We start from the raw sequence: 57671 nt of genomic DNA on the forward strand, positions 1-57671 counted from the left end.
ATAGCAATGCGCCATAAGAATGCAGGCCGCAAGCTGAACAGAACGGCAAGCCATCGCAAGGCGATGTTTGCAAACATGGCTGTCTCGCTCATCACCCATGAGCAGATCGTCACCACGCTGCCGAAGGCGAAGGAAATTCGCCCGATCGTCGAAAAGCTGATCACGCTCGGCAAGCGCGGCGATCTGCATGCCCGCCGTCAGGCGATCTCGCAGGTCAAGGATGTCGAAGCCGTCAAGAAGCTGTTCGACGTTCTCGCCCCGCGTTACGGCGAGCGCAACGGCGGCTACACCCGCATCATGAAGGCTGGCTTCCGCTACGGCGACAACGCCGCTCTCGCCGTCATCGAATTCGTTGACCGCGACGCCGACGCCAAGGGCGCTGCCGACAAGGCCCGCGTCGAAGCCGAAGCTGAAATGGAAGCCGCGTAAGACGCGTCTTTCATGTGCGATGAATTGAAAAAGCCGGGGGCGCGAGCCTCCGGCTTTTTTGCGTTTGCGGGCGACCGTGATCGCGGAATCAAAAAGGCCGCCCCGGTGAAACCGGAGCGGCCTTTTCTTGATCTTGGACGGCGTTACTGAAGGGCGCGCAGCAGTTGGGGCGTGGGCCAGCCGTCGGCAGGCATGCCGAGCTGCATCTGGACGGTTCGCACGGCGTCGCGCGTTCCGGCGCCGAGAATGCCGTCGATCTTGCCGACGTTGAAACCCTTGCGCGAGAGGATGGTCTGCAACTGCTTCATCTGGCTGTCGGAGAGGCCCGGATCGGGGTTGCCCTTGTCATAGGCCGGGGCGCCTTCGAACCGGGTGGCGAAATAGGCGACCGAGGTCGTATAGATGAAGGACTGGTTCCATTCCAGATAGACATTGAAGTTCGGATAGGCGAGGAAGGCCGGTCCGTTGCGGCCCTGCGGCATCAGAAGCGCCGTCGGCAGATTGGCAAAGCGCGTGTTGCCGTCGCGCGGCGTCACGCCGAGCTTGAACCACTGGCCGGCCGTCAGGCCGCCGCCGAAGCCGGTCTTGTCCCAGGGCAGGTTGGCCGGCAGCTTCACTTCCTGGATCCAGGGCTCGCCGGCGCGCCAGCCGAGGCTGCGGATGAAGTTGGCGGCCGTCAGCAGAGCATCCGGGGCGCTCTTCTTGACGCGGACGTGGCCATCGCCGTCGCCGTCGACGCCGTAGCGGATGATGTCTTCGGGCAGCATCTGCACCTGGCCGAGCTCGCCTGCCCAGGCGCCGGTTTCGCTTGCCGGGTCGAAATCGCCGTGCTGGGTCATCTCGATCAGCGCCAGGAGCTGCGGGCGGAAGATTTCGGGACGCCGGCAGTCATAGGAAAGGGTCACAAGCGCGTCGCGCGTGTTGAAATTGCCCTGAACCGCGCCAAAATCGGTCTCCATCGCCCAGAAGGCCGTCAGAACGCCGGCCGGCACGCCGAACTCGCGGCGGGCGCGATCGAATGTGCTGGCATACTGACGGATCTTCTGCTTGCCGGTGTTGAGTCGCGAGGAACTGCCGGTGCGCTGGGAGAATTCGAGGAAAGTCTGTTTGAAGACGCCCTGGGCGCGGTCCATCTTGAGCACGCTCTGGCTCACCGAAGCGCCGGAAAGCACGGCGTCGGCAGCGCTCGGCGAAAGACCGCGCTGCACGGCTTCTGATTTAACGCCGGACAGAAAGCGCGAAAAATCGCCGCCGCATTGTTGTGCTGCGGCGGAGCCGGCAAAGAGTGAAGTGAGACCGGCGGCTACCACAACCGCTCGGATGGTTCTGGAAATCATGGGCGTCTCCTCAAGTAAATCTCGGCCAGCCGTGGCCGACGGGCGCGCAAATATGCCCCGCAACCTATATCAGACCACCTAAGCTTTCATTAAGAAGGCGCTGAAGCAACCGGAAGGCTGTTCACGCGCGCGTGATCACGCCGTGCCAGGCATAGCCGCGGCCGATGGCCTCAAAGCGGAAATCTGCGCGGCGTGCGGCAGCCTCGGCCTGGAGCACACCGTGGAGTCTTGCACGCGGCGTCACATGGAAGTGCCCGAGCCAGCGGTGAAGGCCGGCGCGGAAAAGACGCGGGAGGCCTTCCTGCTGGCCGAAATCGACGACATGCAGCGATCCGCCGCTGTTGAGGGCATCGAGCGCGGCGGAGACGGCAAGCGGCCACTGCGGGATCATCGACAACGCATAGGAGATGACGATGCGGTCGAAGCCGGCGACGCCGAAGCTTGCCGGCGCGAATCGGCAGGCATCGGCGGCGAGGAACAGCGGCGGGGCGTCGCATCCCACGAAATTCGCCCGCGCGGAGATCAGCATCTCCTCGGAGATATCGAGGCCGTAGAGCCGTGCTTCGGGATAGCGCGCGGCGATCTTCCTGAGATTGCGCCCCGTGCCGCAGGCGACTTCCAGCACCGCGCCGCCTTCGGGCACAGCAAGCCCTTCGATCATCCGGTCGCGGCCGAAGAGATAGTATTTGCGGGTGAGGTCATAGATGTGCCGCTGATAGCGGTACATCGCGTCCATGGCTTCCGCCTGGTTGCCGGTCGTCTCCTGCGCCTCGGCCATGTTACGCCTTCTCATAGATATGGAAGCCGCCATAGATCGCCGACCGGTCCATCATGCCAAGCTCGCGCGATGTCTTTTCGAGATAGCGCCAGCCGGCGGCGGTTTCGCCCGCCAGGCGGCCCTCGATGACCGAGGGTTCGGCGGCCGTGCGGAAGATGACGCGGGCGCCGTTGCGCGCCGTGCGGGTGATCTCGCGCCAGAGGTCGTTCAACTGGCCGTCATTCATCCAGTCCTGGGCATCAAGCAGCACATAGCGATCGACGCTCGCCGCCGGTTTTTCGCGCAGCAACTCGGTGACGCTCGCGTGATGCACGCTCGCCCGGCCGGCATTGTCGCGGATCAGCGGGAAGGCTTCGCGCTGCAGATAAGTCGGCATCGGGCCTTCGCCATCGTTCGGATAGGCGCGGGCAAAGGCCTGCCAGGCGAAGTAGTTGTCCTTCAGAGAGAAATGGCAGGCGAGTTTTTCCAGCCGTTGGCAAAGCACCGAGGCCAGCGTGCCGTCGGTGCTGGCGCGGGCAAGCTCCTCATACTGTCGCGGCGGAATGCCGAGGCCGAAGAGCGACGACTTGCGCGATGTGGTCCAGCGGATCAGCGGCTTGTCGAACAGCGGGGCGATCTTTTCCTGGAAGAACCGGCGCTGCTCGCGCAGCGACTTCGCCTCCGTCAGTTCGGAAATCTTCACCCCGTGCAACCGGGCGACGGCGTGGCCGGCGCCGATGAAGGTGCCGAGCAGGCCGGTGCGGTAGATATTGCGCTCGAAGACGGTGATGCGGCGGCGACCGAGGCTGTCGCGGCCTTCCCAGTATTTGCGCGTCTCGGCATCGAGATGCGGCGCGATATGCGCGTCATAGTCCCGAACGCTGCCCTTTGCGCCATTGCCGAAGAGCCGGAGCACGGCGTCGTGGTCCGGAAGGCGGGCAAAGGCCGTGAGCTTCAGCCGGTTGAGGGCGATGTGATGGGTGTTGAGGTCGACCACATCGATATGGTCCGGCGCACGCGTCAGGTAGGCAAGCACATTGCAGCCGCCGGAGCCGATGGTGACGACGCGATGTTCCGGTCCGAGCTCCATCGCCGCGATATCGACATCCGGATCCTCCCAGATCTGCGGGTAGACCAGGCCGGAAAACAAGAGCCCGAAGAACCGTTCCGAAAGCCCTTCCTTCGAGAAAGCCTTGTGCTGGAGAAGGGCCGCATTCAGTCGGCTGTTCTTCTCGGTCTGGCGGAAATCCTGTTCGGCAGTGCTCATCGGCGGCTCCGTCGCTGACAGCGCGCGGACGCGCGCCTTGCCCCCGAACTAGACGGTTACTGCTAAGCTTTGATGACGGGCGGACGCAATCCACAGGCGAGCGACGGCTCAGGCCGCATCCTTGCGAAAGCGGGCGGATACGCTCGGAAGGCCAGAGCGCAGCAGCCTTGCGATTCTCTCCTGGCGCGAGCGATCAAGCCGGCGGTTGACGCGGGCAAGAAGAACGCGTGCGAAAAGCCCGTAGACAAGAAGCGCGACAAGGCTTGCCGCAAGGTGGGCCGCGGCGAAAAGCTCCAGCGTCGCATAGCCGGGCAGGTCGACCGGGACAAAGAAGATCGCGGTTGCGGCCGCCAGCAGGAACTCGCCGGCGGGCCGGGTATCGAAACGAATACCGTACCAGAGGCGGGCAAAAAAGGTTTTTGCCGGCAGGTTGTCGTTTGCGGAAAGCGGGGCGGGGCGCTCCAGTGCAACAAGCCTTCGCACGGCGAAAAGCGCCAGAAAGATCACGGCGGCGATGGCCGCGAGCGCCCTTCCATCGGGCATCGTATGGACGAGCGCCAGCGAAGCGCCCAATCCGGCCGCAAAGAAGACGGCCCGGACGACGAAGATACCCATGGCGATGGACAGGCTTGCTTTAAGCCCGCGCTGGCAGTGCCACCTCGCAAATTCAAGCATCCTTCCGGACGGCATGAGGAAGGTCACGAAGGCCAGCGCGGCATAAAGGGCCGCTGTTTCTACACTCACTCGGGATCCTCCATCCGCGGGTCCATAAAAGCCCCGAGGGATGAAAAGGTCAATCGGCCGGGGCGAAATCCTGGGCGATTTCTTCCATGACGCCCGCAAACCAGGGTGTTTCCAGGTCGAAATGGCCGCCCCCCTTGATGCGGTCGAACTCGATCGTCCGCAGTTGTCCGCTGCGCTCGACATCATGGCCGGTCACGCCGGAGATGCCATCCAGCGCGCTTTCCACGGCAAGGTCGACCATGGAGTGGATGAGACGCAGGTCGTCGGCATTGGCGGGCGCGGAGCGGGCGTAATAGCCGGATTTCTGCACCATGGCCCGGTCGGCGCCGAGAAGGTCGGCGAACTGCTTGGAGAACCAGTTGCCGACATTGATGGTGTCGAGCTTCACATGGCCGAAGGCGTCGCGGGTAACGGCAGCGCCGGCCGCCTCGCGCTCGGCGATGATCGCGTCAAGGCAGGCGCCTTCGGAGACGAACAGCGAAACCGTGCCGTTTTTCGCCATCACCTCTTTCAGCCGCGCGGCCTCGGCCTCAAGGTCGAAGGCCATCTCCGGAAGGTAAACGCCGTCGATCATCTTCATTGCCGGGTTCATCAGCATGCCGTCGACATAGTCCACGGTCTTCAGCCGTTCGAGATAGGCGCGCGCAGTGGCCGCCGTCAGCCAGCCGCAATTGCGGCCCATCACCTCGTGGACGATCAGCGTGCGCGGCGCGGCGCTCTGTTCGTTGGAAATGTTGTCGAAGAAAGCCGCGCCGTATTCGGCCGCGGTCAGCGCGCCGAGCGTCTGGCGGATCGGCTTGACGTCGTTGTCGACAGTCTTCGGCAGGCCGACCACCGTCAGGTCATAGCCGTTGTTCTTCAGATAGGCCGCAAGATCGGCCGCCGTGGTGTTGGTGTCGTCGCCGCCGATCGTGTGCAAGATGGTGATGCCGTCATCGGCAAGCCGTTCGGCCGCCACCTTCAGCGGGTCCTCGCCGGCGCCGACAAGGCCGCGCTTTTCGCAATCCTTCTGGTTGGTGAGCTTCACGCGGCTGTTGCCGATGGGCGAGCCGCCGAAGCGATGCAGGAGATAGGCCTTTTCGCGGATGGCAGGCGTGATGGAGAAACTGTCGCCGGTCAGAAGCCCGGTATAGCCGGAGCGATAGGCGATGATCTCGGCTTCGGGGGCGATATCGGAGTAGCGCTCGATCAACCCGCCAACGGCGGATGAAAGACAGGGAGCAAGCCCCCCGGCGGTGAGCATGGCGACTTTGTGGCGAGACATCGGACCCCTTTCATCAATGCTTCCGGCACTATCCACCGGCCGTGCGACATGGATGCGACAGGCGCTCGCCGGTGTAAAGACCGGGCGCGAATAAAATCGGTTTACCCAAGGCGAAAGCCAGGCCCGCATTTCTGCAGCAAAAAAAATCCCGCGCCGTGCGAATTGCCGCGGCGCGGGGCTTCCTGCAGGCCTGGCTGTCAGAACCTGACCTTCAGCCCGACATTGCCGCCATATCCGTAGGAGCCGGTGTCGAAGCCGGTGGACGCGGTGATTTCGGCGAAGGCGGAGTAACGCAGCTTGCCCGCCTGCCAGTCGATCGATCCGCCGACCCCGACCTCGCCGGTAAAGTCATCCGGCTCGGAGGAAAATTCGAGCGCCTGGGTGACGGTCGCCGTCGTCTTGCCGAGGAACTCGTAATAGAGGTTCGCCAGGCCGTAGATATTGGCCGAACGCGCCTCGCCGTTGACATCCTGCCAGGCGCTTTCCTTCGAGACGGCAAGGCCGGCGCGGGCAAGCAGGCTCTGGCCGTCGGAGAAGGAGACGTGATCGGAATAGGCGCCGGTGAAGCTGTCGATATCGACCGAAGCGAAGGACAGTTGCGCCTGCGGGGTGAGGGCAATGCCGTCGCCGATGCCGAAAGCCTGCCCGGCTTCCAGCGAGAGCGCATAGCCGAAGGCGTCGCTGTCCTCGGGCGCAAACGGAAGGTTCTCGGCCTTCAGCTCGCTCGAATACCAGGTGAGTTCGCCCTGGGCATCGGCATAGAAGCCGTCAGCGCCGAACCAGGTCAGCGTGCCGCCGATGCCGTAACCGTCGGGGTGGATCTTGCTGTCGCCGTAGCGCGAATGCACCTTGGCCTCGCCGGTGCGGTAGTGGGCGGTGAGGCCGCCGACGAGCGCGCCTCCGGCGCTGTCGAGGAAGAGGCCGTCGAGACCCACCTGCATGTCGAAGCTCGACATGTCGTAGTCATAGCCGGTGGTGGACGACTGCGGATCGAAATGGGCAAAGCCGCCGCCGGTGCGACCCCAGACGGCATCCGGCGCCGGCCCGGAGGAAAGCGCCGCGCCGCCTTCATAGCGCCCGCCCGAACGCGTCTTCAGCGAAGGCAACCGCGTCATCTCCAGAAGCGCCGACTGATAGGCCTCGTAGAGGGGGATGTAGGGCTGGAAATTGACGCCGGCATCTGCAAGCACGGACGCTGCGGCTCCCTCGAGGGCTTCCAACTCTCCGGAAGAGAGAAGCGAAACGCCGAAAGCCGGAGACAGGTAGAAGTTCTGGTTCTCTACTGTCAGCTTATAGGTGTATGCGCCTACGGTTATCTGGCTGTTCTGAAGCGAAAAGGCCGAGGATGGCGGGTTTGAATATGTGACGATAATTGGAATGGCTTGAGGTGATGCTGCGGCTCCGAGCGGGGCGACCTGAACAGTCGTGTTGCCTGAAATGCCATGAGAGAGGACAATAGTATCAGCCGCCGTTCTGGAAAAATCCACGTCGAGTGAGACTGTGCCGCTGTCGCCGACGTAGTTTCCAACCACAAAGAAAAGCGTGTCAGCGACGCCATTCTTCAGGGAAATCGTTCCGCTGTTGGAGACGTCGTTTCCGGCGGAAATCTGGCCGCTGCCCAAGGCGATCAGGGCGCTATCCTTGTCCTGGATAAGAATATTTGCCCCGATATCTGTGTTGTTGCCTTGTGTGAAAGTCAACTGACTGTTGTTTCTCAGGATCAGGTCACCGTAGATCGAAATGTTGAAAAGCTGTCCATAACCGTACAGGAACAAGTCACCCTGCGTTATCGAAACAGTTGAGTCATCGAGGATGAGTTTTTCGAAATTGACAATTTTGTCTGCATCGATGTTTTTCAGGACACGTGTTGACTGAAAGGTAAACACATCCACGTCCCTTTGGACGGAGATATTCTGGTTGCCGCCATCGAAGGTGAATGCTTCGATATCGAAGGGGGCATTTTTCAGGCTGACCGTGACCTGATCGCTGCCGTCTTGCCCAAGGAAACTGCCGGTGATGTCGCCACCGTTCCAGACAAAATGGTCGTTCGAGCTGTTGACGATCGCCGATGACAAATGCACGAACGGATCATAATCACCATAGATGGTTCCGTCGAAAGAACCGCCGTTCATGGTGAATGTGGAAGCTCCGCCGCCGAATACGGCATTGCCTCTCACGAAACCAGTATCCTCGACATTAATATTCAACTGGAAGCCGCTGTTGTCGACCGTATTGCGTATGGCTGTATTGGCAAACCAGCCAAAATCGGTATGAGTAGCGATGTTGAGCGTGACCGACGCACCTTGAGCGCTGTGGGGGGCGCTGATCAGGACAGCGTTGCCTGTCGTCGTCCTCGCCGAGTCTACAGGCTCGATTGACGCACCTTTGAAATTCAGCGTGGCATTGGTGCCGTCCGCCGCAATCACTTCAATGACCGCTTTTGATGAAGCGTCCACAGAGTATTCACCGCGTTCGAAAGATGCTTCAAAGGTGACGTTTTTCTTCTGGTTGGCGTCGAGGACGATTGCACTGGCACCCACACCCAGAGCATCGAAATCGGCTGCGTTGCTGTCGAGGCTGAAACGCGCCCCATCGCCGGCTGCTTTCAGGAGGATGCTTTTCGCGTTAAGGGTGTTGGCTCTGAAATCGGGTGTATCCATACTGACGGTCGCGCTTTGGGCAATCACTTCGAGGCCGGCTGTACCGACGCCGGAAGACTCGATATAGGTTTTCGGCCCCGTTTGGACGTTGACGCCGTAAGCTTCGAGCCGAACAACGGACGTGCCGTTATGTGCTAGGCTTCCCGCGTTGAAAAAGAAATCGACGTTTCTGGACTGTGCCTCAATGAGACCGGTGATATCGGGTTTTCCGACGAAAATGTTGGTTTCGCCGATTTCAATCGTGGCATGACCGTTCAAACCGTTCTTGTCAGTTCTGGCCCGTATCGCAGTTCCATCCGACGAGATGCTGCCCGCCGAAACCTTGACATAGGCTTCGCCCTCTCCCGCTTCCGAAAACAGACCGACACTGTTCGCACCTTGGGCGGTAACCATGCCGCCGTTCATCGTGATCTTCGCCTCCGAAAGGAAGCCTGTCACCTTGGAATGGGCGGCAACAGCCTCTTGGCCGCCAGCGGACTGGACACTGATGGAGGAGGTCGATTGGTCGGGTGACTGCTGCAAAACGATGAATGAGTCGCCGTTGCCGTTGTGAAGTGCCTCGACGAGCGTTGAGTTGGCCGCGCCAACAACTTCAGTGCCCGAAAGTGTCACGGACACATTGCCCTGGCCCGCCGAGGTGCTGACAAGTTTCCCGTTAACAAGTCCGTCATAAGCATAGACGAGGCTCTGACCTCCGGCGCTGGTTGAAGAAACTGTTCCGTTTATGCGCTGGAATGAATTGAGATCGATTTCCGAGTCAGCGTTGCCGGATGTCTGGGTCGTGGAAACTGCGACCGTCCCGTTGACCACCATATTGTCGTTGTTCAGGATCAGCGTCAGGCGCGTTCCGGCAGTATAAGTAATGTCTCCGTAAGAGGCGTTCTGGCAGATGACCAGATCGTTGGAAGGGGGACCGCATGCTCCACCATCCGCTCTGGCGCGTCCGTCTGCAAGGCATGTCGAAAATGCCGCAATCGCTATGGTCGAGGCAGTCGCGATCAAACTCTGCCTGAAGAAATGTCCGGTTTGATGGCGTTCGTTGATTGTGATGACTGTATTCCGCATGGTCTTTCCCCTCTCTTTTGAAGACTGAACAGAGAGTGGGCGAAATAAAGCGGGTTGCAATCTTACGTGTATTAAAATCTAAAGTGCAACTTATGAGTCAGTCGTGATGTGATGTAATTCAGCAACGGCCGGCTTGGTTGCGCGAGGATGAGCACACAGACATCAAAGACCCTATCGGCATTCGCTGGATGCCGATAGGGTGAAGCCCGAAAGAAACTACTTTGCGGCTACGACAGAACCCGCGTCTGCGCCAGCGGCTGCTGCACCAGCGGCGGGAAGTCGTCCGGGGTGATGGTTTCCTTTTCCAGGAGGATCTTCGCGCCCGCGTCGAGGTCCTTGCGGCGTTCGGAGAGAAGCGTCTTGGCGCGCTCATAGGCCGCATCGATCATCTTGCGCACGGCAAGGTCCACCTCGCGGGCGGTGACGTCGGAATAGTCCTTCGGTTTGCCCATGCCGGGCGCGCCGTCCAGATACTGCATGCGCTGCTGTTCCAGCGCCGCCTGGCCGATCTCGGGGTCCATGCCGAAGCTCATCACATATTGGCGGGCAATGTCGGTGACGCGCGCCAGATCATCCGATGCGCCGGTCGAAATCTCGCCATAGACGATATCTTCTGCCGCGCGGCCTGCCAGAAGCACCACCATGCGGTCGCGCAATTCGCCGGCGGTGATCAGGAAGCGATCCTCGGTCGGGCGCTGCATGGTGTAGCCGAGCGCGCCGATGGAGCGGGGAATGATCGAGATCTTGTGCACCGGATCGGTTTTCGGCAACGCCGCGGCGGCCAGCGCGTGACCCATTTCGTGGAAGGCGACGCGTTCGCGCTCGTCGGGGTTCAGCAGGCGTCCGCGGCGTTCGGAGCCGGCGACGATGCGTTCAACGGCGAGGGTGAAATCTTCCATGGTCACGAACTCGCCGTCGCGCCTTGTCGCGAAGATCGCCGCCTCGTTGACCAGATTGGCAAGATCGGCGCCGGAAAAGCCCGGGGTGAGGGCGGCCACCTCGTCGGCGTTCACCGCGTCGGCGAGCTTCACCTTTTTCATATGGACGGAGAGGATTGCGGCGCGGCCCTCCCGGTCGGGGCGGTCCATCACAACCTGACGGTCGAAACGGCCGGCGCGGGTCAGCGCCGGGTCCAGCACTTCCGGCCGGTTGGTGGCGGCCAGGATGACGATGCCGGCGGACGGGTCAAAGCCGTCAAGCTCGACCAGAAGCTGGTTCAGCGTCTGCTCCTTCTCGTCATTGCCGCCGCCGCCGAAGGAATTGCGGGCCCGGCCGAGCGCGTCGAGCTCGTCGATGAAGATGATGCAGGGCGCCATTTCGCGCGCCTGTTTGAACAGATCGCGCACGCGCGCAGCGCCCACGCCAACGAACATCTCGACGAATTCGGAACCGGAGATGGAAAAGAAGGTGACATCGGCCTCGCCGGCGACCGCCTTGGCAATCAGCGTCTTGCCGGTGCCGGGCGGGCCGACCAGCAGGAGACCCTTTGGGATACGCGCGCCGAGCCGACCGAACTTGTCGCGTTCGGTCAGGAAGGAGACGACCTCCTTCAGTTCCGTCTTGGCTTCATTGGCGCCGGCCACGTCGTCAAAGGTGACGCCGGTCTTGCGCTCGACATAGATCTTCGCCTTCGACTTGCCGACATTCATCATGCCGCCCAGGCCCATGCCCTGCTTTTCGGCGAATTTGCGGAAGAACCAGGCCCAGATAGCGAAGAAGATGATGATCGGCAGAACCCAGGAGAGGATCTTGGTCAGAAGCGTGTGGTCGGGAACGCCGGTGACGTCGACCTTGTACTTGTCGAAATCGACCGCGAGCTCCTGGGGAACGCGGTAGGTGACGAAATAGTCCTTGCCGTTGATGGCGTCCTTGAACTGGCCCTGGATGGTGTTGTCGGAGATGGAGACGGACTGGACCTGCCCCTTCTCGATATAGTTGATCATGTCGGAATAGCTGATCTGGGCGACGTCGCGCGACGTAAACCACATCTGAAAACCGATGATGACCAGGAAGGCCACCAGAAAATAGCCGAAATTAAATGTATTCTTGCGTTCCATCGCTCGCCGTCCCCTGCTATTCGCGCTTCAGGCGTAGTCTATAGCCTTGGCGGTGTCTTACGGGCAATCGCAAAACTTTCCCGTTTTGCGTTCAGGACGGTTCCGGTGCGGGCGCGCCGGGCTTCGAGCGTCGCGAAAAAGTGAAATTGAACCGCTCGGTTCGACTTGCGTGATACGCGTTTTTTGTTCAATCTGTATGGACTTGAAAGGGCGGTTCGTCACCGCCGGGAGACTGTCGAATGTCATTCTGGGAAAAGCTGGTCAATTTCGTCAGCCAGTCCGCCGGCACTGTGCTGACGAGCGTGGTGGAGGCCGTGCGCACGCTTTTCGAGGGTGATCCCGAGACGCGCCGTCAGGTCGCGTTCTCCGTCTCCCTGATCGCGCTTTCCGCGAAGATGGCCAAGGCCGACGGTTTCGTCACCATTGAAGAGGTCAACGCCTTCCACGAGATTTTCGAAATCCCGGAGGGCGAGCGGCAGAATGTGGCGCGGCTCTACAACCTCGCCCGCCAGGATATTGCCGGCTACGAGGCTTATGCGGGCAAGCTGAAGAACCTGTGCGCGGAAGGCGACGAGGGCTGCCCGCTTCTGGAGGAAATCATCGACGGGCTGTTCCACATCGCCAAGGCCGACGGCACGGTGCATGAAAAGGAGCTCGCCTTCCTCGCCCGCGTTGCCGAGATCTTCGGCATCAGCGAGGGCCGCTTCACAGCCATCTGCGCCCGCCACATGGATATGGGCGATCGCGATCCCTATGGCATTCTCGGCGTTTCGCGCAGCGACGATTTCAAGACCATCCGCACCCGCTACCGCGCGCTGGTTGCCGAAAACCATCCCGACCGGCTGATCGCGCGCGGCGTGCCAAAGGAATTCCACGCCGCCGCCAATGACCGCATGGCGCGCATCAATGCCGCCTTCGAGGAGATCGAGCGTGAGCGCAAGGCGGCCTGAGATGCCGTATCGCGCGCTGCTTTGCTTTCTGGCGCTTGCGGCAGCCGGGACCGCTTCGGCCGAGGACGGCCGGCTTTCAAAGGCGCGGGACATGATCCTCTCGCTTTATCCCGAAAGCTGCGATGCCGATCTGGCGACCGATTTCGCGGGGCTGGAGAACGTCGCCTATGACGTCTCATGGCAGGAAAAGGACTGGGACGGGGCGCCGATCAAGCGGGAAGGCACGCTGTTCGAGGTCAATTGTTACCTCGCCGCCTACAATATCGTCGTTGCCTATGTCTTCGCGCCCGACGAGGATGCTGCCGAGGCAATGCTGCCGGTCTCCTTCGCCGTTCCCGCATTCACGCTCGATTATGCCGATGACGACACCGACCAGACGAGGCTCGCCGCGCCGCCTGCGGTGACCGGCTTTTCCGCCGAGACGCTGCTGGTCAATCCGAGCTTCGATCCCGAGACCAACACGATCACCTCCTTTGCCAAATGGCGGGGGCTGGGCGATGCCTATTCATCAGGCGCGTGGGCGCTGGAAAACGGCCGCTTCGTGCTCAAGCATTTTGTCATCGATCCGATCTACGAGGCGAACGTCGAAGACCCGTCCGAGGAACTGATCGAAACGAATTTCGTTCTCTATGATGCGGACGCGTACTGACCTCTCGAATTGATCGTGCGCAAGAGAATGCGCTCTGCGGCATGCTAGACGTTCCGGCATTGCTGCCGAGAAGACGGCGACCAAGGTTGCTCTTGCGTTCCTGCCGGTCCGTGCTCAAGGTCTCGGGACCTTGACCATGAACCATCCGGTGCGATGATGCGCCGGGGCGGAGGACCATAGAGGGTGGGCATGACAGCACATTTCAGGACGATCATCGTCGGGCGCGGTCTGATGGGTTCTGCGGCGGCGCGGCATCTGGCCGGCATGGAAGACGGCGTCGCCGTGATCGGGCCGGACGAGCCCGCCGACAAGGCGAACCATGACGGCGTCTTCGCAAGCCATTATGACGAAGGCCGCATCACCCGCACCATCGACCGCGACCCGGTCTGGGCGCGCCTCGCCAACCGCTCGATCAGCCGCTATCGCGCGATCGAACGGGAAAGCGGCATGGAGATTTTCAACGAAGTCGGCGCGCTGATCGTTGGTCCATCCCGGTCGCGCGGCCGGTATGTCGAGACGATCATGGAGGCGGCGGGAAGCTGCGGCGCCGACGCCGCAATCATCGACGCCAAGGGCCTTGTCGAGAAATTTCCCTATTTCGAGTTCGCGAAAAAGACAGAGGGCGTTTTCGAGCCTTCCGCAGCGGGCTTCATCTCGCCGCGCCGTATGGTCGCCGCGCAGACCATCCTGGCGAAGAAGGCCGGCGCCGCCGTGATCAAGGCGACCGTCACTGAGGTGCGGGAGAACGGCGCGGGCGTGCGCGTCGAAACCGCTGACGGCGCGGCCTATACCGCCGACAGGGTGCTGGTTGCAGCAGGCGGCTTCTCCATCAACCCGGACCTGCTGCCGGGACATCTCGACCTGACCGTCTTTGCCCGTACGGTTGCCTATTTCGAGGTGAGCGAGGAGGAGGCCGAGGGTCTGAAGGCCATGCCGAGCCTGATCTACAAGCCGGAATTCGATATTGACGGGGTCTATCTCCTGCCGCCGATCCGCTATCCGGACGGTCGCTTCTATATCAAGATTGGCGGCGACCCGGATGATGTGCCGCTTGAGACCGAGGCCGATGTGCGCGCCTGGTTCAAGTCGCGCGGCACCAATGCCACGCGCGAGCATCTGACGCGCATTCTCTGCGACCTGATGCCGGGCATCCGCGTTTTGCAGTCGACGACCGGCACCTGCGTCACCTCCTATTCACCCTCGGGCTATCCGATGATCGGTTTTTCGCCGTCGGACAGGATCGCGGTGATGACGGCGGGCTGCGGCGCGGGCGCGAAAAGCTCTGACGAGATCGGCCGGCTCGGCGCGCTGCTGATGGCAGGCGGCGCGCTCGCCGACGAGGGCTATGGCGTCGACTTCGCGCCGTCTTTTTCCTGACGGACCGCGACGGCGGCAAAACGGCTTCCCTTCGGCCACAAAACCCATTAGGACGTCCGCACCAGTTGGCCGGGCGGCCGCGCTGTGCCAATGCCGAAAGGCGGCACGGTGAGGAAAGTCCGGGCTCCACGGAAACACGGTGCCGGAGAAAGTCCGGCGGGGGCGACCCCAGGGACAGTGCCACAGAAAGCAAACCGCCCGGCCTTTCGGCAGGGTAAGGGTGAAAGGGTGGGGTAAGAGCCCACCGCGCCTGCGGCAACGCAAGGCGGCACGGTAAACCCCACCGGGAGCAAAACCGAATAGGGATGACGCGGCGCTCGTCGCCAGCCTGTTTCCAGGCCGGTCATCCGGGTGGGTTGCGAGAGGCAGCGCGCAAGCGCTGTCCCAGATGAATGGCCGCCACGTTCTGCGGGAAACCGCAAGAGCCATACAGAACCCGGCTTACAGGCCAACTGGTCTTTCTTCTCCTCTTTGGCCCGTTTTGGGCAGGCGCGCCACGCGTCTGCCGGAAGCGCCGCGTCCTATCAAATATCTCTAATATTTTCAGACTGTTGCTGCGGAAAGCTTTCATTAACAGCCGGTTGATAAAATGGCGGTTTGAAGCCGCTTTCCGGCACGGTTAATAGCAGGTTGTCCCATTGACGCCCAATTCCGCCCATGTTATCCCATTAACCACGAGTTCGCCGTCTGCGGCATTTGGGCGGCAAATCAGTTCTAAGTCTTTGCATTTCATGCTGAATTCGCCCTTTGGGCGAAGCGGGTTTCTTGTGTCTTTTTTGGAGTGGGCTGTCGAACGGAGGCCGCCAGGGTCTTCGGTGGTTTTGCGTCATGAACCGGTTTCTTTCCAATGCGACCAAGAAGATCGATGCGAAGGGGAGGGTCTCGGTGCCTGCGGTCTTCCGCACGGTGCTCGCAGAACGAAAGATTGCGGAGCTCTACTGCTTCCAGGATTTCATCTTCCCAGCGATTTCGATCGGCGGTCCCGATCTGCTCGACCGTTTCGAGCGGCAGATCGATCAGGAGGACCCGTTTTCAGCGGAAGCGAACAGCATGTCGCTGCTGATCCATGGCGGCGGCGTGTTTGCCAAACTCGATGCCGAGGGGCGGCTGATGATCACGGATTTCATTCGCGATTTCACCGGCATCGACAGGGAGGTCACTTTCGTGGGTCGTGCGGACCACTTCCAGCTTTGGGAGCCGCAGGCCTTTCAGGAGGCACAGGCCGAGGCGCGCAGGGCGCGTTCAAGGCCGCGTGCCGGCGGGTAAACGGACGAGGATGCGGAATGTCGGGGACACTTGGCAGCGAGGATGCCAATGGCGGACCGGTTCGCCACATTCCGGTCATGCTTGCCGAGGTGCTGGGTGCGCTTGCACCGGCACCCGGCAAGGTCATTCTCGACGGCACCTTCGGCGCCGGCGGCTATTCAGGGGCGCTGCTTGATGCCGGCGTGAGCGTTATCGGTCTCGATCGCGACCCGACAGCCATTGCCGCGGCGAAAGACATGCTGGCGGCCTATGGCGGCCGGCTGACGCTCCATCACGCCCAGTTCTCGGCTCTCGATCGGTTCGCGCCCGAAGGCGGGCTCGACGGCGTCGTGCTCGACATCGGCGTATCGTCCATGCAGATCGATGAGGCCGAGCGCGGCTTTTCCTTCCAGAAGAACGGCCCGCTCGACATGCGCATGTCGGGCGAGGGCGTTTCGGCCGCCGATGTCGTCAACCGCGCCAAGGTCAACGATCTGACCCGGATTTTCGGCATTCTCGGCGAGGAAAAAAATGCGGGCCGCATTGCCCGCGCCATCGAAAAACGCCGAGAGGACGAGCCTTTCGTCACCACGCGCGATCTTGCCGGGCTGATCGAGATCGTCACGCCCCGCCGCGCCAAAGACAAGATTCATCCGGCGACCCGGGTGTTCCAGGCGCTGCGCGTCTATGTCAATGACGAGCTTGGCGAGCTGGCCGGCGCGCTGCTTGCCGCCGAACGGAGCCTCAAGCCCGGCGGCGTACTGGTCGTCGTCACCTTTCACTCGCTGGAAGACCGGATCGTCAAACAGTTCATCGGCGCCCGTCTCGGCAAGGCCGGCGGTTCGCGCCATCTGCCGGCGGTCGAACCGGAGCCGGCGCTGTTTTTCCAGAAGGGCAAGGCCATGGTTTCGGCCAGCGATGCCGATGCCGCCGGTAATCCGCGGGCGCGCTCGGCCAAGCTCAGGGCCGCGATCCGCACCGATGCTCCCGCGCCGCAAACCGGGCTTGATGCCTTCGGTCTGCCGGCCCTTGCCGACATTCATCGCCTTGGAGGCTTCGAGAACTGATGCTGCGTCCGCTCGATCTCATTCTCATTCTGGTGATGGTGGCAACCGCGACCGTCACCTACACGATCAAATACAGCGCCGAAGCGACGCTCGATGAGGTGCGCAGCCTGGAAGACCAGATCGCGCTCGAGGAAAACAATATCGACCTGCTGAAGGCCGACGAGGCGCTTTTGACGCAGCCCGCCCGCATGGCGCGGCTTTCCGAGTTTTTCGCCGCCGAGCTTGACCTTCAGCCGGCCGAGCCCGAACAGATCGCGACCCTTGACCAGCTTCCGCCGATTGCGCCGGAGCCTCAGCCGGAAGAACTTCCGCCGCTGATGGCCGGAGACGCGCCCGACGGCACGGATATCGTCATAACCGGATCGGTGACACCATGATGAAACTTTCCAGCATCTTCAGGAAGAAGACGAAGGCCGCCGACGACGGTCCTGCCAATTCTGCGTCCGAGACCGACGTATTTCAGGGCACCGCCAAGAAACGGGTGAGCCTGGCGCGCAGCCGGGTCGCCTTCGTCACCGTCGCCTTCGTCGCCGTCTACGCCATCATCGGCGGCCGGCTGGTGCATTATTCGCTGGCCAAGGAGGATGGCACCGTTGCCCGCGCGGCCATGCCGCTGACGCTTGCCCGTCGTCCGGACATCGTCGACCGCAACGGCGCGATCATGGCGACCGACGTGCGCATGATGTCTCTTTATGCCGACCCCTCGATGATCACCAGCGCAGATGATGTACTGGAGGCGCTGAAGCCGATCTTTCCCGATCTTGACGTCGCCCGGGCCTATCGCCTCCTGAATTCCAAGGGCGAGTTTGTCTGGCTGAAACGCCAGATCACACCGAAGCAGCAGAGCCAGGTTCTCGCCGCCGGCGTGCCCGGCGTCGGCTTCCGCCCCGAGGTGCGCCGGTTCTATCCGGGCGGTCCGGAAGCAGCCCATATCCTCGGTCTCGTCGACATCGACAATCGCGGCCTTTCCGGCATCGAGCGCTACATGGACCAGTCCGACGGCATTTCCAGCCTGATGGGCCTTGGCCTGACCGGATCCATGGGGCTTGAGCCCTTCGAGACATCGCTCGACCTCAGGGCCGAAAGCATCGTGCGCGACACCCTGGTTCGGGGCGTGAAGAAGTTCGAGGCGCTCGGCGCCACCGGCATTATCCTCGACGCCGACACCGGCGAGGTCGTGGCGCTCGCGTCCTATCCGGATTTCGACCCGAACAACCCGCCGCCGGCAAGCGACGAGCGCATGCTCAACCACGCGATCACCGGCGTTTACGAAATGGGGTCCACCTTCAAGCTGTTCACGCTTGCCATGGGTCTCGAGTCCGGCAAGTTCAACCTGCAGAGCATGGTTGATGCCAAGACGCCTCTCTATTTCGGCTCGTCGCGCATCGGCGATGATCACGCCCAGAACCGGATCCTGACCTATCCGGAAGTGTTTACCTATTCGTCCAATATTGGCGCCTCGCGCATTGCCGGCGCCGTCGGGCCGGATTACCAGAAGAATTTTCTGGAAAAGCTCGGCCTGCTTGAGAAAATCGATACCGAGATCGGCGGCTCGGGCACGCCGCAGAAGCCGCAGAAATGGGGCGGCGTTTTCTCCGCCACCGTCTCCTTTGGACAGGGGATCACGACGACGCCGCTTCAAACAGCAGCTGCGGCTGCGGCAATCGTCAATGGCGGCAAACTCTTCCCGCCGACCTTCCTGCCGCGCACGCCGGAAGAGGCCGATCAGATTGCCACCCGCGTCATTTCCGAGGAGACCAGCGACAAGATGCGCTATCTCCTCCGCCTGAACGGCACGGACGGATCGGGCCGCAACGGCCAGGTGCCAGGCTATCGCGTCGGCGCGAAGACCGGCACGTCGGAAAAGATCATCGACGGCAAATATGCCCATGATCACAATTTCAACGCTTTTCTCGCCGCATTCCCGATGGATGACCCGCGATATGTCGTTCTCGTCACCATTGACGACCCGAAGAAGGTTGAGGGTGTTCCCGGTCGCACGGCGGCGTGGAATGCCGGTCCGATGGCCGGCGAGATCATCCGCCGCACGGCTCCGCTTCTCGGCGTCGATCCCGATTTCGGTGCAGACGGCGAGGCACTGCTTGCGTCATACTGAGTATAACGAGATGTGATTCCGGTCGGCGGCTGAAGCCGGCCGAGGCAAACGGAAGAGATCGAAAATGCTGATGCGCGCGCTGGCCGGAACGGCCTTTCCCGAACTGAACGCGGCTCTTGCCGGGCGCGCGGGCGCGATCGAGATCACCGGCATCTCGGCGGACAGCCGCAAGATCAAGGCCGGCATGTTGTTCGTCGCCATTGCCGGAAGCAAGGCCGACGGCGCTGCCTATATAGAGGATGCGGCCGAGAAGGGCGCTCAGATCGCCGTCAGCGCGGCCGCGGTCGACAGCGCGAAGATCCCCGTGCTCCAGGTCGACAATCCGCGCCTGTTCCTGGCGCTTGCCGCAGCCCGTTTCTTTGGCAGCCAGCCCGAGACCATGGTGGCCGTCACCGGCACGGCGGGCAAGACATCGGTTGCCGCCTTTACCCGGCAGATCTGGGCGCAGGCCGGGCATTCTGCAGCGATGATCGGTACCACCGGCGTGATGGCGCCGGGGCGCAAGGACTATGGTTCGCTCACCACGCCGGATCCCGCCGTCCTGCATGCGCTGCTCGCCGAACTCGCCGGGGACGGTGTGACCCATGCGGCGATGGAGGCCTCCAGCCACGGGCTCGACCAGTACCGGCTCGACGGGGTGAAGCTTGCCGCCGCCGGCTTCACCAATCTCGGCCGCGACCACATGGATTACCACCCGACGGTGGAGCATTATTTCGGCGCCAAGATGCATCTCTTCGACCGGGTTTTGCCGCGTGGCCTGCCGGCCGTCATCAATGCCGATGACGAATGGTCGGGGCGCGCTGCCGAGGCGGCGAAGGCCGCCGGGCACGAGGTGCTGACGGTTGGCCGCAAGGGCGATTTCCTGACGCTCAAGCGCGTCGAGCAGAAGCGCGACAGCCAGTTCGCCGAAGTCTTGCACAACGGTGCGATCCATGAAGTGCGCCTGCCGCTGGCCGGTGAATTCCAGATTTCCAATGCGCTCGTCGCCGCAGGCCTTGCCATTGCCACCGGGGTTGAAGCCAAGGATGCGCTTGCAGCTCTCGAGAAACTCGAGGGCGCCGAAGGCCGTCTGCAACTGGCCGGAAAGGCGGCACATGGCGCGCTTGCCTATGTCGACTATGCCCACAAGCCGGACGCGCTGGAAAAGGTGCTGGCCGCAGTGCGTCCCTTTACCACCGGCCGCGTCGTCGTCGTCTTCGGCTGCGGCGGCGATCGCGACAAGGGCAAGCGGCCGATCATGGGCGAGATTGCCACGCGGCTTGCCGATATCGTGATCGTCACCGACGACAATCCGCGTTCCGAAGAGCCGGAGGTGATCCGGTCCGAGATCATAGCCGCCGCGCCCGGCGCCGTCGAGATCGGCGACCGCCGCGAGGCGATCATCCACGCGGCCTCCCTGTTGAAGACCGGCGACACGCTGATTGTGGCCGGCAAGGGGCATGAGGAGGGGCAGACGGCCAACGGCGTCACGCGGCCCTTCTCCGATCTTGCCGAAGTGAAAAAAGCACTGGAGGGTATCTGACCGTGAGTTTGCTATGGACATCCGCCGATATGGTCGCGGCCATGGATGGCCGTCCGGTCGGCGAACTGCCGGAAGGCGTCAACGGCATTTCCATCGACAGCCGTTCGATTGCTCCAGGCGAGGCCTTCTTCGCCATCAAGGGCGACCGGGTTGACGGACATTCCTTTGCCGGACTTGCCGCCGCCAACGGCGCGGGACTTCTGGTGATCTCGGAGGCGAAACTGCCGGCGCTCGGCAGGCTCACCTGTCCGATGATCGTGGTCGACGACGTACTGGAAGCGATGGTGCGCCTTGCCGTGGCGTCCCGCGCCCGCGTTGCCGGCCGCATCGTCGCCGTCACCGGTTCGGTCGGCAAGACCTCGACCAAGGAGATGATCGCGCGCGGTCTGAAGGCCTCCGGAAAGGTTCATGCCGCCGTTGCCTCGTTCAACAATCACTGGGGCGTGCCGCTGACGCTTGCGCGCATGCCGGCTGACACCGAATTCGGCGTGTTCGAGATCGGCATGAACCATTCCGGCGAGATCCGACCGCTGACGAAGCTGGTGCGCCCGCATGTCGCCGTCGTGACCACCATTGCCCCCGTCCATATCGGCAATTTCTCCGGCATCAAGGAAATCGCCGCCGCCAAGGCGGAGATATTCGAGGGGCTGGAGCCGGAAGGGGCGGCCATCATCAACCGCGATATCGAGGAGTTCGAGGCGCTCGCGCGGGTTGCGAAGAATTGCGGCGCGCAGATCGTCTCCTTCGGCGAGCATGCCAAGGCGCTGTTCCGCCTGCTCGACTATCGCACCGTCGGCGACAAGGGGCATGTCCAGGCGCTGCTCGGCACGGAAGAGCCGATCTCCTTCAATCTCGGCCTGCCCGGCCAGCACATGGCGGAGAACGCGCTTGCAGCGCTTGCCGCGATCTCCATGGCCGGCGGTGACGCCCATGCCGCGCTCGAGGCGCTGGAAAGCGCCGAGCAGATGAAGGGCAGGGGACAGCGACAGCTGCTTTCGATCGGCAAGGGCAGTTTTGCCCTGATCGACGAAAGCTATAACGCCAATCCGGCCTCGATGCGCGCCGCGCTGGAATTGCTGGGTGCGGGCGATGGCGATGGACGCAGGATCGCCATACTTGGCGATATGCTGGAACTTGGCGATTACGCTCACGAGGCCCATGAGGCGCTTGCCGGGCCGTTGCTTTCGGCCGGCGTCACGGATGTCTGGCTTGCAGGAGACCACATCAAGGCGCTCAGGGATGCGCTCCCGGAAAGCATTGTTGTGGAATATCGGGCGAATGCCGATGAACTGGCCGAATTCGCCGTGGGCGCGGTCGCGGCCGGGGACACGGTAATGGTAAAGTCGTCAAACGGTGTGGGATTCGGCAGGATCGTCGCGAAACTGACCGAGGCCTATCCCGCGCGGTGATAAACCGCTGATAAACTTTTTTCGTGGTAAACAGACCTTTGATATGCCGCGAGATACGCAATTTTGAAGCGCCGGTTTCGTCCCGTTCGGGGCTCGAACCGGCGCGTTCCGCCGTCGCTGGAAAGGGGCGTTCATGCTGATTTGGCTTGTGGAGCTGTCCGACAAGTTCCAGTTTTTCAATCTGTTCCGCTATATCACCTTCCGTTCCGGCGCAGCCGTTTTTACCTCGGCCCTGATCGTCTTCCTGTTCGGACCGCGCATCATCGCGGCCTTGCGAATCAGGCAGGGCAAGGGGCAGCCGATCCGCGCCGACGGACCGCAGACGCATTTCAAGAAGGCCGGAACGCCGACCATGGGCGGGCTGATGATCCTTGCCGGCATCGTCGGTTCCGCGCTGTTGTGGGCGGATCTTTCCAACGCCTATGTGGTCGCAACGCTGCTGGTCACGCTGGGCTTCGGCGCGATCGGCTTTTATGACGACTATCTCAAGGTCACCAAACAGTCCGACAAGGGCTTTTCCGGAAGACGCCGCCTGTTCTTCGAATTCATCATCGCCGGCGTTGCCGTTGCCTTCATGATGTATGCCGCCAATCTGGCTTCGATCGACGGCGCGACGCTCGGCTCGGCGCTGACCTTTCCCTTCTTCAAGGACGTGATCATCGATCTTGGCTGGTTCTTCATCCCCTTCGGCGCCTTCGTCATCGTTGCCGCAGGCAATTCGGTGAACTTGACCGACGGCCTTGACGGGCTTGCGACCGTGCCGGTGATCATCGCCTCCGGCTCCTTCGCGCTGATCGCCTATGTCGTCGGCAACTCGGTTTTCGCCACCTATCTGCAGATCAATTACGTCCCCGGCACGGGCGAACTCGTGGTGCTGCTCTCCGCCGTTATCGGCGCCTGCATGGGCTTCTTGTGGTTCAACGCGCCGCCGGCCGCGATTTTCATGGGCGATACCGGTTCGCTGGCGCTTGGCGGGCTGATCGGCTCGGTCGCCGTTGCCACCAAGCATGAGATCGTCATGGCGATCATTTGCGGCCTGTTCGTGCTCGAGGCGCTGTCCGTGATCATCCAGGTCGCCGTCTACAAGAAGACCGCCAAGCGGGTGTTCCTGATGGCGCCGATCCACCACCATTTCGAAAAGCTCGGCTGGACCGAGAGCCAGGTGGTGATCCGCTTCTGGATCATCTCCTTCGGCCTTGCCATGATCGGCCTTTCGACCCTGAAGCTTCGATAGGAAAATAATCCGTGATCCCGGTCTCCGTCTTTTCCGGCAAAAAGGTCGCCCTCTTCGGGCTCGGCGGCTCGGGCCTTGCAAGCGCGAGGGCGCTGGTTGCCGGCGGCGCGGATGTCGCGGCCTTTGACGATCGCGAGGAGAGCCGTGCGGCCGCCGATGCGGCAGGCATTCCGCTGGTCGACCTGAAGGCTGCGGACTGGAGCGGCTTCGACGCGCTTGTCCTGGCCCCCGGCGTGCCGCTCACCCATCCCAAACCGCACTGGACCGTGGAACTGGCCAAAGCCGCCGGCGTCGAGATCATCGGCGATATCGAGCTGTTTGTCCGCGAACGTCGCGCGACCTGCGCGCAAGCAAAGCTGATCGCGATCACCGGCACGAACGGCAAATCGACGACGACGGCGCTGATCGGCCATATTTTGAAGGAAGCCGGGCGCGACGCTCAGGTCGGCGGCAATATCGGCCGCGCGGTACTCGATCTTGAGACGCTGTCGCCGGAGCGCTTCTACGTGGTCGAGTGCTCTTCCTACCAGATCGACCTCGCGCCGACGCTTGATGCCGATGTCGGCCTTCTGTTGAACCTCACGCCGGACCATCTCGACCGACACGGCGACATGGACCGCTATGCGGCGATCAAGGAGCGGCTGGTTGCCGGCGCTGAGACCGCGGTCGTCGGCGCTGATGACGATTATTGCCGCGCCATTGCCCGCCGTCTGATCGATGCCGGCCATGCGGTGGTCCCGGTTTCGGCTGATATCACCCATGCCGAGGCGGGTCTTGCCTTCGACGGGCGGGCCATTGTGTCTGCCGAGGATGGCCGCGTGGTCGTCGATCTTTCCGGTCATACGGTTTTGCGCGGCGCGCATAACGGCCAGAACGTCGCCGCGGCGTTCGCCGCCTGCCGTGCAGTCGGGCTTTCGGACGCTGAAATCCGCGCCAGAATCGCGACGTTCAAGGGTCTGGCGCATCGCATGCAGCCGATCGCGCGGCGCGGCAAGGTGCTGTTCGTCAATGATTCCAAGGCGACGAATGCGGAAGCCGCGGCGCCTGCACTGAAGACCTTCGACACGATCTACTGGATTGCCGGCGGGCGGGCGAAGCAGGGCGGCATTGCCGCGCTTGAGACCTTCTTCCCGAAGATCATCAAAACCTATCTGATCGGGGAGGCGGCAGACGCCTTCGCCGGGACGCTTTCCGGCAAGAGCGAAATCGTGCTGTCCGGCACTTTGGAGCAGGCCGTCAATGACGCGGCCGCCGACGCGGCGGCAAGCGAAGCGGCGACGCCGGTCGTGCTCCTGTCGCCGGCCTGCGCCAGTTTCGATCAGTTCAGAAGTTTCGAGAAACGCGGAGACGCCTTCGTCAGCGCCGTGATGGCGCTTGATGGCGTGAGCCCGCCAGATGAAACCGTCAGGGGGAAGTAAGCCATGGTCTCTCGCGTTCAACGCGGTCCGATCGCGGACTGGTTCTGGACCATCGACCGATGGCTGCTCGCGGCCTTCATCGCGCTGATGGGCATCGGTTTCATGCTCTCCTTCGCGGCTTCGCCCGCCGTTGCCGATCGCCTCGGCTATGACAGTTTCCACTTCGTCCGCCGCCATGCAATCTTTCTCGCGCCGTCGCTTGCGGTGATGATCGGGCTTTCCTTCTGCTCGCCGCGGATGATCCGCCGGCTTGCCGTGATCATCCTGATCGGCTCGCTGATGGCGATGGTGGCGACGCTTTTTGTCGGCACGGCCAATAATGGCTCGCGGCGCTGGATCGTGCTCGCCGGTTTTTCCGTGCAGCCGTCCGAGTTCCTCAAACCCGCCTTCGCCGTTGTCTGCGCCTGGCTGTTTGCCGAACATCATCGTTATCCCGAAATTCCCGGCAATCTCTTCGCCGGGCTGCTGTTCATCATCTCGGCCGTTCTTCTGATCGCCCAGCCGGATTTCGGCCAGACCGTGCTTCTCGGCATCGTTTGGGGCGGCATCTTCTTCATGGCCGGCATGTCGTGGATCTGGATCGCCGGTCTCGGCGGCGCCGGCGTTGCCGGCTTTCTCGCGGCCTATACCTGGCTCCCGCACGTGACCTCGCGTATCGACCGGTTCCTCACCGGCGAGGGCGACAATCTCCAGGTGGAATTGGCGGCCAAGGCCATTCAGCATGGCGGACTTTTCGGCCTCGGGCCGGGCGAGGGCATCGTCAAGCGCCGCCTCCCCGACAGCCATACGGACTTCGTCTTCTCCGTCGCGGCGGAAGAGTTCGGCATCCTGTTTTGCATGTTCATCGTCGCGATCTTCGCCTTCATCGTGCTGCGCGGCCTGACCCATGCCTATCGCGAGCGCGATGACTTCGCCCGCTTTGCCGTCGCCGGCCTCGTGCTGCAGATCGGCATGCAGTCGATCATCAATATCGGCGTCGCGTTGCAGCTGATGCCGGCCAAGGGCATGACCCTGCCGCTGATCTCGGCCGGCGGCTCGTCGATGATCGCGACCTGCGTCGGCGCGGGCTTCATCCTGGCACTGACGCGTCACCGGCCTGAAAAGCGCGCCCGCCAGGACCATTTCTTTCAGCCGGGCCGATCGCGCGGCGTGCCGGCGGAATAGGTTTTTACCATGGAAAGCAAGCTCTTCTTCCTCGCCGCCGGAGGGACCGGCGGCCATGTGTTTCCGGCAGAAGCCCTGGCGCATGAACTGATCCGCCGGGGCCACACGGTCCATCTGGTGACAGATAGTCGCGCCGAGCGCTATTCGGGGAACTTCCCGGCGGACGAAATCCACGTCGTGCCTTCGGCTACGATCGGTTCGAAGAACCCGCTCTCGATCATCAAGGCGGGGTTCACCCTGTTCAAGGGCTCGCGTGTGGCGCGGTCGCTGTTTGCCGAATACCGGCCTGCCGCCGTGATCGGTTTTGGCGGCTATCCGACGGTGCCTCCGCTTTACGCCGCAGCAGCCAGCGGCATTCCGACCATGCTGCATGAGCAGAACGCGGTGATGGGGCGCGCCAACAAGATGCTGGCGCCGCGCGTCAACGCCATTGCCGGCGGGTTTCTGACGGCTGAAGGCGAACCGCTCAGCGCCAAGATATTCCAGACCGGCAATCCGGTGCGGCCCGCCGTTCTGGAGGCCGCGGCGACAGCCTATGGCGAGCGGACGGCGGACGCGCCGTTCAACCTCCTTGTCTTCGGCGGAAGCCAGGGGGCGCATTTCTTCGCCGATGCGGTTCCCGATGCGCTTTCCCGTCTTGCGCCGGAGCTGCGGGCGCTCATCCGGGTGACGCAGCAGGCGCGGCCGGAAGATGTCGATCAGGTGACCGCGCGTTTTGCCGAACTCGGCGTGCCGGCGGAAATCTCGCCCTTCTTTTCCGACATGGCCCGGCGGATCGCCGAGGCGCATCTCGTCGTCTGCCGCTCGGGCGCCTCGACGGTCTCTGAAATTTCCGTTATCGGACGGCCGGCGATCTATGTGCCCTATCCCCATGCGCTCGATCATGACCAGGCGGCCAATGCGGCGCTGGTTTCGGCAAACGGCGGGGCAGAGGTCGTGCGGCAGGCGGAACTGACGGAAGAGCGCTTTGCGGAATTATTAACCGAAGCGGTGAATGATCCGGAGAAACTGTCCGCCGCGGCGCTGGCGGCGAAGAATGCTGGCAAACCCGACGCGACGGAACGGCTCGCCGATATGGCTGAGGCGCTTGCGTCGGGCAGGAAGATTGAAGGAACGGAAAGATGAAAATGCCTCAGGCGATCGGTGTCGTTCATTTTGTCGGCATCGGAGGTATCGGCATGAGCGGCATCGCCGAGGTCCTGAAGAATCTCGGCTACAAGGTGCAGGGCTCCGACCAGGCTGAAAGCGCCAATGTCCAGCGGCTGCGCGAGAAGGGCATTGCCGTTTCCATCGGACACAGGCCCGAGAACCTGGGCGATGCGGAAGTCGTCGTCGTTTCCTCGGCGATCAAACGCGCCAATCCCGAGCTCGTCGCCGCCCGCGAGAGGCACCTGCCTGTGGTGCGCCGCGCGGAGATGCTGGCTGAACTGATGCGCTTTCGCGATGCGATCGCCATTGGCGGCACCCATGGCAAGACCACGACCACCTCGATGGTTGCCGCGCTGCTTGATGCCGGCAATCTTGATCCGACCGTGATCAATGGCGGCATCATCAATGCCTATGGCACCAATGCGCGCATGGGCGAGGGGGACTGGATGGTGGTCGAGGCGGATGAATCCGACGGCACCTTCCTGAAACTGCCTGCCGAGATCGCCGTCGTCACCAATATCGATCCCGAACATCTCGACCATTATGGCACGTTTGACGGCGTGCGCGCCGCTTTCCGCCAGTTTGTCGAGAACGTGCCGTTCTACGGCTGCGGCGTGCTCTGCCTTGATCATCCGGAGGTGCAGTCGCTTGTCGGCCAGATCGAGGACCGGCGCATCGTCACCTATGGCGAGAACCGCCAGGCCGATGTGCGCTTTTCCAATATCCGCAACGAGGGCATCCATACGATCTTCGACGTCGATATCCGCCGGCGTCGCCGGCCTTCGGTGAAGCTCGAAAACCTGGCGTTGCCGATGCCCGGCCGCCACAATGTGTCGAACGCGACGGCGGCCATTGCCGTTGCCGACCGGCTGCATATCTCCGAAGACGACATCCGCAAGGGGCTTGCGGCCTTTGGCGGCGTCAAGCGGCGGTTCACGCTGGTCGGAACCTGGAATGATGTGCAGATTTTCGATGATTACGGCCATCACCCGGTCGAGATCCGCTCCGTCCTGCGCGCCGCGCGCGAGGCCTGCGACGGCCGGATCATCGCCATCCATCAGCCGCATCGTTATTCGCGGCTGGAAAGCCTGTTCGAGGATTTCACCAATTGCTTCAATGATGCCGACACGGTTTTCATCGCCCCCGTCTATGCGGCCGGCGAAGACCCGCGCGAAGGCTATGACGGCGAAACGCTCGCTGCCGGCATCAGGGCCGCCGGTCATCGCGACGCGCGCTATCTTGCCGCCGAGGAAGAATTGGCGGCGCGCATCGCCGGCATTGCCAAACCCGGCGATTTCGTTGTCATGCTCGGGGCCGGCAGCATTACCCAGTGGGCCGCGCGGCTTCCCTCTTCGCTTCAGAACATGAACTGATGGAGCGCGCCCATGTTTGACGGCAAAGGTCTGATTGACAGGCTCGGCAAGGCCGCATCCGAACTGAGGGGCCGGCTCGTCCCCAATACGGCGATGGAGCGGGTCACCTGGCTGCGCGCCGGCGGTCCTGCCGAGCTTCTGTTCCAGCCGCTCGACGAGGACGACCTGCGGCTGTTTCTGCGGGCGCTTCCGGCAGATGTGCCATTGAGCGTCATCGGCGTCGGCTCGAATCTCCTGGTGCGCGACGGCGGGCTTTCCGGCGCGGTGGTGCGCCTTTCGGCCAAGGGGTTTGGTCAGCAGGAGATGGCGGGCGAGAACCGGATCATCGCCGGCGCGATTTCACCGGACAAGCATATCGCCGGTTTCGCCATGGATCAGGGCATTGGCGGGTTCGCCTTCATGTATGGCATTCCCGGCTCGCTCGGGGGCGCGCTGGCGATGAATGCCGGTGCCCACGGCACGGAAATTTCGGAACGCGTCGTCGAGATCTACGGCATGAACCGAAAGGGCGAGACGGTGACGATCCCGCGCGAGGCGATGCGCTATGGCTATCGCTCCGCCGCCGTGCCGAAGGGCGTGATCTTCACTGGCGCCCTGCTTGAGGGCTTTGCCCGGGAACGGTCTGTGATTCGCGACGAGATGGAAGCGGTGCGGCATCATCGCGAGACCGTTCAGCCTGTGCAGGAGAAGACCGGCGGCTCGACCTTCAAGAACCCGGACGGCCAGTCGGCCTGGCGGCTGATTGACGAGGCCGGCTGTCGCGGGTTGATGATCGGCGGGGCGCAGATGTCGCCGATGCACTGCAATTTCATGATCAATCGCGGCAATGCGTCGGCCTATGATCTGGAATATCTCGGCGAGACCGTGCGCGAGCGCGTCTATAACCACTCGGGCATCCTGCTGGAATGGGAAATCCGGCGCGTCGGACGTTTCCTCGCCGGCCGCGATATCTACGAATTCGTGCCCCAGGATCTGGATTGAGACCTCTTGCCCGAAAGCCCCTGGGGGCGGGGCGGTAGCGCTGTCAGGCAAGGCTAAAAGCCTCAACCTGAACAGCTTTTTCTCATCCGGTTAACCAAAGTAAACGCTTCATTAACCATCCTCCTTCACTAATGGGGATACGAAACGCTTTCCTCAAAAAAGCGGTATTCCAGGTGTTGGTCCGGCTTTTGCCGGCAAAGGCGGGGACGGGTATGAGTTCCGGAAATGTGGCTGTATTAATGGGCGGATTTTCCTCCGAGCGTCAGGTCAGCCTGGCATCGGGAAAGTCCTGCGCCGACGCGCTGGAGGCCGAAGGCTTCCGCGTCAGCCGGATCGACGTGACCCGCGATGTCGCCACCGTGCTCTCCGAACTGAAGCCCGATGTCGCCTTCAATGCGCTTCACGGCCCCTTCGGCGAAGACGGGAAGGTGCAGGGCATCCTCGAATATCTTGAAATCCCCTATACCCATTCCGGTGTGCTGGCCTCGGCGCTGGCCATGGACAAGGCCCAGGCCAAGCGGGTTGCTGCCGCTTGCGGCGTTCCGGTTGCGGACAGCCTTATTCTTCAGCGCGGCGAGATCGGCAATCGCCATCCGATGGCGCCGCCCTATGTCCTGAAGCCGATCAACGAGGGCTCGTCCTTCGGCGTGCTGATCGTCGACGAGGACCAGGCAAATCCGCCGCAATCGATCTCGTCTGACGAATGGACCTTCGGCGAGAAGATCATGGTCGAGCGCTTCATCAAGGGCCGCGAATTCACCTGCGGGGTGATGGACGGCACGGCGCTTTGCGTGACCGAGATCGTTCCCGTCGGCCAGAAATTCTACGATTTCGACGCCAAATATCGGCCCGGCGGATCGAAACACATTCTGCCCGCGGAAATTAAACCGAATATTTACCAAAAGATTCAATCATTGGCCGTTCAGGCGCATCAGGCAATCGGGTGCCGCGGCGTTTCCCGTTCGGATTTCCGTTTCGACGAGACGCTGGGCGAAGACGGCATCATCTGGCTGGAGGTGAACACCCAGCCCGGGATGACCGAAACCTCTCTGGTTCCCGAAATGGCTGCAGATGCCGGCTATGATTTTGGTGCATTTCTCCGGTGGATGGTGGAGGACGCTTCGTGTTTGCGATGAAGGCGAAAAAGGGCGATACGGTCGATCACGGCCGCAGCGAACCCGTCGGTCGGGGCGGCGTCCTGCCGCGCCCCGTCAGGCGCGTGGTCCGCGTTTCGACCGGCCTTCTCACGGGCCGCACGCCCGTGCCGCGCCATGCGGGAAGCCTTGCCGCGCTGGTGTTTTTCGTTGCCGTCGGCGCCAATGCGATTGCCGTTGCCGACAAGGGGGATCTGGTTCGCCGCGCTGCGTTCCAGCTCGCCGGTTTTGCCGTCGAGGACATCGAGATTTCCGGCAACCAGGAGACATCCGAGATCGCCATTTTGCAGAGCCTCGGCCTTGAAGGCGCCTATTCGCTGCGCGGCATCGACGTCCAGCTCGCGCGCGGCCAGCTTCTGAACCTGCCCTGGGTGGCGGAAGCCGATGTGCGCAAGATCTACCCCTCGACGCTGAAGATCACGCTCACCGAACGCGAGCCCTATGCGCTCTGGCAGCAGGAAGACGGCCGCACGCTTATGATCGAGCAGAACGGCAATGTCATCGGCCCGCTCAGCGCGCCGAAATTCCGCAGGCTGCCGCTGGTTCTCGGTCAGGGCGGCAATTTTGCCGCCGCCGAAATCGGCGACCTGCTGGAAGGCTGGCCGGCGCTTTCCGACCGCGTGCGCGCCTACAAGCGCGTCGACGGCCGCCGCTGGGACCTCTACCTCGACAACGGCATGATCGTGAAGCTGCCGCAGAAGCAGACGGAAGCCGCTCTCGTGCGCCTCAGGGGGCTTGAGGAAAGCCGGTCGATCCTGGAACGCGAGATCGCCGCCGTCGATCTCAGGCTTGACGACCGGATCGCGATCCAGCTGACGGCCGAGGCCATGGAGAAGCGACAGGCGGCGACCGAAGCGCTCGAGAAAACATTCAAGAACAAGGGGAGGCGCCTGTGAGCCTGTTCGGCAACGCCGGCTTCGGCCGGGCGAAACCCCTTTCCGCGAAGAAGACCCATATCGTCAGCGTGCTGGATATCGGTTCGTCCAAGATCGTCTGCATGATCGCCCGGCTGACGCCGCGCGCCGAAAGCCAGATCCTGCCGGGCCGCACCCACAATATCGAGATCATCGGTATCGGTCATCAGCGCTCGCAGGGCATCAAGAGCGGCGTCATCGTCAATCTCGACGCGGCCGAACATGTTATCCGGCTTGCCGTCGACGCGGCGGAAAGCATGGCGGGGATCACGATCGACAGCCTGATCGTCAACGTCTCGGCCGGTCGCATCAAGAGCGATACCTATACAGCGGCGATCGATCTCGGTGGTCAGGACGTCGATGCCTCGGATCTGCGCCGCGTTCTGTCGGCGGTCTCGCGCCGCTCGGTCAATGATGAGCGCCAGGTTCTGCACTCCCTGCCGGCCGGCTTCACGCTGGACGGCGAGCGCGGCATTCGCGATCCGCTCGGCATGTATGGCGAGACGCTCGGCGTCGACCTGCATGTGGTGACGGCCGAACGGCTGGCGCTGCGCAACCTCGAGCTCTGCGTTAACCGCGCCCATCTTTCGGTCGAGCGCATGGTGGCGACGCCCTATGCCAGCGGCCTTGCAGCGCTGGTCGACGATGAAGTCGAACTCGGCTGCGCGGCGATCGACATGGGCGCCGGCACCACGACCATCTCGGTCTTTTCCGAAGGCCGCCTCGTGCATACCGACGCGATCAGCCTCGGCGGTCACCATGTGACGACAGACCTTGCCCGTGGTCTTTCGACCCGGATGGAGGATGCCGAGCGGCTGAAATGCGTTCACGGCTCGACGCTTGCCTCAAGCGCCGACGAACGCGAGATGATCGCCGTGCCCTCGATCGGCCACGACGACCATGACCAGCCGCGCCAGATCTCCAAGGCGCTTCTGTCGAAGATTGTCCGGGCGCGGGTCGAGGAAACGCTCGAGCTGATCCGCGACCGCATCCAGCTTTCGGGCTATTCGGCGGTTGTCGGCAAACGGGTGGTGCTGACCGGCGGCGCAAGCCAACTGATCGGCCTTTGCGAACTCGCGCGGCGCATCCTGAGCCGCAATGTCAGAATCGGACGTCCGATGGGCGTATCCGGTCTGCCGCTTCCGGCCAAGGGCCCGTCCTTTGCCACGGCAGCGGGACTGTTGATCTATCCGCAGCTTGCGGAAAGCGAAACCTATGGCGGCGAACAGCGGGGTTTTCTGCCATCGGGAGGCGGACGCCTGTCACGCGTCGGCCAGTGGTTGAGGGAAAGTTTTTAAAGAACACGAGAGATTGGCCGGCTTGGCGGTGCGGCCATAGCGAGAAGGAACGAAACGAATGACTATTACGCTTCAGAAGCCAGATATTACCGAACTGAAGCCGCGCATCACCGTTTTCGGTGTCGGCGGCGGCGGCGGCAACGCCGTCAACAACATGATCACGGCGGGCCTGCAGGGCGTCGACTTTGTCGTCGCCAACACGGACGCCCAGGCGCTGACCATGACCAAGGCCGAACGCGTCATCCAGCTTGGCGTCGGCGTGACCGAAGGTCTCGGCGCCGGTTCGCAGCCGGAAGTCGGCCGGGCTGCCGCGGAAGAGTGCATCGATGAGATCATCGATCACCTCAACAATACCCATATGTGCTTCGTCACCGCCGGCATGGGCGGCGGAACCGGCACGGGCGCCGCGCCGATCGTGGCCCAGGCCGCCCGCAACAAGGGCATCCTCACCGTCGGCGTCGTCACCAAGCCGTTCCAGTTCGAAGGCCAGCGCCGCATGCGTCTCGCTGACGCCGGCATCGAGGAACTGCAGAAGTCGGTCGATACGCTGATCGTCATTCCGAACCAGAACCTGTTCCGGATCGCCAATGACAAGACGACCTTCGCCGACGCCTTCGCGATGGCCGACCAGGTGCTCTATTCGGGCGTTGCCTGCATCACCGACCTGATGGTCAAGGAAGGCCTGATCAACCTCGACTTCGCCGACGTCCGTTCGGTGATGCGCGAGATGGGCCGCGCGATGATGGGCACGGGCGAGGCATCCGGCGAAGGCCGTGCGATGCAGGCCGCCGAAGCCGCCATTGCCAATCCGCTGCTTGACGAAACCTCGATGCGCGGCGCTCAAGGGTTGCTGATCTCGATCACTGGCGGTCGCGACCTCACGCTCTTCGAGGTCGACGAAGCCGCAACGCGTATTCGCGAAGAAGTCGATCCGGACGCCAACATCATCCTCGGCGCCACCTTCGACGAGGAACTGGAAGGCATCATCCGCGTCTCCGTCGTTGCCACCGGCATCGACCGCTCGATGGCCGAAGGCTATGAGGATGTCCCGGAACCCCGCCGCGAGGCCCGTCCGGAAATCCGCAGCACCAATGGCGGCCAGAACAATGGCGGCCAGACCTTCAGCCAGGCGCCGCAGCAGGCTGCTCCGCAGCCCGCCCCGCAGCCCCAGCCGCGCGCGGTCGATCCGATTGCCGAGACCATCCGTTCGGCCGAAGCCGAAATGGAACGCGAGCTGCAGATGGCCGTTTCCCGTGCGCCGCAGCAGAAGCCGCAGCAGCCGAGCGTGAACGTGCAGCCGAAGAGCCAGATCTTCGCAGCCGAGCCGCATCAGCCGCAGGCGCCGCGCCAGCAGGCCCCGAGCCAGCCGGCTCCGGCCCCGCAGCAGGCTCCGCGCCAGCAGGCCGCCGAGCCGCGTCGCATGCCGGAAGTCGCCGACTTTCCGCCGGTGGTTCAGCCGGAAATGAGCGCCAGCCGTCGCCAGGAGCATGAAGAGCGCGGCCCGAAGGGCCTGTTCAAGCGCCTGTCGAACACGCTCGGTCGCGGCGATGAAAGCTTCGAGGGCCATCACGAGCAGCAGCCGGCGCCGCGCCAGCAGGCTCCTCAGCAGCCTCAGCAAAACAATCCTTACGCGCCGCGTCGTGCTCAAGAGCAGCCCGCCGCCCGCCAGGATGACGATCAGTTCGATATTCCCGCCTTCCTGCGTCGCCAGGCGAACTGATCCGTCACGGTCCTGCCGCTTCCCGCCTTAGGGAAGCGCTAACCGTCTTTTCGAAAACCTTCTCGCGAAGTGAGCCCGGTCGCCTCTGGCGGCCGGGTTTTTCGACTTTCGTAACATACGGAAAGAAACAGTGATTTGGATTCAACGGGGCCAGTGCGTAATTACATGCCAAGCGCCTGAATCGGGGGCAGCGCACATCGTTGCCGATCCCTCCGGTCGGGGTCTCGCAGCCAGATGTTTTTGAGTAGATGTTGAAATAAGGGCGTGACTATGTCGTCAGGATTTTTCGGTTTGCAGACAACGGTAGCGAAATCCGTCAGGATTTCGGGGATCGGTGTGCATTCGGGCAAGCCGGCGACGATCACGCTGCAGCCGGCCGAGGCCGACCACGGCATCGTCTTCGAGCGCTATGCCGGTGGCAGGCGGATTTCCTCGTTCCAGGCCGTTTCCGACAATGTCGGGCCGACGGCGCTGTGCACCGTTCTCGGCGAGCATCCCGGCGAATGGATCGCGACGATCGAACATGTGATGGCCGCGCTCTATGCCTTCGGCGTGGACAACCTTGTGGTTGCCGTCGAGGGCGGGGAAATGCCGATCATGGACGGCAGTTCGCGGGTTTTCGTCGAGGCTCTGGACGAGGCCGGCATCATCACGCTTCCCGAAAAGCGCAGCTACCTCAAGGTGACCAAGACCGTGCGCGTCGAAAACGGCGCCGGCTGGGCCGAGTTCACCCCTTATGACGGTACGCGCTTCGAGGTCGAGATCGATTTCGACACGCCGGTGATCGGCCGCCAGAAATGGACGGGTGACATGAGCGCGGAGACCTTCCGCACCGAGCTTTCGGGCGCGCGCACCTTCGGCTTCATGCGGGACGTCGAGCCGATGTGGGCCCGCGGCTTTGCTCTGGGGTCCTCGCTGGAAAACTCCGTGGTGATCTCCGACGATAACCGCGTGATCAATCCCGAGGGCCTGCGCTACGAACAGGAATTCGTGCGCCACAAGACGCTGGATGCGGTGGGCGATCTCGCGATGATGGGCATGCGGTTTGCAGGTTGCTTCCGGTCCTATCGCGGCGGTCACGCGCTGAACGCGGCCGCCGTGCGCAAGCTTTTCGAAACGCCCGGCGCCTGCGTCATCGTTTCCCCGCGCGGGGCCTTGCCGTTTCGCCTGCGACAGGGCGACGTGGTTGCGGCCGGGCCGGTTTCCTGAACGTAGCGGGTTGTTGCAGAATGAATGCCGGCGGCTCTTCGGAGCGCCGGCTTTTTCATGGCCGATGCTGACGGGGCTGCATCCAGAGCGTGTTTTTCCGGATGCGCGACACCCTTCATGGCTGCGGCTCCTCCGCAGAAATTTATCGGATTTTCGGCGACGTGAGATTGCTCTTGCCTGCGGGATATGCGTAAAACGTCCTTCGACTTTGAAATGCGATCCACTGACGCTGCAAATGAGGCTCGAAGAATGGCTGGTATCAAGAAGAAAACCAATGTCGGAGCGTTTCGCGCAGCCGCGCTTCCGGTTGCCATCGTTCTCGGCGCAAGCGTGTTGATGGCGGGATGCTCGCGCGACAAGGACGTCGACATCACCACGCTGCAGTATGAAGCCGATCCGCCGCAGCAGCTTTATGACGAGGCGCTTGCCAATATCAATGCCGGCAAGGTCAGCGAGGCGCTGAGGAAACTCAAGTCCATCCAGGACCAGAATCCGCTTTCCGACTATGCGCGCCAGGCGCTGATCATGCAGACCTATCTGCAGTATCGCTCGCGCAAGTATGAAGCCGCCGTCACCTCCGGCAAGCGCTACCTGTCGCTCTATCCGAATTCCAAGGACGCGGCCTATGCCCAGTATCTGGTCGGCCTTGCCTATTCCAAGGAAATCGTCGACGTGACGCAGGATCAGGCGGTCTCGGAACGCACGATCGATGCCATGCAGAAGGTGATCGACAATTATCCGGACTCCGAATATGTGAGCGATGCCCGCGCCAAGATCCGTTACGCCCGCGACCAGCTCGCCGGCAAGGACATGCAGGTCGGTCGCTACTATCTTGAGCGCAAGGACTATGTCGCGGCGATCTCCCGGTTCAATGCGGTGGTGAACAACTACTCCGACACCAACCAGATCGAGGAAGCGCTGGAGCGGCTGGTCGAGGCCTATTATGCCATGGGCGTGATCCCGGAAGCGCAGAATGCGGCCTGGGTTCTCGGCCACAACTATCCTGACAGCGCATGGTACGAACGGGCCTACAACCTGCTGAACAAGCAGGGGCTCGAGCCGAAATCGGCCGGGCGCGGCTCATCCGTTTCCAGTGCAACCCCCAGCTAAACCGCTTTTCGCCAGGGCGCGAACACCACAATGCTAGTCCAGCTTTCCATTCGAGACATCGTTTTGATCGAGCGGCTGGAACTTGATCTCGGCGGCGGTCTCTCGGTTCTGACCGGGGAGACTGGCGCCGGCAAATCCATCCTGCTCGACAGCCTCTCGCTCGCGCTCGGCGCGCGCGGCGACGGCTCGCTTGTGCGCCACGGGCAGGAGAGCGGCCAGGTGATCGCCGTGTTCGATGTGGGCATGGACCACCCCGTGCGCCTGCTCCTGCGCGACAATGACCTCGATGACGAGGGCGATCTGATCTTCCGGCGGATGCAATCGGCGGACGGGCGCACCCGCGCCTTCATCAACGACCAGTCGGTGAGCGTGCAGCTGATGCGCCAGGCCGGACGGCTGCTTGTCGAAATCCACGGTCAGCATGACGAGCGCGCGCTGATCGACACGGACGGGCATCGCAGGCTGCTCGACGCTTTCGGCGGGCTCTCCGCCGATGTGGAGGCCGTCGGCGCGCTTCACCGCGCATGGCGCGATGCCGAGCGGCGCCTTAAGAAGCACCGCGCCCAGATCGAGGAGGCCGAACGCGAGGCCGATTTCCTGCGCGCGTCGGTGGAGGAGCTTCAGGCTCTTTCCCCGGTTGACGGCGAGGAGGACGAACTGGCCGAGCGGCGCGCGACGATGATGAAATCGGAGCGGATCGCCGGCGACATTACCGAGGCGCTCGAGTTCCTGAACGGCAATGCCTCGCCCGTGCCGATGATCGCGTCGCTGGTGCGTCGGCTGGAGCGCAAGTCGCACGAGGCGCCGGGCCTGCTCGAGAACACGGTCAACCTGCTCGATTCGGCGCTCGAACAGCTCTCCAACGCGCAGATGGAGGTGGAGGCCGCTCTGGAGCGCGCCGCCTTCGACCCGCAGGAGCTTGAGCGCGTCGAGGAGCGGCTGTTCGCGCTCAGAGGCGCCGCGCGCAAATACAATGTGCCGGTGACCGAGCTTCCCGCCCTTGCCGAACGCATGGTCGGTGACCTGGAAGAGCTCGATGCCGGAGAGGCGAAGCTGGAGGCGCTCACCGCAGAGGCCGCGGCGGCGGAAAAGGCCTTTTACGACAAGGCGAGGGCGTTGTCCGGAGACCGCGGCAGGGCGGCCGAACAACTCTCCGCAGCGGTCATGGCCGAACTGCCGGCGCTGAAGCTGGAGCGCGCGCGCTTTGCTGCCGTGGTCACGAACGATGACGGCAATGCCGGGCCGGAAGGCATCGACACGGTGTCCTTCGAGGTGCAGACCAATCCGGGAACGCGGCCCGGACCGATCATGAAGGTGGCCTCCGGCGGCGAGCTCTCGCGTTTCCTGCTGGCGCTCAAAGTGGCGCTCGCCGACAAGGGCTCCGCGCCGACGCTTGTGTTCGACGAGATCGATACCGGCGTGGGCGGCGCCGTTGCCGACGCGATCGGCCAGCGCTTGCGCCGGTTGGCCGAAAATGTTCAGGTTCTCTCGGTCACGCACGCGCCGCAGGTGGCCGCGCGCGCCAAAGGGCACTATCTGATTTCCAAGGCGAGCAATGGCAAGAAGGGCAAGGACGATACGGTTGCAACCCGCGTGGCGGTGATCGGGCCGGAGGAGCGCCAGGAGGAAATCGCCCGCATGCTGGCCGGCGCCAAGGTGACGGCGGAAGCGCGCGCCGCGGCGGCGAAGCTTTTGTCCGGCGACAGTTAGGAAATTCAAAGCTTGCTGACATAAGGTCAGCCCCGGCCATGCCGAGAAGGCGGGCAAAACGCGCCAAACCAACGGGATTGCCCTTGATGAACGTTTTTCTGGAACACTACTGGCCGCATATTCTGGCGGTCATTTCCTTTGTCCTCGGTGCGACGGCGGCGATCCACGCCACGATGACCAAGGATGAGGTGCGCGCCGCGATCGGCTGGGTCGGCGTGATCATGCTCTCGCCCATTCTGGGCGCGGCGATCTATGCCGTGGCCGGGATTAACCGCATGCGTCGGCAATCGGTGCGCGACAAGCGCCAGAGCGTTCCCGATGCGGTGGCCCACGAGGAGCAGAAGCACAAGATCGACCGCGAGCGGGTCGTAGCCGATCTCGGCCCGCGCATGGGCGGGCAGTGGATGCTGGGCAACACGGTGACCGGCATGCCCGCCACCGCCGGCAACAAGGTCCGCCTGCTGGAAACCGGCGACGAGGCCTATGCGGCGATGCTGGAAGCGATCGACAAGGCCGAACGCTCCATCCTTCTGGAAACCTACATCTTCGACAGCGACGCGATCGGGCAGCGTTTCGTCGAAAGTCTCTCAAACGCTGTCAAGCGCGGCGTCGAGGTGCGCATCCTCGTCGATTCCATCGGCGCGCGCTATTCGCGCCCGCGCATCACCAAGCTTCTGCGCGCGCATGGCATCCGCGTCGCCACCTTCAACGGCGCGGTTCTCCTCAGGCTGCGGCTGCCCTACGCCAATCTCAGGACCCACCGGAAAATTCTCGTCATCGACGGCGAGACGGTGTTTGCCGGCGGCATGAATATTCGCGCTGCCTTCACCGGCCCGAATGCCGCCCAGGACACGCATTTCATGCTGCGAGGCGCCGCCGTCGCCGATTATTTCACGGTTGCCGCCGCCGACTGGTATTTCGAAACGCATGAGGCGCTGGACGGCGAGGCCTGGAGCATTGCCGAGACCTCTTCCGACGAAGGCCCGCTGATCGCCCGCGTCGTGCCCTCGGGGCCGGACCGGAACCTCTCCAACAACAACAACATGATCATGGGCGCGCTTTCGGTCGCGGAGGACCGGGTTCTGATCATGTCGCCCTATTTCCTGCCGGATCGCGATCTCGTTTCCGCGCTTGCGACAGCGGCGCGGCGGGGCGTGACGGTGGATATCATCGTGCCGGGCCAGAACAATCTCGGCCTTGTCGACCGGGCCATGACAGCGCAGTTCGACGAGATCATCGAGAATGGCTGCCGCATCTGGCGCGACAATGGCCCCTTCAACCATTCCAAGCTGATGACGGTCGACGGAAAATGGTCCTATCTCGGCTCCTCCAACATGGATTCGCGTTCGCTCAGGCTGAACTTCGAGACGGACATGGAAGTCTTCGACGCAGACTTTGCCGGTGAGATCGAAGCGCGGATCGTCGCCGCGCGTGAGCGCTCGACGGAAGTGACTCGCAAGGCGCTGAAAAGCCGGCCCTTCGTCTACCGGTTGCGCGACCGGATCCTGTGGCTGGGCTTGCCGTATCTGTAATTGAGACCCAATATAAAAAGGTCAGACCCGAGTTACCGCAAAGTGAAGCGATGAGCCCGATCAAATCTCCCCTTGCCAATGCCGTCCTGCGTTCCCTCCGCGAGAACGGCAAACGCCCGGACAGCGCCGTTCCGATGGAAGGCAGCGGACTGAAGGTCGCGACCTACAATGTCCATAAATGCGTCGGCGTTGACGGGCGCTTCGATCCCGATCGGATATTCGAGGTGATCCGGGAGATCAGTCCCGACCTGATTGCCCTGCAGGAGGCCGATACCCGCTTCGGCGAGCGCACGGGTCTTCTGGACCTGAAGCGGATCGAGGCGGAGACGGGTCTGGTGGCCGTGCCGGTGGAAGCGAGCGCGCGCGCTCATGGTTGGCACGGCAATGTTCTCTTGTTCCGCGACGGCGCGGTGCGCGATATCCACCGCGAGAAACTGCCGGGGCTGGAGCCGCGCGGCGCGCTGGTGACGGACATCGCCCTCAACAATGGCATTTCATTGAGGGTCGCTGCCGTGCATCTCGGCCTTCTGCGCTGGGCGCGCCGCCAGCAGGCCGACCACATCATCGGGCTTCTCGGCCGCCGTGCGGAGGCGCCCTCGGTGATCATGGGCGACATGAATGAATGGCGGCTCGGCGACGGTTCGGCGCTGAAGAAGTTTGAGGCGGCCTTCGGCGCTTTGCCGCCGGCGCGCGCCAGCTTTCCCGCGCGCTGGCCGGTTCTGGCGCTCGACCGGATCATTGCCAACCGCGACGGGCTGGTGGCCGATCTCGCCGTGCATGATTCGCTTCTGGCGCGCGCGGCCTCCGACCATCTGCCGCTGACGGCGCTGCTCGACACCTCGGTCCTGAAGGGCGATAGCGCGCCGGGAGACGGGCTTTCGGCCGCTGCCGGTCTTTGAACTTGCCGATCCTGCGGCAAATGCTCTAATGCGTCCGGATGATGCGAAGGAGCGCGCGGCAATGGCGAAAGACAAGGTCCCGACCGACAAGATGACCCGGGAAGAGGCCGGGGCGGAACTCGCCTTCCTGGCGCAGGAGATCGCCCGTCATGACGCTGCCTATCACGGCAAGGATGCGCCGGAAATCACCGACGCCGAATATGACGCGCTGAAGCAGCGCAATGATGCGATCGAGGCGCGCTTTCCCGATCTCGTGCGCGATGACAGCCCGTCGGCCCGCGTCGGTTCTGCGCCTTCGGAGGTCTTTGCGCCGGTCACCCATTCCGTGCCGATGCTCTCGCTCGGCAATGTGTTCTCCGACGAGGACGTGCAGGACTTCATCGCCTCGGTCTATCGCTTTCTCGGCCAGATGCCGGACGGCTCGATCGCCTTTACCGCCGAGCCCAAGATCGACGGTCTGTCGATGTCGCTGCGCTATGAGAATGGCCGCCTGGTTTCGGGCGCGACGCGCGGCGACGGCACCACGGGCGAGAATGTGACGGCCAATGTCCGCACCATTTCCGAAATCCCGAACCGCCTGCCGGACGGCGCGCCCGCGATCGTCGAGGTGCGCGGCGAGATCTATATGGCGAAGAGCGATTTTGCCGCGCTCAATGCCGCGCTGTCGGAGGCGGGCGAGAAAACCTATGTGAACCCGCGCAACACGGCGTCCGGCTCGCTGCGCCAACTGGACCCGAAGGTGACGGAAAAGCGCAAGCTGAAGTTTTTCGCCTATGCCTGGGGCGAAATGTCGGAGATGCCGGCCGACACCCAGATGGGCATGGTCGAGACCTTCGAGACATGGGGTTTTCCGGTCAATCCGCTGATGAAGCGGCTCTCCTCCGTCGATGACCTGCTCGCGCACTATCACGAGATCGGCGTCAAGCGCGGGGACCTCGACTATGACATCGACGGCGTGGTCTACAAGGTCGACCGGCTCGACCTGCAGGCGCGGCTCGGCTTCCGCTCGCGCTCGCCGCGCTGGGCGACCGCGCATAAATTTCCGGCCGAGCAGGCGATCACCCGGCTGACGGCGATCGATATCCAGGTCGGCCGCACCGGCGCGCTGACGCCGGTGGCCAGGCTTGAGCCGATCACCGTCGGCGGCGTCGTCGTCACCAATGCGACACTGCACAACGAGGACTATATCGCCGGCAAGGGTTCGAACGGCGAACCGATCCGCGAGGGGCGCGATATCCGCGTCGGCGACTACGTGATCGTCCAGCGCGCCGGCGACGTCATCCCGCAGATCGTCGATATTCTGCCGGAGAAGCGGCCGGAGGATGCAAGAGCGTATGAATTTCCGGATCATTGCCCGGTCTGCGGCGCCCATGCGGTGCGCGACATCAACGAGAAGAGCGGCAAGGTCGATGCCGTGCGGCGCTGCACGGCCGGTTTTTCCTGCCGGGCGCAGGCCGTCGAGCACCTGAAGCATTTCGTCTCCCGCAATGCCTTCGATATCGAAGGGCTCGGCAGCAAGCAGGTCGATTTCTTCTTCGAACATGAGGATCCGGGGCTTGCGATCCGCACGGCGCCCGATATCTTCACGCTCGAAAGACGCCAGGCCGAGGCGCTGACGAAACTCGAGAATTTCAACGGTTGGGGCAAGATCTCGGTCGCCAATCTCTACCAGTCGATCAATGAGCGCCGTGAGATCGCGCTGCCGCGCTTCATCTTCGCGCTCGGCATCCGCCATGTCGGCGAGACCACGGCGAAGCTTCTGGCCCGTTCCTATGGCTCCTACGCCGCTTTCGAACAGGCGATGCGGGACGCGGCTGTGGGCGAGGGCGATGCCTGGGATGATCTCAACAATATCGATGGCATCGGAACCGTGGTGGCGCGTGCGCTCGTCGATTTCTTCGCCGAAGAGCAGAATGTCGCCGTCATTGCCCGGCTGCTGGAGGATGTGACGCCGCTCGACGATGCGCAGAAGATTGACACGACCAGTCCCGTCGCCGGCAAGACGGTGGTCTTTACCGGCAGTCTCGAGAAGATGACCCGCGACGAGGCCAAGGCAAAGGCCGAAAGCCTCGGGGCCAAGGTTTCCGGGTCGGTTTCGAAAAAGACGGACATCGTGGTCGCCGGCCCCGGCGCGGGTTCCAAGCTGAAGAAGGCGGAGGAACTCGGCGTTGCGACCATGGACGAGGATGAGTGGCTGGCGCTGATCGGCAACTGAGACGTGCCGTCGCGCTTGTAAAGCGGGCGCGCGCTCTTATCTCCTGAGGTATCAGAACGTGAGACGGAGTGCGGCAATGCGTGGATATCTGGTTTCCCTCTTTGCGGGGGTGACGCTTCTGGCGACCTCGGCAATGGCCGAACAGGTCGGTGAGGTCGGGGTCGACTGGGTCGGCAATGACATCGAGATCGATGCGCTGCATGACCCGGAAATCGAGGGCGTGACCTGCCATATCGCCTATTTCGACCGCTCGGTGATCGATCGGCTGTCGAAGGGCAACTGGTTCGAGGATCCGTCCAATTCCTCCATCGCCTGCCGCCAGACCGGTCCGATCCGGATCGGTGATATCGAACTCGACAAGAACGGCGAGGAAGTGTTCAAGCAGGGCCGGTCGCTGATCTTCAAGAACCTGGTGATCAACCGGATCTACGACCGTGCCAACAACACGCTGATCTATCTGGCCCATACGCGCGAAATCACCGAGGGCTCGGCGAAGATGTCGATGTCGACCGTGCCGCTTTACGGCCAGGACGTCGTCTGGGAAAATGGAGCCCCGGAATAGGCTGAACCCAAACGAGGGAGAGAGACCATCAGACTCGATTGCAGCTGCCAGTGCGGAAAGGTGCGCTTTTCCGTGGAAAGCAAAACGCCGGTGCCCTATCAACGCTGCCATTGCAGCATCTGCCGCAAGTCCGGCGGGGGCGGGGGCTATGCCATCAACATCGGCGCTGATGCCGCAACGCTGGACGTCACAGGTGCGGAGCACAAGCGCTTTTATCATGCCCGCATGCATGACGGCGAGAGCGAGGCGGAACGCCATCTCTGCGGCGCGTGCGGGTCGGCGCTCTATCTCTTCGACCCACGCTGGCCGGAGCTCGTCCACCCCGTTGCCTCCATCGTCGATACGCCCTTGCCCCGCCCGCCGGAGATCGTGCATATCATGCTTGGCTCCAAAGCCGACTGGGTCGATGTGCCCGAAGGCGAGGGGCATGTGCATTATGATGGCTATCCGGAGCTTTCGCTTGAGGACTGGCATCGCCGGCACGGACTGCTGGACGACTGAGGCCGGATGGCCTGAAGGGAAGAGAAGATGAAGATTTTCCGGCGTTTGCTCTGGGGCTCGGTGATTGTCGTTTGCGGCCTCATCGTTTGGCTGATCTACGAGATCGGCAAGACCAATGAGGAGATGATGAACATCCCCTTCGGCCCGGAATTCCAGTTGACGGCCGGAGACGGCTCGGTGATCACCCAGGAAGCGCTCAGGGAAAAGCCGACGGCGATCTTCTTCGGCTTCACCCATTGCCCGGAAGTCTGCCCGACCACGCTTTACGAAATGAATGGCTGGCTGCACGAGGTCGATCCGGACGGCGACAGGATCAATGCCTACTGGATCACCGTCGATCCCGAACGCGACACGCCGGAGATCATGCATCGCTATCTCTCCAATGTGACCGACCGTATCGAGGCGATTTCCGGCGATCCGGATAAGGTGCATGAAATGGTCGACGAATTCGGTATCTACTACAAGAAGGTGCCGCTCGATCCGAACGAACCGGACGGCGACTATACCATGGACCACAACGCCTCCGTCTTCCTGCTTGATGACGGCGGTGTGCTGAAGGGCACGATCGCCTATGGCGAGAACCCGGATGTCGCCATGAAGAAGCTCGAGAACCTGATCGACTAGCGCATCGGCCTGAAAATCGGAATCGATTTTCAGGCCGATGCGTAGATCCAATAGGTTAGAGCGTCCATTGTGCGTCCGAATGGACGCACGGCGCTCTAAGGGCTTGCCTTGGCAGGGGCGCGAGGGTATCGCCGATACTCGAACCTTTTCAGTCTCCAGAGAGGCAGACCGCAGTGAGCCAGATCCGACTCTACGTCACCACCGATGAGGCCGGCGCAGGCCGCGTTCTCAATGCGCTTTCCGAACTGCTCGGCGAGGAGCCCTATGCGCTGGCGACGATGGAGATCGACGAGAAGGCAAACATCTGGGAGGCCTCGGTCTATCTTGAGGCGGAAGAGGAAGAGGCGCTGCGACAGGTGTTCGAGGCGGCGCTCGGGCTTTTTCCCGAAGGCGGGCCTCTCGCGGTGGAGAAGGAGATCATCGCCGATATCGACTGGATCGCCAAATCGCTGGAAGGGCTGAAGCCGGTGCGCGCAGGCCGTTTTCTGGTGCACGGCGCCCATGATCGCGAGGACCGCCGGCCCGGCGACATCGCGCTCGAGATCGAGGCGGGGCAGGCCTTCGGCACGGGCCATCATGGGACAACCGCCGGCTGCCTTGAAATGATAGACACGCTTTTGAAGGCCGAGGCGCCGCAAAACGCGCTTGATCTTGGAACCGGAACCGGCGTCCTGGCCATGGCGGTGCGCAAGCTGAGGCCGATCTCTGTTCTGGCGACCGATATCGACGATGTCGCCGTCAGGGTCGCCCGTTACAATGCGCGTCAGAACGGCATTGTCTCCGGCGTCGATTTCGTCACCGCGCCGGGCTTCCATCACGCGGCCTTTGCCGAGCACGGCCCCTTCGATCTGGTGATTGCCAATATTCTTGCCCGTCCGCTGATGAAGCTTGCGCCCGGCGTGCGCGCGAACCTTGCGCCCGGCGGCTCGGTCATCCTCTCCGGCATTCTGGAAACGCAGCGCTGGAAGGTGCTGGCGGCCTATCGCGCACAGGGCATGCGCCATGTGCGCACCTACTGGCGCGAAGGCTGGGTCACGCTTCTGCTCAAGGGTTGATCAGACGGCGAGGCTGAACGCGTTCTCGCTGACGCTCATGCGGGCCTGGCGACGGAGCGCCCGTTCCTGCTGCGGCGAACACTGGTAGATCTCGCGGTAGCATTTGGAAAAATGCGAGGCCGAGACGAAACCGCAGGCAACCGCCACATCGACGACCGGCATGGTCGACTGCGCCAGCAGCCGGCGGGCGCGGTCGAGGCGAATCTCCAGATAGTAACGCGCCGGCGAACGGCCCATTTCCTGGCGGAACAGGCGCTCGACCTGACGGCGCGACAGGCCGACCGCATCGGCGATCTCGATCAGCGACAGCGGTTCGGCGAGATTGGCCTCCATCAGTTCGATGATCTGCAGCACCTTGCCGTTCTGCACGCCGAGACGGGCGCGGAGCGGCAGGCGCTGGCGCTCGCTCGAGGGGCGTACCCGGTCCGTCAGAGCCTGTTCGCAGATGGCGTTGACAAGGCCCTCGCCGAACTCGCGGCTGATGATATGCAGCATCATGTCGACCGAGGCGGTGCCGCCGGCGCAACTGTAGATGTTGCGATCGATCTCGAACAGGTCCGCATGGGCGTCGATTTCCGGATAGGTTTCGCAAAACCCCGGCATGTTTTCCCAGTGGATGGCGCAGCGCCTGCCCTTCAAAAGGCCGGCGCGGGCCAGAAGGTGGGTGGCCGTGCACATCGAGCCGATGCCGCAGCCGCGATTGTTGAGTTCGCGCAGCCAGGCCTCGAACGACTTGTTGTCGTAATCGTCGACATCGACGCCGGAACAGACCAGCACGAGGTCGGGGCGCTTCTCGCCCATCAGCGAGCGGCGCTCGTCGGCAAGCGACGTGTCGGGATCGACGGCGATGCCGCTCGAAGAATAGACCTTCTGGCCATCGCCGGAGGTGATCCGCCAGCGATAGGCCTCAAAGCCCAGCATCCTGTTGGCAATGCGCAATGTCTCGATCGCGCCCGAAAACGGCAGGAGCGAGAATTGCGGAACCAGATAAAAAACGAACGATCTCACCATTGTGCACACACCGCCGCAGTCGAAGCCGGAATCTGATCTTGTAGAATTAACTTCTGCAAGAAATATGGCCGCCAATAGTCTGATTGCGACACTGACACAGACAAATGCGCCAGCAAAGCCGATCCCGATCCGGTTTGTGATTTTTTTGTGAAGCGTTGCACATAGGCTTCATTGCAACCGCTTGGTGACCGGGCGTTTCTTTCGTCCGCCATTGCTGCGTTGCGGCGAAAACGGCCGTCGGGTGAACGACGGCCGCTCGCGTCTTAGTCATAGCGCCAGTGTTCCTCACGGGCGATGATGTCGTCGCGCAGATGTGACGGGATACGGTTGACATTGCGGTCTATCAGCGCCCGCCGTGCGGCCTCGTCGCGCTGTTCGGCAAGCCTGGCAAGCGGGGCGACCAGATGTCTGAGGATGATGAACAGTCCCATTTCGTTTCTCCTTCAATGCGTTTCTTGATGACCTGATCCCAAGGTAGACAGATTTGACATTCAATCAAACGAAATGTAATCATGCTATTCATCAACAAAATTGAATTGATGGAGCGCTTCATGGCCAATCTCCTGCAGACTCCGCTGCCGGTTCTCGATAACGACATCCTCCGCACGTTCGTCGCTATCGCGGAGACGGGCAGTTTTTCCGGCGCTGCGGAAACCGTGTTTCGCACGCCCTCGGCGGTCTCCATGCAGATCAAGCGGCTGGAGGAACAGCTCGGTGTCTCGCTCTTCGTGCGGGATGCGCGTTCGGTGCGGTTGACCCATAGCGGCGAGACGTTATTGAACTATGCCCGCCGCATGCTCGCGCTCTCCAATGAAGCGATGTCGCGTTTCAGACATCCGGACATGCATGGCGTGGTCCGGCTCGGCGCCACCGACGATATCGGCGAACGCATCCTGCCGACGATCCTGAAGCGCTTCGCCGAGGCCTTTCCGGGCGTTATGGTCGATGTCACCATCGACAACAGCGTCGGGTTGCGCCGGCGGCTCAGCGAGCAACGGCTTGATCTGACGCTGCTCAATTCCGGCAATGGCGCCTCGGATGAGGAAAGCGAACTGATCCTGCGCGAGCGGCTGGTCTGGGTCGGCGCGAGTTGCGGAACGGCGCACACGAAGGACCCGCTTCCGGTGTCGATGTGGGAGCAGGGCTGTTCATGGCGCAACGAGGCCGTGGAGAAGCTGACGGAAGTCGGTCGGGCCTATCGCGTCGCCTATATGAGCGCGACCACCATGGTGCAACGCGCCGCCGTCCTTTCCGATCTCGCCGTAGCGCCGATCGCCTCCTATTACGTGTCGGACGGCATGGAGGTTCTGGGGGAAGAGGCGGGGTTGCCGGAGCTTGGCTTCTATGAAATCCGCCTCAAGTTTTCTGAGCAGCGCGGCGAACTGATCGAGGCGGTCGCCGACGCCATCCGCCACGCCTTCCGGCCCGCCGAGCGGCAAAGCCGCGTGGCCTGACGCCGTATCAGAAGAGCAGCGCGATCAGCGCGCCGGCGGCAACGACAACAAGCCCCGCCAGCAGGATCGCGAAGACCCCGACCGCAAGCCCGATGACGAGCCCGTAGCCATCGCGCTCGGTGACCGAAAGGCCGATGATCGCAAGGGCAAGGGCAGGAAGCCAGTTGCCGAAGGGGATCGGGAAGAACACCACGATCGAAAGAATGAGCGCGAAGCCACCCAACACGCGCTCCGCTCTCCGGGTTTCAAGAAACCAGAACCGCGGCTTCACCGCGCTTTCGATCCAGCGGAGCCAGGGCAGGACACGGTCAAGAATGGCCATGCCGCGCGCGCCGTCGACGGAAAACCGCGCGATCCGTTCGGGCAGCCAGACGCGCGTGTGGCGCGAGATCATCATCTGCCAGGAGACGAGGATCAGCGGCAGGCCGAGCAGCAATGTGGCGCCGGGCGGCAGCGGAATCAGGTTCGGGATCGAAAAAAGAACGATGAAGGCGCCGAAGGATCGCTCCGCCAGGGCATCATCGAGCTGTTCGAGGCTGAGACGGCCGTCCGGCCCGGGACGCAGGCAGGCAAGAATGTCCGAAAGCTTCTCCCCCTCGTGCGATCGTGGTTCGAAATCCGTCTTTTCGTGTTCCAATCGTGCTGCTCCTCTTGCCGGCTCTCAGCTAGATGGGGCCGAATTTGATCAAAACCAGCTTTTTTCGGTGAAATTCCGGCTGCGGCGCTGCGCCGTGCCTGGCCTGTGGATAACCCCCGGATAAGCTGTGCAAATGCCGGGGATTGGCTGTGAACGAACGGTGCAGCGCTTGTGGATATGTTCGCGCCGATAAAAAGCGCCTGGTTGCCACGGAACCCCGGCGCTTCTGGGACGTTGATCAAGCGATCCGAAGCAATTCCAGGAGATGCAAATGTTCAAAGGAAAAATCATCGCCGCGTTCACCCTGTTCGCCATGAGCGTTCTGGTCGCATCCTGCGGCAACACGATCGAGGGCATGGGCCAGGATACCGCCAACGCGATCGACGCGACCCAGGATGCCGGCCAGTCGATCGACAACGCTGCGTCCTACTGAGGTCTTTCGCGGAACTGCCCTTTCACGCAACGCCCGGGTGCAGGTCGCCCGGGCGTTTTGCGTCAGAACGCGTTCTGCCAGCCGTTGTAGAAGGGGTGGTCCGGCAGGACCGGCAGGGCAACCGCGCTGTAGGTCTTGGCCGACCAGTAGGCGGCGGTGGCGAAGTCGAGGCTCTGGCGGGCATCGCCGAGCGTCAGCGGCAGCGGGGTCTTGTTACAGATGGCTTTGTGGAAATCCTGCATCTGTCCGGCAAATCCCGAGGGCGGCGGCGTGAAACCGGCAAGCGCTTCGTCGATCTTGCCGCCGATTGCGGCACTCGAGGGAACGAAGCGCCAGGGCGCCTTGTCGGCGGTGAAGTCGGGGCGGCTGTCGGTTTCGATCGTCACGTTCTCGAAGCAGAGCCGCATGCGGCTCAGGGCTTCCACCGAGCCGAGCGTCGCCGATGTCGTGGCCAGCGCGCCGCATTCAAGCTCGACGCTGATGCTGGCGCAGTCCTCGACCTCGACCCTGTTGACCCTCGTGGCCGTGCGCGCGAACAGCGAGCGTACCGGGCCGAGGAGGTAGAACATCAGGTCATTGGCGTGGATGGCCTGGTTCATCAATATGCCGCCAAGCGCGCCCGACCAGCTTTTGCGCCAGTCTTTTTCGTAGTAGTCCGCGCCGCGCAGCCAATGCACCTCGCAGGTCGCCACCAGCGGCCTGCCGGCAAGGCCCGAGGCAATGATGTGGTGCGCCTTCTGGGCGCCATCATTGTAGCGATACTGCATGATCGGCATCACATGACCGGAGGAGCGCGATTCGGCGTCGAGCAGTTCGTCGATATCGGCAAGCGATCCCACAAGCGGTTTCTCGCAGATGACGTGCTTGCCGGCCTGAAGGGCGGCGATGATCATCTTCTTGTGGGTGGCCGGCGGCGTGCAGATGTCGATCACGTCGATATCGTCCATGCCGACGATCTCGAGATAGTCCGTCTCCAGCCGTTCGACACCGAACTCGGCGCCGGCAGCCTTCAGCAGGGAGGCATCGAGATCGCATAGCGCGGCGACCTCGAAACGATCGGTATTGGTGCGGTAGCCGTTTTGAATGTGGTTGCGGCCGATACCGAGCCCGACTACAGCGACTTTCAGCGTTCGTGTCATTCACATGTCCTGATATGCGTCTTGCCGCATCCGGCATTGATCCTTGCCGTCGTCGCCGAGGGAACCCGGAAGGCGCGAAACCGGCTTTCGGTCTGCGCGAAAGCGCAAAGTCTTTCGGTGCTGGCGGCGGTCCTGGCGAGACGGGTCAAGATGAACTCTGCAATGGAATCAGACGATTTCAAAAAACTGTCACTAGCATAAACCGAAATTCCCGTGTGGCCACCGTTTGCGGCAAGAACCAACTCAGTAACCCGCATCGGCAAGAAAACCTTCTACCATCGAACGGTAACCGCCGCCAAACAGGCGAAGATGCACGAGCGCCGGCCAGAGGCTGTAGATCGCCTGGCGCGCCTCGTAACCCGGTTCAAGCGCCGGGTAATTGTCGTAGAAGCCCTGGTCCAGACTGCCGAACAGATTGAGCATGGCGAGATCGACTTCCGCGTGGCCGTAATAGCTGGCCGGATCGATGAAGGCGGTGATGCGTCCGGAAGACGCCATCACATTTCCCGACCAGAGATCGCCGTGAAGAAGGGCGGCGGGCGGGGTGTCCGGCAAATGGTCGGCCAGTCTTTCGCAAAGCCGTTCGATCCTCCGGGCGAGGTCGGCGGGGATGTCGTCGATATTGTTCAACAGCCTGCGGTCGCGCCAGAATGCGACCCATGAGTCTGTCTTGTTGTTTTCGATCGGAACCTTGCCGAAGGCATAGTCGTGGTCGAAGCCGTATTGCGGGCCGGTTGCGGCGTGAAGCTTGGCAAGCGAACGGCCGAGATCCGCCTGGGCGTCGGAAAAACCGCCTCGTCCCTCAACCTTCGTGATGATCAGGACGCGGTCATTGGCGGCGATCACCTCCGGCGTCGGTGCGCCCGTCGCGGCGATCAGGCGCAGCATCGCGCCTTCCACGGCGGGCGCCGGGCCGCCCTTGACGACGAAGTGCCGGCCGTCCTCCGTCTTAGCGAGCATCAGCGCCGAGAGGTCGCCCGAGGCAAAATGGGAGAGGGTGACGCGATCAACGCCGATGAGGTTCGCTATCATGTCCTTGAGGTCGTTCATCGCGGAAGCCGTAAATGGGTGGTTCAGGTTGGCGGCCGGCTCTGGACGCCGGGGGCCGTCCTCGCATAAAACGCTGAAAAGGCCGGGCGTCCAGAGGCTACGGCAAAACAGGTTCGGAGTGCAAGTTTTGGCAATTGAAGACGTTCAGACACGCCCGCGCGATCCGCAGGCGGCGCAAGAGGTGATTGATCTGCTCAAGGAGCGTTTCGGCGACAAGGTGCAGACGGGCGAGGCGTTTCGCGCGCAGCATGCCCATACGACCACCTATCTTCCCGCGCAGTTGCCGGACGCCGTGTTCTTTGCGGAAAGTTCCGAGGACGTGAAGGCGGCGGTGAGGCTTTGCGCCGAACACAAGGTGCCGGTCATTCCCTTTGGCACCGGGTCTTCGCTCGAGGGGCAGGTGAATGCGCCGGAGGGCGGCATTTGCATCGACCTGTCGCGCATGAACCGGGTGCTTGAGGTCAATGCCGAGGATCTCGACTGTCGCGTCGAGCCGGGGGTTACCCGCGAGGAGTTGAACGACTATCTGCGCGATACCGGGCTGTTCTTCCCGATCGACCCCGGCGCCAATGCCTCGCTCGGCGGCATGGCCGCGACGCGGGCCTCGGGCACCAATGCGGTGCGCTACGGCACGATGAAGGACGTGGTGCTGGCGCTGACCGTCGTGACCGCAGACGGCGAGGAGATCGTAACCGGACGCCGCGCGCGCAAATCGTCCGCAGGCTATGATCTTACCCGGCTTTTCGTCGGCGCGGAAGGCACGCTCGGCATCATCACCTCGATCACGCTGAAGCTCGCCGGCATCCCGGAGAAGATCGCCGGCGGCGTCTCGTCTTTCGAGACGCTGGAAGACGCCTGCAACGCGGTGATCATGACGATCCAGATGGGTATCCCGGTTGCCCGCATCGAGCTTCTCGACGCGCTGCAGGTCAAGGCCTGCAACGCCTATTCTGGCCTCGACTTTCCCGAAACGCCGTTGCTTCTTCTGGAATTCCACGGCAGCGAAGAGGCTGTCGCCATGCAGTCGGCGCAGTTCGCCGAGATCGCGTCCGATTGCGGCGGCTCCGATTTCGTCTGGACCGCCAATGCCGAGGAACGCACGAAGCTGTGGAAGGCCCGTCACAGCGCCTATTGGGCCGGCCGGGCGCTCGCGCCGGAACTCGACGGTCTTTCCACGGATGTCTGCGTGCCGATCTCACGTCTTGCCGATTGCGTGCGCGAAACCCAGGAGGATGTGAAGCGCGAGGGCATTCTGGCGCCTGTCGTCGGCCATGCGGGCGACGGCAATTTCCATCTCCTCGTCCTGTTCGACAAGAACAATCCTGAAGAGATCGCCCGCGTCGAGGCCTTCACCACGCGGCTTGCCGAAAGGGCGATTGCCATGGGCGGGACTGCGACCGGCGAACACGGCGTCGGCCAGGGAAAGAAGCGCGTCGTCGGCCAGGAGATCGGAGCGGCGGTTTCCGCCATGCGCGCGATCAAGCAGGCGCTCGATCCGGATAATATCTTCAACCCCGGAAAGATTTTCTGAGGAAAGAAGCACGTAAAACTTGTTTTTGGCGCGGCAGGCCGAACTGGCCTGTCCCGGCGCGTCGTGATAGGTTCCAGACATCGGAATGACCGGGCGGAACGGGCCGCCCGACGGACGAGATGGCTATCGGATGTCGCGGGCCGCCGGCAGGCGGAACTGCAGAGTGCCGCGTGAATGAGATAAGGAACCGCTAGATTGCTGGGACGAATACTTGTTTTCATCGGATCGCTGCTGGTTCTTCTGCTGTTTGCGGCCCTCGTCGTTCCCTACTTCGTCGACTGGAGCAGCTTCCGACAGGAATTCGAAGTTCAGGCAAGCCGGGCGCTTGGCAAGAAGGTCGAGGTTGTCGGCGATGTCGATGTCCGGGTTCTGCCTTTCCCGGCAATCACCATGCACGACGTTCGGGTCGGGCGCGACGCCTCCGGCGAACCGCTGGCGACGGCCGACGCCTTTTCAATGGATGCCGAACTTGCGCCTTTCCTGAGCGGCGAGGTCCGTATCTTCAAGATGCTGCTGGAGCATCCGGTCCTCAACCTGACGCTTGACGAGGCTGGCGCGCTGTCGTGGACGTCGACCGGCAACGGTCCGCTTTCGGCCCGGCGCGTTGTGTTTGAGGATGTGGAAATCCGCGATGGTGAAATCCGCCTTGCCGATGTCTCCGGCAAGCCGTCGCGCGCGCTGACCGATATCGATGCGATGCTCTCCGCCAACGCGATCGAGGGCCCCTGGCGGATGGAGGGCAGTGCCGTGCTCGACGGGCATGCGGGCGCCTTCTCTATCCTCACCGGCCGGCCGGACCCGGAAACAGGATCGATGCGCCTCAGGCTCTCGGCCGATCCCGCCGAATGGCCGGTTTCGGCAGCACTTGAGGGCGATGTCGCGCTTGAGGAGGGAAAGCCCTTCTATGCCGGCGGTTTCCGGCTTGCCGTTACGCAGGAGGAAGCGGACGAGGTGCCGCCGCCGCGCGCCAGCGGTCAGTTCGAACTGACCAATGGTTCGATCGCCGTTCCCGAATACCGGTTGGAAATCGGTACGCGGGTCGACCCCTATGTGATCTCGGGCGAGGCCAATTTCGACACGCGTCCTGGCGGCAGCTTTCTTCTGACGGCGGACGGTCAGCAATTCAATGTCGAGCGGCTTTCCGACTACGATACCAATCTGAAGAAGGGCAGGGTGGCGACGCCGAACGCGCGCGAGCGGCTCGACATGCTGGTCGGCTTTCTGCAGCGCGTGCCGATCCCGCAATTGCCGGGCACCGTGACCTTCCGTCTGCCGGCGCTGGTTTCCGGCGATACCACGATCCGTTCGATCGTTCTCGATGCCGCGCCGGACGGTGACGGCTGGCGGATCGAGGACGGCTCGGCCGAATTGCCGGGCCGCACCCAGGTGGAGGCTTCCGGCAGGCTCTCGCTCGGAGAAGAGACGTCGTTCACCGGTTCGCTCCTGGTCGCCTCGCGCCAACCCTCCGGCCTCTCGCAATGGCTGACCGGCAGCGTCGGTCCGGAAATCCGTGAGCTGGACCGCGCGGGCTTTTCCGCCGACGTCAATCTGGCGGCCGGTACCCAGATCTTCGAGAACCTGCAGATCGTCGCCGGGAACGCCGTGCTCGATGGCGCGTTGTCGCGCCAGTCCAACGGCGATGCGACGCCTGAACTTGACCTTGATCTCTCCGGCAATGTCATTGATTTCAACGCCTTGAGGGCGCTGGCCGGGCTGATGGTCGGCGAGAATATCGACAGCGGCCTGAGCCGCCACCGCATTCATGCAACGTTGAGGGCCGGCGCGGTCAACGCGTTTGATCTGAGCGCCGAGCTGGTCGACACGGATTTCACATACCAGACCGGCGCGCTTTCGGTCGATCGTCTGGAGATCGGCAATCTTGCCGGCGCGGCCATCACGCTTTCCGGACAGGCCCAGACGGATCGCGCCCTGCCGACCGGCTCCGGGCGGGCGACATTTTCGGCCGAGGACGTTTCCGGTTTCGTCGCGACGCTTCAGGACCGGTTCGGCACGCATCCGTTCCTTTCCATGCTGGAAGAGAACGCCGCCTGGTACCAGAACGCCGAGTTGGAAGCCGATCTGGCCTTTGGCCAAGATGGCACGGGCGTTTCCGCGGTCTTTTCCGGCAGCGCCAATGATAGCCGCATCTCCGGTTCGTGGCGGCGCGATGCGCTTGTCGGGCCGGGCGGGGTGAGCGGCCAGGTGCAACTCTCCAATCCGGATGCGGCGATCGTCTTCGGTCAGGCCGGTCTTGCGCCTCTGCCCATTCCGGCGCCCGCCGGCGCCCAGCTTTCGCTGTCGATCGAGCGGTCCGAAGGGGAGGGGCCGGTCGCCGTCGGCCTCAGGGCGGCAAGCGGCGAGACCCGGTTTACCGCCTCCGGCGAAGCGAGCCTTGAAGCCGATGATTTCCTTTCCGGCCGCTATTCGCTCTCGCTCGCAAGCCCCGATCTCGAACCCTATCTTGCGATGAACGCCTTTGCCGTGCCGGGCACAGCATTCGGCGTGCCGCTGTCGATCAAGGCAGGCCTTGAGGTTACGCCGGAGCAGTTCGCTTTCTCGGCGATTGAGGGCGATCTCGACGGCAACGGCGTGACGGGCCGCCTGGACCTCAAGCGCGGCGAGCCGGTCGCCCGTCTTGACGGGGCGCTGTCGCTTGACCGGCTCGATCTTGCCTGGCTGATGGAGGCCGTGTTCGGGCCGAATTTCGTGCTTGCGCCGGAAGGCCTGCCGGATACGCCCTTCGGATCCGCCTATTTCGGCACGGCCGAGGCCGATATCGACGTTCAGGCCGCTTCCTTCGACGCCGGCCTGCCGGAGCCGGTGACGGGCATGAGCGGCACGGTGGGCTTTCGCGGCGGCGGGCTGACGCTCACGGGCCTTGCCGGCCGGCTTTTCGACGGCACGCTTTCCGGCGACCTGCAACTGGGCAATTCGGGCGGCGACGGCTATTTCCAGGCGCAGATCAACCTTGCCGATGCCGCCTTGCCGGACGCGCTGTGGAAGACCGGCGACAGCCCGGTGGCAAGCGGCCGTTTTGATCTCGGACTGGTGGTCGAAACGACGTCGGACACGGCGGCGGGCCTGATGGCGGACGCTAGCGGTTCCGGCATGCTGACGCTGAAGTCCCCCGTCATTTCGGGGCTCGATCTCGCCGTCACCGATCCGCTGCTTGCCTGGGCGGATGCTGAGGGTACGGAGGTCACCAATGCGGCGATCGCCGATGAAATGCGGTCGCTGATCTTTGGCGACGGCCGCTTTACCGCAGGCGACATTGCCATTCCCTTCAGCATTACCGACGGCGTGCTTCAGGCCCGCAACGTCTTTGTCGACCTGCCGGAGGCGCGGGTCTACGGCGCCCTGCGGACGGATCTTGCCGAACGTGACCTCGAGGCGTCGATCGATGTGGCGCTGAAACTCGGCGAGGCAAGCGAGGAGGGGGCGAGCGCCGGCTTCACCATCGGTTTCAACGGGCCGCTTTCCGATCCGGTTCGCAGCCTCGATCTGACGGAGGTGAACAATTTCCTGGCGCTGCGGGCCGTCGAGCGCGAACGGGCGCGGGTGGAGCGGCTGCAGGCCGATATTCTGGAAAAGCAGCGCCTCCGGCGCGAGGCGACGCTTTATGAATTCCGCGCCGAACAGCGGGCGCTTGAGCGCCGCCAGAGCGAGGAGGCCGAGCGCCTGCGCCGCGAGGAGGAGGAACGTCGCCGGCGTGAGGCCGAAGACGCGACCGCCGGCGATCAGGCCGCAATTCCCGTTCCGACGCCCGCCGAGGGTGGCGGGTCTTCCCGGACCGGCACGCAGCAGCCTGAAGAGCCGAGCGACTGGGACAGGCTGATCGAATCGGTGATCCGCGGCGCCGAGGAGCAGCGCGGCGTTCAGGCGCCGCTTCCCTGAGAGCCTAAAAAAGGCCCGTTTTCAAACCCATATGTGGCTTTGCTGGACCAAAGCGCGATTTGAGGTTATTGGAAATCCGGTTCGCAGGAGGCAGGATATTGAAACGCAGGGCTTTACTCGTCATCGGCTGGATCATGGTCGCCTTGGGCGTCATCGGCGTATTTCTGCCGATCATGCCGACGGTGCCGTTCCTGATCGTTGCCGCAGCGGCCTTCGCCCGTTCCTCGCCTGAGCTCGAGGCGCGGCTGATGGATCATCCCCGCTATGGCGCCCATCTTCGCCAGTGGCGCCATGAGGGCGCGATCGCCACGCCCGCCAAGGTCCTGGCGGTGACGGCGATGTGCTTCAGCTTCTTGTCCGTGCTTTATTTTGCCTCGGCCTATCTCTGGCTGCAGCTCGCCGTCGGGCTGGTGCTTCTGAGCTGCGCCGCCTTTGTGGTCACCCGGCCGGCGCCCGTTGCCGTGCGCGCGGACCGTTGAGCCGGTCGCAAAGCGCTCGCTCCCTCATTCGCGTCACGGCAAGTCGGTTCATTCAATGCGATTGCGCGGTTTTCAGCACCGGCGCATTTGACCAGTCCGGCTTGCTGATGCTCTGATGCGGCGGGGACGACCGGTTTTCGATCCGCGCCAGCACGGCGCGGGCAAGCTCGCGGCCTGCCTGGCTGAAATCCTCGCTCATGGCGATGATCTCGGGGCTGATCCAGTTCAGGAAGTCGGCCGGCTGCTTGGCGACGAGATCGACATCTTTTCCAAGCTTCAGCCCGCGCGCCCTGAGTGCCGCCATGA

48 protein-coding genes and 1 other RNA gene (1 of these 49 running past the window's edge) are annotated in these 57671 nt (G+C 63.0%); 36 read left to right on the forward strand and 13 right to left on the reverse strand.

Features of this window, described 5'->3' with window-relative positions; genetic code table 11:
- Positions 1 to 6 precede the first annotated feature (6 nt).
- Positions 7 to 429: a 50S ribosomal protein L17 gene (gene rplQ, locus FF124_RS10300; RefSeq protein WP_138748400.1), complete on the forward strand. Its 423-nt coding sequence runs from the start codon at positions 7 to 9 to the stop codon at positions 427 to 429.
- A gap of 143 nt (positions 430 to 572) precedes the next feature.
- On the opposite strand, the gene FF124_RS10305 is transcribed toward rplQ, so the two are convergent.
- The 7 genes from FF124_RS10305 to ftsH all read right to left on the reverse strand — a co-directional run bounded on the left by FF124_RS10305 (position 573) and on the right by ftsH (position 11580).
- The gene (locus FF124_RS10305; protein ID WP_138748401.1) at positions 573 to 1766 is read right to left on the reverse strand and encodes a lytic murein transglycosylase; all 1194 of its coding nucleotides are present in this window, start codon (positions 1764 to 1766) and stop codon (positions 573 to 575) included.
- 121 nt (positions 1767 to 1887) lie between these two features.
- Positions 1888 to 2544: a class I SAM-dependent methyltransferase gene (locus FF124_RS10310; RefSeq protein ID WP_138748402.1), complete on the reverse strand. Its 657-nt coding sequence runs from the start codon at positions 2542 to 2544 to the stop codon at positions 1888 to 1890.
- 1 nt (position 2545) lies between these two features.
- Positions 2546 to 3790 (reverse strand): BtaA family protein, encoded by a 1245-nt coding sequence (locus FF124_RS10315; RefSeq protein WP_138748403.1) that lies wholly within the window; start codon positions 3788 to 3790, stop codon positions 2546 to 2548.
- Positions 3791 to 3898: 108 nt separating this feature from the next.
- A complete protein-coding gene (locus tag FF124_RS10320; protein WP_138748404.1) occupies positions 3899 to 4534 on the reverse strand; it encodes a hypothetical protein in 636 nt (211 codons plus the stop codon).
- Positions 4535 to 4583: 49 nt separating this feature from the next.
- Positions 4584 to 5798 carry a pyrophosphate--fructose-6-phosphate 1-phosphotransferase gene (locus tag FF124_RS10325; RefSeq protein WP_138748405.1) on the reverse strand — a complete coding sequence of 405 codons (1215 nt, stop codon included), beginning with the start codon at positions 5796 to 5798 and terminating at the stop codon, positions 4584 to 4586.
- 197 nt (positions 5799 to 5995) lie between these two features.
- Complete coding sequence (locus tag FF124_RS10330; RefSeq protein ID WP_138748406.1) at positions 5996 to 9523, reverse strand: autotransporter family protein; 3528 nt, start codon at positions 9521 to 9523, stop codon at positions 5996 to 5998.
- Between the two features lie 227 nt (positions 9524 to 9750).
- Positions 9751 to 11580, reverse strand: a complete 1830-nt coding sequence (gene ftsH, locus FF124_RS10335; protein ID WP_138748407.1) for an ATP-dependent zinc metalloprotease FtsH — start codon at positions 11578 to 11580, stop codon at positions 9751 to 9753.
- A gap of 239 nt (positions 11581 to 11819) precedes the next feature.
- Here ftsH and FF124_RS10340 point away from each other — a divergent pair, with 239 nt between their 5' ends.
- The 30 genes from FF124_RS10340 (at position 11820) to FF124_RS10485 (ending at position 45737) form a co-directional block, all read left to right on the forward strand.
- Complete coding sequence (locus tag FF124_RS10340; RefSeq protein WP_138748408.1) at positions 11820 to 12530, forward strand: J domain-containing protein; 711 nt, start codon at positions 11820 to 11822, stop codon at positions 12528 to 12530.
- Position 12531: 1 nt separating this feature from the next.
- On the forward strand, positions 12532 to 13179 hold the full coding sequence (locus FF124_RS10345) for a DUF1176 domain-containing protein (RefSeq protein ID WP_187326893.1): 648 nt from the start codon (positions 12532 to 12534) through the stop codon (positions 13177 to 13179).
- Positions 13180 to 13368: 189 nt separating this feature from the next.
- Complete coding sequence (locus FF124_RS10350) at positions 13369 to 14556, forward strand: NAD(P)/FAD-dependent oxidoreductase (protein ID WP_138748410.1); 1188 nt, start codon at positions 13369 to 13371, stop codon at positions 14554 to 14556.
- 61 nt (positions 14557 to 14617) lie between these two features.
- An RNA gene (rnpB, locus tag FF124_RS10355) (RNase P RNA component class A) lies at positions 14618 to 15016 on the forward strand.
- A gap of 368 nt (positions 15017 to 15384) precedes the next feature.
- Complete coding sequence (mraZ, locus tag FF124_RS10360) at positions 15385 to 15822, forward strand: division/cell wall cluster transcriptional repressor MraZ (RefSeq protein ID WP_024708074.1); 438 nt, start codon at positions 15385 to 15387, stop codon at positions 15820 to 15822.
- A gap of 17 nt (positions 15823 to 15839) precedes the next feature.
- Positions 15840 to 16868 carry a 16S rRNA (cytosine(1402)-N(4))-methyltransferase RsmH gene (rsmH, locus tag FF124_RS10365; RefSeq protein WP_138748411.1) on the forward strand — a complete coding sequence of 343 codons (1029 nt, stop codon included), beginning with the start codon at positions 15840 to 15842 and terminating at the stop codon, positions 16866 to 16868.
- Positions 16868 to 17245: a cell division protein FtsL gene (gene ftsL, locus FF124_RS10370; RefSeq protein WP_138748412.1), complete on the forward strand. Its 378-nt coding sequence runs from the start codon at positions 16868 to 16870 to the stop codon at positions 17243 to 17245. Before rsmH ends, ftsL begins: the two co-directional genes overlap by 1 nt.
- Positions 17242 to 18984 (forward strand): peptidoglycan D,D-transpeptidase FtsI family protein, encoded by a 1743-nt coding sequence (locus FF124_RS10375; protein ID WP_138748413.1) that lies wholly within the window; start codon positions 17242 to 17244, stop codon positions 18982 to 18984. The genes ftsL and FF124_RS10375 overlap by 4 nt, the downstream gene beginning before the upstream one ends.
- 64 nt (positions 18985 to 19048) lie before the next feature.
- Positions 19049 to 20506 carry a UDP-N-acetylmuramoyl-L-alanyl-D-glutamate--2,6-diaminopimelate ligase gene (locus FF124_RS10380; RefSeq protein ID WP_138748414.1) on the forward strand — a complete coding sequence of 486 codons (1458 nt, stop codon included), beginning with the start codon at positions 19049 to 19051 and terminating at the stop codon, positions 20504 to 20506.
- A 2-nt stretch (positions 20507 to 20508) separates the two neighbouring features.
- A complete protein-coding gene (locus FF124_RS10385) occupies positions 20509 to 21915 on the forward strand; it encodes a UDP-N-acetylmuramoyl-tripeptide--D-alanyl-D-alanine ligase (RefSeq protein WP_187326894.1) in 1407 nt (468 codons plus the stop codon).
- 133 nt (positions 21916 to 22048) lie between these two features.
- Positions 22049 to 23149, forward strand: coding sequence for a phospho-N-acetylmuramoyl-pentapeptide-transferase (gene mraY, locus FF124_RS10390; protein ID WP_138748415.1), 1101 nt, complete (start codon positions 22049 to 22051; stop codon positions 23147 to 23149).
- Between the two features lie 11 nt (positions 23150 to 23160).
- A complete protein-coding gene (murD, locus tag FF124_RS10395; RefSeq protein WP_138748416.1) occupies positions 23161 to 24567 on the forward strand; it encodes a UDP-N-acetylmuramoyl-L-alanine--D-glutamate ligase in 1407 nt (468 codons plus the stop codon).
- 3 nt (positions 24568 to 24570) lie between these two features.
- Positions 24571 to 25731 carry a putative lipid II flippase FtsW gene (gene ftsW, locus FF124_RS10400; RefSeq protein ID WP_138748417.1) on the forward strand — a complete coding sequence of 387 codons (1161 nt, stop codon included), beginning with the start codon at positions 24571 to 24573 and terminating at the stop codon, positions 25729 to 25731.
- 9 nt (positions 25732 to 25740) lie between these two features.
- On the forward strand, positions 25741 to 26856 hold the full coding sequence (gene murG, locus FF124_RS10405; protein WP_138748418.1) for an undecaprenyldiphospho-muramoylpentapeptide beta-N-acetylglucosaminyltransferase: 1116 nt from the start codon (positions 25741 to 25743) through the stop codon (positions 26854 to 26856).
- Positions 26853 to 28253 (forward strand): UDP-N-acetylmuramate--L-alanine ligase, encoded by a 1401-nt coding sequence (gene murC, locus FF124_RS10410; protein ID WP_138748419.1) that lies wholly within the window; start codon positions 26853 to 26855, stop codon positions 28251 to 28253. The genes murG and murC overlap by 4 nt, the downstream gene beginning before the upstream one ends.
- 12 nt (positions 28254 to 28265) lie before the next feature.
- Positions 28266 to 29234 carry a UDP-N-acetylmuramate dehydrogenase gene (gene murB / locus FF124_RS10415; RefSeq protein ID WP_138748420.1) on the forward strand — a complete coding sequence of 323 codons (969 nt, stop codon included), beginning with the start codon at positions 28266 to 28268 and terminating at the stop codon, positions 29232 to 29234.
- A gap of 212 nt (positions 29235 to 29446) precedes the next feature.
- Positions 29447 to 30370, forward strand: a complete 924-nt coding sequence (locus FF124_RS10420) for a D-alanine--D-alanine ligase (RefSeq protein ID WP_138748421.1) — start codon at positions 29447 to 29449, stop codon at positions 30368 to 30370.
- Complete coding sequence (locus tag FF124_RS10425) at positions 30367 to 31284, forward strand: cell division protein FtsQ/DivIB (RefSeq protein ID WP_138748558.1); 918 nt, start codon at positions 30367 to 30369, stop codon at positions 31282 to 31284. The genes FF124_RS10420 and FF124_RS10425 overlap by 4 nt, the downstream gene beginning before the upstream one ends.
- Positions 31281 to 32600 (forward strand): cell division protein FtsA, encoded by a 1320-nt coding sequence (gene ftsA, locus FF124_RS10430; RefSeq protein WP_138748422.1) that lies wholly within the window; start codon positions 31281 to 31283, stop codon positions 32598 to 32600. Before FF124_RS10425 ends, ftsA begins: the two co-directional genes overlap by 4 nt.
- A gap of 58 nt (positions 32601 to 32658) precedes the next feature.
- Positions 32659 to 34320: a cell division protein FtsZ gene (gene ftsZ / locus FF124_RS10435; RefSeq protein WP_138748423.1), complete on the forward strand. Its 1662-nt coding sequence runs from the start codon at positions 32659 to 32661 to the stop codon at positions 34318 to 34320.
- Positions 34321 to 34590: 270 nt separating this feature from the next.
- A complete protein-coding gene (gene lpxC, locus FF124_RS10440; RefSeq protein ID WP_138748424.1) occupies positions 34591 to 35529 on the forward strand; it encodes a UDP-3-O-acyl-N-acetylglucosamine deacetylase in 939 nt (312 codons plus the stop codon).
- Positions 35530 to 35778: 249 nt separating this feature from the next.
- Positions 35779 to 36639 carry an outer membrane protein assembly factor BamD gene (locus FF124_RS10445; protein ID WP_138748425.1) on the forward strand — a complete coding sequence of 287 codons (861 nt, stop codon included), beginning with the start codon at positions 35779 to 35781 and terminating at the stop codon, positions 36637 to 36639.
- A gap of 30 nt (positions 36640 to 36669) precedes the next feature.
- Positions 36670 to 38349: a DNA repair protein RecN gene (gene recN, locus FF124_RS10450; protein ID WP_138748426.1), complete on the forward strand. Its 1680-nt coding sequence runs from the start codon at positions 36670 to 36672 to the stop codon at positions 38347 to 38349.
- 86 nt (positions 38350 to 38435) lie between these two features.
- Positions 38436 to 39881: a phospholipase D-like domain-containing protein gene (locus FF124_RS10455; protein ID WP_138748427.1), complete on the forward strand. Its 1446-nt coding sequence runs from the start codon at positions 38436 to 38438 to the stop codon at positions 39879 to 39881.
- 50 nt (positions 39882 to 39931) lie between these two features.
- Complete coding sequence (locus tag FF124_RS10460; protein WP_138748428.1) at positions 39932 to 40780, forward strand: endonuclease/exonuclease/phosphatase family protein; 849 nt, start codon at positions 39932 to 39934, stop codon at positions 40778 to 40780.
- A 61-nt stretch (positions 40781 to 40841) separates the two neighbouring features.
- Entirely contained in the window at positions 40842 to 42995 is a 2154-nt protein-coding gene (ligA, locus tag FF124_RS10465; RefSeq protein WP_138748429.1) for an NAD-dependent DNA ligase LigA, read from the forward strand.
- A gap of 76 nt (positions 42996 to 43071) precedes the next feature.
- Entirely contained in the window at positions 43072 to 43557 is a 486-nt protein-coding gene (locus tag FF124_RS10470; RefSeq protein WP_138748430.1) for a CreA family protein, read from the forward strand.
- 72 nt (positions 43558 to 43629) lie between these two features.
- Positions 43630 to 44058, forward strand: a complete 429-nt coding sequence (locus FF124_RS10475) for a GFA family protein (protein ID WP_425462520.1) — start codon at positions 43630 to 43632, stop codon at positions 44056 to 44058.
- Between the two features lie 27 nt (positions 44059 to 44085).
- Positions 44086 to 44682: an SCO family protein gene (locus FF124_RS10480; protein ID WP_138748432.1), complete on the forward strand. Its 597-nt coding sequence runs from the start codon at positions 44086 to 44088 to the stop codon at positions 44680 to 44682.
- A 173-nt stretch (positions 44683 to 44855) separates the two neighbouring features.
- Positions 44856 to 45737, forward strand: coding sequence for a 50S ribosomal protein L11 methyltransferase (locus tag FF124_RS10485; RefSeq protein ID WP_138748433.1), 882 nt, complete (start codon positions 44856 to 44858; stop codon positions 45735 to 45737).
- Here the strand turns inward: FF124_RS10485 and FF124_RS10490 are convergent, their stop codons facing one another.
- Together FF124_RS10490 and FF124_RS20550 are read right to left on the reverse strand one after the other, a co-directional pair.
- Complete coding sequence (locus FF124_RS10490) at positions 45738 to 46748, reverse strand: GlxA family transcriptional regulator (RefSeq protein WP_138748434.1); 1011 nt, start codon at positions 46746 to 46748, stop codon at positions 45738 to 45740. It lies immediately after the preceding gene.
- A gap of 263 nt (positions 46749 to 47011) precedes the next feature.
- A complete protein-coding gene (locus tag FF124_RS20550) occupies positions 47012 to 47179 on the reverse strand; it encodes a hypothetical protein (protein WP_187326895.1) in 168 nt (55 codons plus the stop codon).
- A gap of 120 nt (positions 47180 to 47299) precedes the next feature.
- Here FF124_RS20550 and FF124_RS10495 point away from each other — a divergent pair, with 120 nt between their 5' ends.
- Complete coding sequence (locus tag FF124_RS10495; protein ID WP_425462521.1) at positions 47300 to 48202, forward strand: LysR family transcriptional regulator; 903 nt, start codon at positions 47300 to 47302, stop codon at positions 48200 to 48202.
- A 7-nt stretch (positions 48203 to 48209) separates the two neighbouring features.
- Here FF124_RS10495 and FF124_RS10500 read toward each other — a convergent pair whose 3' ends face one another.
- Entirely contained in the window at positions 48210 to 48839 is a 630-nt protein-coding gene (locus tag FF124_RS10500; RefSeq protein ID WP_138748436.1) for an exopolysaccharide biosynthesis protein, read from the reverse strand.
- Positions 48840 to 49152: 313 nt separating this feature from the next.
- Between FF124_RS10500 and FF124_RS10505 the strand changes: the two genes are divergently transcribed.
- On the forward strand, positions 49153 to 49272 hold the full coding sequence (locus FF124_RS10505) for an entericidin domain-containing protein (RefSeq protein WP_246072369.1): 120 nt from the start codon (positions 49153 to 49155) through the stop codon (positions 49270 to 49272).
- Positions 49273 to 49334: 62 nt separating this feature from the next.
- On the opposite strand, the gene FF124_RS10510 is transcribed toward FF124_RS10505, so the two are convergent.
- Positions 49335 to 50411: a Gfo/Idh/MocA family protein gene (locus FF124_RS10510; RefSeq protein ID WP_138748438.1), complete on the reverse strand. Its 1077-nt coding sequence runs from the start codon at positions 50409 to 50411 to the stop codon at positions 49335 to 49337.
- A 243-nt stretch (positions 50412 to 50654) separates the two neighbouring features.
- Positions 50655 to 51461: a fructosamine kinase family protein gene (locus FF124_RS10515; RefSeq protein WP_138748439.1), complete on the reverse strand. Its 807-nt coding sequence runs from the start codon at positions 51459 to 51461 to the stop codon at positions 50655 to 50657.
- 127 nt (positions 51462 to 51588) lie between these two features.
- Here FF124_RS10515 and FF124_RS10520 point away from each other — a divergent pair, with 127 nt between their 5' ends.
- The 3 genes from FF124_RS10520 (at position 51589) to FF124_RS10530 (ending at position 57365) form a co-directional block, all read left to right on the forward strand.
- Positions 51589 to 52992, forward strand: coding sequence for an FAD-binding oxidoreductase (locus FF124_RS10520; RefSeq protein ID WP_138748440.1), 1404 nt, complete (start codon positions 51589 to 51591; stop codon positions 52990 to 52992).
- A gap of 195 nt (positions 52993 to 53187) precedes the next feature.
- The gene (locus FF124_RS10525) at positions 53188 to 56886 is read left to right on the forward strand and encodes an AsmA family protein (protein ID WP_138748441.1); all 3699 of its coding nucleotides are present in this window, start codon (positions 53188 to 53190) and stop codon (positions 56884 to 56886) included.
- Between the two features lie 98 nt (positions 56887 to 56984).
- The gene (locus tag FF124_RS10530; protein ID WP_246072355.1) at positions 56985 to 57365 is read left to right on the forward strand and encodes a YbaN family protein; all 381 of its coding nucleotides are present in this window, start codon (positions 56985 to 56987) and stop codon (positions 57363 to 57365) included.
- Positions 57366 to 57417: 52 nt separating this feature from the next.
- On the opposite strand, the gene FF124_RS10535 is transcribed toward FF124_RS10530, so the two are convergent.
- Positions 57418 to 57671: the 3' end of a LacI family transcriptional regulator gene (locus FF124_RS10535; RefSeq protein WP_138748442.1), read on the reverse strand. Its footprint extends 802 nt past the window's final position; the window shows 254 of its 1056 coding nt (coding positions 803-1056); the start codon falls outside the window, past its right edge; its stop codon occupies positions 57418 to 57420.

This window comes from Martelella lutilitoris (assembly GCF_005924265.1).
GTDB lineage: Bacteria > Pseudomonadota > Alphaproteobacteria > Rhizobiales > Rhizobiaceae > Martelella > Martelella lutilitoris.

Excerpts from the sequence above, each read along its gene's own strand:
- rplQ (WP_138748400.1), top strand. The coding sequence starts at position 7 with ATGCGCCATAAGAATGCAGGCCGCAAGCTGAACAGAACGGCAAGCCAT.
- FF124_RS10305 (WP_138748401.1), bottom strand. The coding sequence starts at position 1,766 with ATGATTTCCAGAACCATCCGAGCGGTTGTGGTAGCCGCCGGTCTCACT.
- FF124_RS10310 (WP_138748402.1), bottom strand. The coding sequence starts at position 2,544 with ATGGCCGAGGCGCAGGAGACGACCGGCAACCAGGCGGAAGCCATGGAC.
- FF124_RS10315 (WP_138748403.1), bottom strand. The coding sequence starts at position 3,790 with ATGAGCACTGCCGAACAGGATTTCCGCCAGACCGAGAAGAACAGCCGA.
- FF124_RS10325 (WP_138748405.1), bottom strand. The coding sequence starts at position 5,798 with ATGTCTCGCCACAAAGTCGCCATGCTCACCGCCGGGGGGCTTGCTCCC.
- FF124_RS10330 (WP_138748406.1), bottom strand. The coding sequence starts at position 9,523 with ATGCGGAATACAGTCATCACAATCAACGAACGCCATCAAACCGGACAT.
- ftsH (WP_138748407.1), bottom strand. The coding sequence starts at position 11,580 with ATGGAACGCAAGAATACATTTAATTTCGGCTATTTTCTGGTGGCCTTC.
- FF124_RS10340 (WP_138748408.1), top strand. The coding sequence starts at position 11,820 with ATGTCATTCTGGGAAAAGCTGGTCAATTTCGTCAGCCAGTCCGCCGGC.
- FF124_RS10345 (WP_187326893.1), top strand. The coding sequence starts at position 12,532 with ATGCCGTATCGCGCGCTGCTTTGCTTTCTGGCGCTTGCGGCAGCCGGG.
- FF124_RS10350 (WP_138748410.1), top strand. The coding sequence starts at position 13,369 with ATGACAGCACATTTCAGGACGATCATCGTCGGGCGCGGTCTGATGGGT.
- mraZ (WP_024708074.1), top strand. The coding sequence starts at position 15,385 with ATGAACCGGTTTCTTTCCAATGCGACCAAGAAGATCGATGCGAAGGGG.
- rsmH (WP_138748411.1), top strand. The coding sequence starts at position 15,840 with ATGTCGGGGACACTTGGCAGCGAGGATGCCAATGGCGGACCGGTTCGC.
- ftsL (WP_138748412.1), top strand. The coding sequence starts at position 16,868 with ATGCTGCGTCCGCTCGATCTCATTCTCATTCTGGTGATGGTGGCAACC.
- FF124_RS10375 (WP_138748413.1), top strand. The coding sequence starts at position 17,242 with ATGATGAAACTTTCCAGCATCTTCAGGAAGAAGACGAAGGCCGCCGAC.
- FF124_RS10380 (WP_138748414.1), top strand. The coding sequence starts at position 19,049 with ATGCTGATGCGCGCGCTGGCCGGAACGGCCTTTCCCGAACTGAACGCG.
- mraY (WP_138748415.1), top strand. The coding sequence starts at position 22,049 with ATGCTGATTTGGCTTGTGGAGCTGTCCGACAAGTTCCAGTTTTTCAAT.
- ftsW (WP_138748417.1), top strand. The coding sequence starts at position 24,571 with ATGGTCTCTCGCGTTCAACGCGGTCCGATCGCGGACTGGTTCTGGACC.
- murG (WP_138748418.1), top strand. The coding sequence starts at position 25,741 with ATGGAAAGCAAGCTCTTCTTCCTCGCCGCCGGAGGGACCGGCGGCCAT.
- murC (WP_138748419.1), top strand. The coding sequence starts at position 26,853 with ATGAAAATGCCTCAGGCGATCGGTGTCGTTCATTTTGTCGGCATCGGA.
- murB (WP_138748420.1), top strand. The coding sequence starts at position 28,266 with ATGTTTGACGGCAAAGGTCTGATTGACAGGCTCGGCAAGGCCGCATCC.
- FF124_RS10420 (WP_138748421.1), top strand. The coding sequence starts at position 29,447 with ATGAGTTCCGGAAATGTGGCTGTATTAATGGGCGGATTTTCCTCCGAG.
- FF124_RS10425 (WP_138748558.1), top strand. The coding sequence starts at position 30,367 with ATGAAGGCGAAAAAGGGCGATACGGTCGATCACGGCCGCAGCGAACCC.
- ftsZ (WP_138748423.1), top strand. The coding sequence starts at position 32,659 with ATGACTATTACGCTTCAGAAGCCAGATATTACCGAACTGAAGCCGCGC.
- lpxC (WP_138748424.1), top strand. The coding sequence starts at position 34,591 with ATGTCGTCAGGATTTTTCGGTTTGCAGACAACGGTAGCGAAATCCGTC.
- FF124_RS10445 (WP_138748425.1), top strand. The coding sequence starts at position 35,779 with ATGGCTGGTATCAAGAAGAAAACCAATGTCGGAGCGTTTCGCGCAGCC.
- recN (WP_138748426.1), top strand. The coding sequence starts at position 36,670 with ATGCTAGTCCAGCTTTCCATTCGAGACATCGTTTTGATCGAGCGGCTG.
- FF124_RS10455 (WP_138748427.1), top strand. The coding sequence starts at position 38,436 with ATGAACGTTTTTCTGGAACACTACTGGCCGCATATTCTGGCGGTCATT.
- FF124_RS10460 (WP_138748428.1), top strand. The coding sequence starts at position 39,932 with ATGAGCCCGATCAAATCTCCCCTTGCCAATGCCGTCCTGCGTTCCCTC.
- ligA (WP_138748429.1), top strand. The coding sequence starts at position 40,842 with ATGGCGAAAGACAAGGTCCCGACCGACAAGATGACCCGGGAAGAGGCC.
- FF124_RS10470 (WP_138748430.1), top strand. The coding sequence starts at position 43,072 with ATGCGTGGATATCTGGTTTCCCTCTTTGCGGGGGTGACGCTTCTGGCG.
- FF124_RS10480 (WP_138748432.1), top strand. The coding sequence starts at position 44,086 with ATGAAGATTTTCCGGCGTTTGCTCTGGGGCTCGGTGATTGTCGTTTGC.
- FF124_RS10490 (WP_138748434.1), bottom strand. The coding sequence starts at position 46,748 with ATGGTGAGATCGTTCGTTTTTTATCTGGTTCCGCAATTCTCGCTCCTG.
- FF124_RS20550 (WP_187326895.1), bottom strand. The coding sequence starts at position 47,179 with ATGGGACTGTTCATCATCCTCAGACATCTGGTCGCCCCGCTTGCCAGG.
- FF124_RS10495 (WP_425462521.1), top strand. The coding sequence starts at position 47,300 with ATGGCCAATCTCCTGCAGACTCCGCTGCCGGTTCTCGATAACGACATC.
- FF124_RS10505 (WP_246072369.1), top strand. The coding sequence starts at position 49,153 with ATGAGCGTTCTGGTCGCATCCTGCGGCAACACGATCGAGGGCATGGGC.
- FF124_RS10510 (WP_138748438.1), bottom strand. The coding sequence starts at position 50,411 with ATGACACGAACGCTGAAAGTCGCTGTAGTCGGGCTCGGTATCGGCCGC.
- FF124_RS10515 (WP_138748439.1), bottom strand. The coding sequence starts at position 51,461 with ATGAACGACCTCAAGGACATGATAGCGAACCTCATCGGCGTTGATCGC.